This is a genomic window from Burkholderia sp. Ap-955 (assembly GCF_011753045.1).
Classification (GTDB): Bacteria; Pseudomonadota; Gammaproteobacteria; order Burkholderiales; family Burkholderiaceae; genus Burkholderia; species Burkholderia lata_D.
Window position 1 is genome coordinate 1 of sequence record NZ_VWWH01000034.1, and the last position, 57,671, is coordinate 57,671.

Sequence of the window (57,671 nt, forward strand, 5' to 3'; positions counted from 1 at the left end):
GCTGCGGGGCGGCCTGCCCGCCGTGCGCCGCGCGCGGCAGCGGCAAGGCGCGCGCACGCGCCTCGTCGTCCTGCACCGCCTCGCCTTCCTTCTGGGGCACGTATCTCATCGCCGTTCCATTTGCATTCGACACCGCGTCATGACGCGGCCGCCTTGATGTTGATGCGCAACTGCCCCGCCGCAACCGTGCAGTCCGCCGCTATCACGATGCTGTCCCCTTGCGGGACGCCATCGCGCAGCAGCGCAAGCTCCTCGAGATAATCGAGCCCAGGCAGACCCCGCAGCGCCGCCGCGACGTCCGACAGATACACGCCGCGCCCCGGCAACCATCCGTTGCCTTCGGGCCCGCCCGTGAGCGGATGCAGGAAGGTCCCGAGCGCGGTCAGCGCCGACTGCTCCACGTCCCAGGCGAGCGACGGATCGAGCGGCGTCAGCGTTGCGCTCACGTCGATGCCGACGTAATTCGGCCCGGAAACAATCAGCCGCGTCCCTGCGACGAGGTCCGCCGGCATGCGCGCTTTGATATAGCTCGAGACTTCATCGCGCAGCCCGAAGGATGGCGTGGGACGCGGCGCCTGGCTCGCCGGCAGGATCAACAGCGTGATCCAGCCGGGACGCGTGCGTCCGTTGCTGTCGCGAGTGGCGACAGCATGGGCGACGGCCACTGCCGACGAGGCTTCCCGCGCGAGCGTCTCGTAGTCGCTGGTGGTGATCGCGCGGCCACGCGAGCGCAGGGTGCCTGGCGCACGATCGTCGAAACTGCGCGGTGTTTCCCCATCGCTGCCGCCCTCCGCCGCGCGCACATTGGCCGCCGCCTGCACGCCCTGCAGCGAGCCGAGCAGCTGCGTGATGGTGTTGCGATCCACGTTGCCTGCCGACCCGCCACCGGTGCGAAACTGCTTCGCGAGGATCAGCGAACCCGCGGCCGGAATCTTGCCGTTGACGTTGTCGCCGAACAGGACCCGGCCGCTCGCGGCATCGATGACGTAGTGACGGTCGGCGGACTGCGACAGATAGAAGTACGGCACGCCATGCCAGCACACCCACACCTGCGAAACCAGCTTGTTGCGATCGCGCACGACACGCAGATCGCCATGGACGAAATCGGTCTGCGGACCCTCTTGCCCCAACTCGCGCTCGATCGTGTTCACGATGTCCGGATCGTCCGGCACGATGCTGGCGGCGAGGATGCGCCATTCGACATTCGCGCGCGCGCCGGCCAGTTCCTGCACCTCGATGCGCTCGCCATCGAGAACCGGAATCTGCGTGATCACGAAGATCTGCTCCGGCAGTCCGGAACTTGCGCCGAGCGCGAGGTCGTTTACCGTCTGTTGCTGCGATGCCCATACGGCGTTCGGCATCACCGCGTTCACAACTGGCTCGCCGGGCGGGCCGTCTTCCTTGAGCCGCGCGCGCAGCCAAAAGCGCGCGGCGTCGAAGCGCGCCAATGCCTGACTATCGTCCGCGCCGATCCACGACACGATGCCGGGCAGCCGAAGGTTGCCCGTCTCGTCGGTCGCGGTGACCTTGATCCAGCCGCCGCCGTTCCAGTATTCCCAGACTAGCGCTGGCCCCTCGTCGTCGCCCGGCTGCTCCACGATGTCGAAGTACAGACCGAGATCGGCTACCGGTAACTTGCGGTCGAAGCCAAGGTAAAGCCCCGGCGACACGTCCGCCACGGGATGAAACGGCAGGAAACCGTTGCCGGGCCACTGCGCTTCATACGTGTGGTCCTCGAACTGGAAGTCGTTATGCGTGAGCACGTGTTCGGCGAAATACGGTCCGTCGCTCCAGGCATAACCCAGCCTGAACGCGTTCAACGCCGGCGGCTGGACGACGACGTAGGTGAAGCTCGCGGCGGGCGCCCCCGCCACCCCACCCCCATCCGACGTGCCGGACGTGCCGACGTCGATCGTCGCCGTGAACCCGTAGCCGCCGCTTGCGAGGCGCGCGCGCATCCAAAGCCCGTCCTGCCCGCCGACCTTCGTCCTCGCCATGTCGTCCGGGACCGTGAATAGGATCTGCCCGGTCGCGTTCAGGTCGCTGGGGTCCCCCTTGCTGATCGTGGGATCCTGCGGGACCGTGCTCACCGTCAGGCTCGTCCAGACGGCGCCGTTCCAGTATTCCCATGCCAGCTCGTGCGAGAGCTCGGTCGACTTGTCGGCGCTCACCTGGTCTTGCGGTGTCTGCGTGCTCGCCAGTACGACCTCCACGCCGGCACCCGCCTTGCTGAAAATCTCGTTGCTCGAGAAGTAGAACGCGATACCGGGTTGAGGCATTTGCCCGAACGGATAAAAGCCCTTCGTCAGATCGAGTTCCGTCTCGTTCACGAACGCGTGATCCGGCAGCAGACCTCGTTGCGCGCCTGCGGGCGTGGCCGTGCCTGCCGCGCCGGAGGGCGCGATCGGGTCCACCGGCTGACTCAACGAGGTCTGCAGCCGGATGGCGGTGACTTCCGGCAGCACGCGCGCCGGGTCGGGCGGCAGCGGTTGTGTGAGCCTGCCGCGGATCCAGTAAGCGTTGATTCCCGCGACGGTGGTTTTCACGGCCTGAGCGCAATCGGTCTGCAGATGGAACGTGCCGCTTCTCGTCATGCTCATCGTACCGTCCAGACGCGGTTCGGCAATGCCTGCGCAGGCGGGGTTCATACCTTTGAAGCCGCGCCACACCACACCATCCCAGTATTCCCAGAGCAACTCGAGCGCGGAGATCGACGGCTGGGACAGCTCGAAAGTGACGTCGAGCGACACGGATCCTGTGAGCGCGAGCAGCTTGTCGTGAGCCAGATAGATGGCATGCGGGGTTGGCTGCATGAGCAGCGGGTCGAATAGCGTGACGGGCGTGCCCGACGCGAGCGCGGACGAATGATCGAGATACTGGTCGCGGCCGGACCACAGGCTGACCATCTGCACGAGGCTCGCCGCCATGATTCCCACCTCGCGCTCGGTTTCGAAAACGAGCGGCGCGGAACCTCCGCGCGGAGGCGGTGCGGCAACCTGTGTGCTTGCGGGCGCGACGCTGTCCGGACCTTGCGGCGTCGCCTGGAATACGAGCGGCGCGCGAGCACAGCGCGCAGGGACCAGCCCGATGCCAAGCAGATCGAAGAACGCCGTGCGGTTTTTCGCCGGCGCCTGGTTCAGGCGCTGGATCACGGCCTGCCGGTAGCGCGCGGCGATCCATGCGAGCCCGTTGCCGGCGCTGTTCGCGGCCGGCATCCAGTCTGCCACCCAGCCTGGATGGCGCGCAAAAATCTCGGCCACGAGATCGTTCAGGCCGCGCGAATCGACTGGCGCTTGTGGGTTCGTCATCATGCCGCCGAGCCCTCCTGCAGGAAGAACGGATACACCTGGTTGTACTGCGAATTGGTCGCGCGCACCCGGTAGGTCATGTCGATCAGCAACTGGTTGCGAGTCGACGTGTCGCTCGTGACGCTGACGTCGAGCACGTCGATGCGCGGCTCCCACGCAACGAGCGCTTCCTGCACGCGGGTCTGCACGAGATGCATGGTGGTGGCGTTGAGCGGCTCGAAGACGAAATCGTTCAGGCCGGCGCCAAAGTCCGGCCGCATCATGCGTTCGTTCCGATCCGTGCCGAGGATGATGCGAATGGCTTCATGAATATCGTCTTCGTACTTTTTGAGCGCTGCCCGGCCGTCGCTCGCAAGGCAAGGGGGGAATGCCCAGCCAATGCCGAGAAAAGCCTTCACGTCGTCAATACCGCCGTTCATTTGAATCACCCTCCGATCACGACAGTCGGACAGCCCGCCACAATGCTGTTCGGCGGCCCCGCCTCCGCCACGAGATCACCTTGCCGGACCGCCGCCATACCGTTGATGGAAACGGTCGTGCTGCCCATCAACACCACGCCGCCCACATGGGGCACCGTGCCCGTGACGAGCGAGCAGACATGGCTGTCCAGCGTCGCGCGCCACGCCGGCATGCCGCCGATCTGCACGTTCGGGCTGCCCGCGCCCGGCGGCCCGAGCGGCGTACCGTGACTCGTTAGGTCTCCTGTTCTGGCTGCAAGCGGCATGTCGACTCCTTATGGGCCTGGCGGGTTGATGAAGACCATCCCCCCTTTGATCGTGCAGTCGCCTTTTGCGCTGAGCGTTGCTTTGGCCGTAGCCTGCACCTCGACCTGCGCGCCTTGCAGGCTGATCTTCCCGGCAGGCGCCTTCAGCGTGATATTGCCGCCCAGCGTTTGCAGCGTGATGCCCGGCGGCGTGGCGCCCAGATCGAGCGTGATGCTGATGGCGCCGCCCGCCGTGCTGATGTCGATCTTCTTCGGGTCGATCGTGACGGTCTGGAATGTGCTGCTGGTGATCGTGATCGACTGCTTCGCGTCGTCGAAGGTGATGTTGTGGCCGATCCCGCCCGCCACTCCCGTCTGCAGGATCCGCTTCGTCGTGAAATCCAGCGGGTTCGGAGGCAGCTTCGTCGGCGGGCGGTCCAGCGTGTTCCACAGGCCACCCAGCAGATAGGCGTCGCGCGCATCGTTCTGATTGAACGCGACCAGCACCTCGTCCTCGATCTCCGGCAGCCACATGAAGCCGCGTCCGGCACCACCGCCGACCGAGACGGGCCGCGCCCAGACGTCGAGCTCGGGCAGCGACGGAATGCGCACCTGAACGCGACCGTCCAGCAGCAGGTTGGTATTGTCGGAGACCACCGCCGGCGCGACCGAGTAGCCGCTCTCCTTTTTCGAGAGCGCCTCACCGGCCCATTCAAGAAAGTTTGTCGCCATGCTTTTCTCCGTCGTTGACGTGACGTTTCACGTCGTGCCCGAAGGCGTCGTTAATGGATCGGCTGCCCTTGCACCCGCAGCAGTCGCGATGGGCTCTTCGGCAACGGAATCGAGCCGAACCACACTTCCTTGCGCGCCTTGAAGTTCGTCTTATAGCCGCTGCTGTCGAACACGTGGCTCGCTTCGGTGATACGGTACAGACCGCTGAACTGGTCGCCGAGTCCTTCCATGTCGACCACGCGCGCCGCCTTGATCGCCGGGTTGCCGATGGTGCTGCCGGAGGCGGTCAGACGGTTGTTCAGGCGCGGCAACAGGTCCGAGAGGATCTGCTGCAGCGCGAGCGTGAACCCGGTCGGCTTGATCGAAATGGTCTTCTTCGCATTGGCGCCAATCAGCTTTTCCAGATCGAGCGCGCCGGGATAGATCGACAGGTTGAAAGTCGCACGATCGAAATCCCAACCCACGACGATCACGAACTCCATCTTGATCGGGGCCACCCACACGCGTGCCGAAATGCCGAACACGTCGCCGACGGTGGTGAGCTTGGGCGAAAAGTCCATCAACGACTGACCCCAGCGCAGTGTCAGGCTCGGCGAGTAGTCCTGCAGCAGGAACTGAAAGCGCAACACACGGCCGCGCGGCTCCAGCGTATGGTCGATGTACACCTCCCAGCCGTTCTGCTTGCCGAGCCGCGTGACGAAATCGAAGTCGCTCTCCGAACTCTGTTTCGGCACACCATGTTGCGCGAGACCGGGCATCTGCAGATAGGTCGCGAGCGTCATCACCACCGAGAGCGCGCCGCCCACAGGATCGGGATACGGAATCAGCAGGTTGGTCGCGCTGACAATCGACGCGACCAGCGCATCGGGCAACGGCAGGTTATCGAGCTTCGGCGTCTTGACGTAGTACGCGCGGTCGGACTTTCCGTGCGTGAGCCGCTGCAGGAAGTCCTGTGCAACGATCTTGATGGTCGACATGCCGCTGCCGGGGAAGCTCGGCGAGACCCCCGTGATTTCACCGACGAACACCTCTTCCAGCGGATCAGGCGCGTAGCCGATCGACAGCGTGAACGGATTGTCGACCTGCAGCAGCGGGTGATCGAGGAAATGCAGGTCGCGATTGGCGAACGTGACTTCGACGCGGTCCGCGCCCTGCATCCCGTCCTCGTAGTTCACACTGATGACCGACGACGCGAGCTGTGGCGGCAACGGGTCGCCGTTGATTCCGATCCTGAACGCCGGAGCGTAGCGAGGGTATTCGGCCATGATCTAGCTCACGACTTCGGCCGTCGCCGGATCGACGAACGGCAGCGCCGGTATGCGCAGCGCCTGGCCCGCGGCGATCGAACGCGGATCGTCGATGCCGTTGGCAACGGCGATCGGGCGCCAGACCTGCGGGCTGCCATACATGAGCGCGGCGATCAGACTCAGCGTTTCGCCGCGTTTCACAATATGCACCTTGCTGAAATCGGCGGTCTGACGGTTGACCTCTTTCGCTTCGGTGTCCGGATCGATAAATTCGTTGAAGATGACATTGATCTTTGCGCGCACCGGACGGCCGTCGTCGAGGAAGCGGATGAACTTCTGCGCGGCCTTGACGAGCACGCAGCGAAACTGCAGCGACGCCCACGACACACGCAGTACGGGTGGCGCGTGCAAATCGGAGTCGATATCGAGCAGGCCCACGACCTTTTGCGTCTCCTCGCGTACGTCGCGCGGCGGCGCCGGTTCGTTTGTGTCGAAGAACAGCTCCATTTCCAGCGTGCGCACATTGCCGTGGACGAACTGCAACAGCGGTCCGCTCAGGCCAGGGATGCCCTGCGACGCAAAGTTGTTGTCCTTGTTCAGCGAATACTCTTCAGGATTGAAGAGGACGTCGAAGGACGCGCCGGTGTGCTCGACAGTGATCCGTGCTTTGGCGAGGCCCATGCATTATGCTCCGTCAGAATTTGCCCATCCGCTCGCGCCACGCGACCATCCGCTCGTCGATCTGCCTCATCACCTGATTGGCAATCCGAGCGACATCGGGGGTCGTCTCGCCGCGCGCGAGCCACGGCGCCGTATGCGTGCTATCCGCCCCCGGCGGGCGAATTGTGGCGCGGGCTTCGGACGCCTGCTGCGACGGCTCGCGTGCGAAGCCAGAGCCGAGCGGCCCGCCGTCCACACCATGCCGGTCGATAAGCCGGACGCGCATTGCAGACGGCACTTCGACACGCGTCGCGCTCCGCACGATGCTTTCCAACGTTCCAGTCGCCCATACGCCGCTCGCCAATACGCGCGCGACGCCGCGCACGCCTGGCGGTTCCGTGCCGGATTCGGCTAGCGCAATACCGCACTGCACACGCTCGACCATAGTCCGCACTCGTGCGAGCAATGACATCTGAACGCCAGGCGCCCCCCTCGGCAACAGCGGTGTGTGACCTGTGCGCACGGCAGGCGCAATCGCAACCACATGCCGCGCGAGACGCTGATCCACATGCGGCGACCCCGCCAGTCCGGCGCGCATCGCCGAGCGCCCGAGTGCACCGCCGCGAAGCGACGGCATCGTGGACGCACCCATGCTGTCGAACGCGGGCCGATGCGCCGGATGCAGATGCCAGGCGAACTGGAACGCTTGATGCGTATCGCGCACCTCGGTCGCAAACCGGGCAGCCTTGAGCTGCAACAGCCGGAACGTCGGCGGGCCTTGCCGGAACGCGGTACGCGCGAACCTGCGATGCACGCGCATTGCCCACGACAGCCAGCGGCTATGCGGCTGCAGCGGCAACCTCAGATGCAGCTTCGAAGGCAACCCCATGGGCGTTCTCTGCAGCGCCCGCTGCGGGCGCCGTCCGAACGGAATGCCAGTCTTCATTGCGTCAGGCTCCCGGCACCGTTTCGTTGATGCGCTGGTTGATCGACGAAATCTCTTCCACCCACCGGCGCCGCTCGTGATGCTCCATGTTCATCACGTCGCTGCGCGGCCAGTGAAAGTGATAGGCGAGAAAAGCTACCTCCTGATACAGCTGGTTCAAGGGGTAGCCCTGTACTCCCCCGGCGCATTCAACTCCACTGAAAACGCGTTCTCGCATCGCGGGCAGACGGCCGGAACGCTCGCGCGACCGTCGTGGTTGATGCGGTTGTAGAAGTCCTGCAGGTAGGCGAGATCCGACGCGTACAGCCCTTCGATCACCTTTGGCGTCACCTGGGCGAGCGACCCCAGGCTCGAAATCACGCGGGCCAGAAGAATCACGATCAGATAGGCTTCGTTGGTCTGCACTCGGGGGTCCTTGAGCGGCAGGATTTCGTCTGCCGCCGTCGCAAGACGCATCACACCTTCACGATGCAGGTTGCCGTCGGCATCCGCATAGCCCCACGGCAGCGTGAACTCAAACTCGGTCTGGAACACGATATCCCTCCAATGCGGCTAGCCCCTTTCCAGGCGCTCGCAACTGATGGTCAGGGTTTCGATGGCCACGTCGTTGCCCTTCGCGTTAAAGCTCGGGCCATCCCACTTGCTGGCCCAGCCGCCGAAGAAGTGCCATTGCACCTGCGGCTGCCCGGTGTCGTCGCACAGCGTGATTGTCCCGTTGCGGCGCTGGATCTGGCCGACCACGGCAGTGCGATGCCAGTCGTACAGCTCTCGCGAGTTGGTGGCGCCCCACTTGAGCGTGATGTCGGGAACGCTGGGCTTACCCGGCAGCTTGTGCACTTCGGTATCGCCGCCTTCGCGATACTCGATCACTTCCACATGAGATCCCAGTCCGCTGCATTCGCTGAAGCCCGCTTGCTGTATGCCGTCGATCTCAACCCGAAAACGGAAGCCCTTGAATGGGTCTACGCGTGTATTCGCCATAACAATGCTCCTTCAGACCGACTCGGTGACACTCGGACCACCCGGCTGCTGGATGATCCGGAACACGACGAATTCCGCGGGTGGCACCGTGTAGAGTTTGACTTCGATGATTAACTGGCCAAGCGCGATCACGTCCGGCGGATTCAGCTGCGCATCGATCCGCACGCTGAAGCCGTCTTCCGCCTTCACGCCTTCGAGCGCCCCGTTGTTCCACTGCGTCGTCAGGAAGTCCTTGACGAGGCGCTGGATCGTCGCCCACAGGGTTGGATTGTTGGGCTCGAACACGGCAAAGCGCGTGTCGTCGCGCAACGACGCCTCGACGAAATTCACGAAGCGCCGGATGCTGTTGTAGCGCCACTGCGTGACGTCGGAGGGCGCAAGGGTGCGTGCGCCCCACACCAAGATGCCACGGCCCGGAAACGCGCGAATCACGTTGACCCCTTGCTCGTTGAGCGGGCCCTGCACGTCGTCGGTCACCACGTCTTCCAGGTCGAGCGCCATCGTGACGGGCTCGTTCGCGGGCGCCTTGAACACGCCGCGCGTGTTGTCGTTATTGGCGAACACGCCGGCGATGTGGCCCGACGGCGGTACGCTTACGCGTCCGCTGCCAAGCGGATTGGAGATCTTGATCCACGGGAAGTACAGCGATGCCATGCCGCGCTCGGAATTCAGGTTGTTGCGCTGCGCGACGACCTTGCTGATATCCGTATTCGCACTGCTGACCGAGTCGAGAATCGCGAAGCGGTTCACGACTTTTTCGCAGTGCGCGATCATGTAGGACTGGATGTCCTGCGTGTCCGCGGCCGAGAAGTTCCCACCGACCGCATCGGGGATGCACAGCAGGTTGACGTCGGGCACACGCAGCAGCGTGTCGATCGCCTTGTGGTAATTCGCCGCGGTGATGCTCTTTACATCGTCGGCGGCACCACTGGCCAAATTCGTGGCGGCGATCACGAGGGGCCGGTTCTTCGATGGCGGCGTCGAGGTCGGCGGATCAGCCAGCGTGACGGTCACGACCTGCGAATTGACCACCTTGGCGAAATAGCGGCTGTGACGCGGATCCATGGCGAGCTTGTCGAACACTTCGGCGCCGGCCGAAGCGCTCGTGATGGTCAGCTTGAATTCGAGCGTTTTCGCCGTCACGACGGCGGGGGCAGCGCGATCGAGCTTGTGCGCCGCCGCCAGTCCCTGGGTCAGGGTGACACTTTTGGTGATCGTGTCCACCGTTCGCACGACCACGTCCTCCGCAACCTCCCCGTCTGCAGGATTAGCCGGGTCGGGACCAACGCTCAGACAACTGCCCGGCTCCATGCCGGTCACGTCGGTCAAACGAATGCGGGTCTGCCCAGCCGCCAGATCGGCGATATGCACGTCGCCGCCCGTGTAGCTGTTGGTCAGATCCGCCGCGAAGATGAGCCTAGCGCCACGCGTGCTTGCCACCTGGGCCGTCTCGCTGATCGCCGGGGGGCCAGCCTGCTCGACCACGACCGTGTCGCCTGGCATGAACTTCGCGGCGTCGGTGGCACTCGCAAGCTCGATCTGATTGCCAGGCAGACGAATGGTGCCGGCGCCATATGCATTCGCAAGAGCTGCTTTCAGCGTGATTGCCGCGCCGGCGATACTTGCCACCTGAGCGCGTTCGCTCTGCACAGGTGGCCCTGGCTGCTCGACCACGATCCAGTCTCCTGCACTGAATCTCGCTGCATCGGCGGCATTGGCCAACACCACGCCCGTGTTCGTTGCGCTGTTGATTGAGGCCGGTGCACTGATGGGACCTTGCCCGTCTACGACCCGCGCGGTGCTGTTGATGCTGGCATCGTCGACCGTCACGGTGATGCCGTTGCCCGCGACGCCCTCCAACAACGCCGTGACGACGAGCGTCGGCTTCGCATTCACAGTGTTGCGATCCTTCAGCGCCAGCGATGCCTGCACACCCGTTCCCACCCGCACGAAATAGCAGGTGGTGCCGTTTTCGTTGAAGAATCCGTTTACGGCATGGGCGGCATAAACACGAATTGGATCTTCGATGTAAGCGCCGAACGTATCCACGAACTGCTGCGCGTTCGTCAGAAACACCGGCTGGTAGAGCGGACCGCTTTTCGCGGGACCCACGAAAGCCGCGGTGCTCGTGCCCGCTGGCGCAATCGGACCGGGGATCTGTATCTCATCGATGTAGACTCCGGGCGCCTTGTTAGTCGCGACGAATGTCATTCCGGATACTCCTTTGAGGTCGATATCGTTACAGTGGCGCCAGGGTGACCTGGCACTCCAGCAGAGGGCCCGGGACCACCACGCCGCGGGTGTCGGACTGGAAGCCGACCGCGGTCACACGCAAGGTGTGCAGGCCGGCCGGCACGCCGGACAGCACGAAATTCCCGTCTCCGTCAGTCTTCGTGCGCAGACCGACGTCCAGCAGATCCACGAGCGCGTCCGGCACGCCGGCGCCCAGTGCATCATGCACTTGCCCGCCGATCTGGATCAGCGCATCGGGCGGCGCGCCCGCAACGGGCAATGTGCCCGTGGTCATCGTCGTCACGAGATAGTCGGGGACGTCGTCGAGAAGCGGCACGCTGATCGTCACCGTGACGGTCAGCGAGGCGCGCAGCCTGGTGCCAAGCGACGTCCAGAATTCCGCGAGGTTCTTCACCGCGTCGGGATGCAGCGCGACCATCGGCAGCGCCGGCTCCTGAATCCTCAGCGCGCCCTGCAGGAAGTTCGCCGGAATGGTGGGAAAGCGCCCGAACGTCTGCAGCGTTTGGGCTAGCAGCAGTTGCTCCTGCATCGCGAGATCGGCGCCGCCGACGGGCCAGGCGGTCGCCAGATAGGAACAGTCGAGGCGCATCGGCGCCTTGTGCGTGACCGACTGGTTGTTCAGCTTCTCGATCGTCAGCTCGTTGCTGCGCAGTTCGAGGTTCTCGCGCAGGTCGTAAAGGAACAGGTTCAGCGTCGTATGCTGGGGATCGAAACTGTCGTCCGGACGGTCGAACGTGAGCAATATGTCCTTGAGCGGCGCCGGTGCGCTTTTCACGAGGATCGCCTGCAGCGTCCGGCTGAGATCGTCGATCATGCTCGTCCCCTCGAAGTGACAGGCACGGACACGCCGTTCCACTCGATGTCGTTCAGCGTGCGGCCAAGCTTCTGGTACTCGCGGCGCGACGCCTTCATCAGATGCGGCATATGGATCGCGCCGCCGTCGGCTGCCGCGTAGAAGGCCGCCGCGCAGGCGATGCTCTTGATGTTGCCTCCCGCAAGCCGGACTGTGCGTGCGAGTGCGGCGAAATCGACGTCGTCGCCGAGCGGCGTCTCGCGCGGAAAGACCGTTTGCCAGACCCGCCTGCGCTCCGCTTCTTCCGGAAACGGAAACTCGATGATCACCTGCATGCGACGCACGAACGCATCGTCCAAGTGATGTCTCGCGTTGGTGGCGAGGATCGCGATGCCCTCATACTCCTCCATCTTCTGCAACAAGTAGCCGACTTCGATGTTCGCGTAGCGGTCGTGCGAATCCTTGACCTCCGATCGCTTGCCGAAGAGGGTGTCGGCTTCGTCGAAGAAGAGAATCGCGTTGGAATGCTCGGCCACGCTGAAAACGTGGTCGAGATTCTTTTCGGTGTCGCCGATATATTTGCTGACGATCTGAGAAAGATCAATCTTGTAGAGATCGAGACGCAATTCCTTGGCAAGAACGTCGGCTGCCATGGTCTTGCCAGTTCCGGGCGGGCCCGAGAACAGCACGTTGAGCCCCTTGCCGAGCGCGAGCTTTCGGCCGAAGCCCCAGCGCCCGTAAACCGTATGCGCGTGCTTCGCCTGCTCGCAAACTTCGCGAAGATGCTCGAGTCCGTCGGCAGGCAGGACGATGTCGTCCCATGTGTAGCGCGGCGTGATCTTGCGCGCGAGGCGGTTCAGTTCGTGGCCGCATTCGGCGCGCGCGGCCGCGCACAATCGCTCCAGATCGTCTTCCGAAGCGCCATCCGCCGTGCCGCTTGCTGCCGCGCTTGCTGCGCACTGCGCCGCGGCCCAGCGAGCGCTCACCGCCGCGCAGCGCACGGCGTCCGCGATCTGTTCGGCTGTGAGACGGAACCGGTCGCCAAGGAGCATCATTCCGGCGTCGGGTAGCTCAATCGATGCGTGGCTGAGCTCGGTCCGCCAGCATTCCATGGCCGAGTCGCGATCGAAGACGTCGAAGGCAAGCTCGAGCACGCCTCGCGTGTTCAGCGTGCACGGCGTCCAGGGCGCGATGCCGGACAGGATTACAATGCCTTCGTCTGCTGCAAGCAGGTCGGCGAGTGCAGTGCGCGCGGAGCCGGCTTCAGCGCCTGCCCAGGCATCGAAGCCGTCGAGATAGATCACCGCATTGCGCAGCCATGCTTCGCGAAAGACGACCTGAAGCAGCTCGCCCACATAGTTCGCTTCCAGTGGGCAACGCGCCAGCTCGACAACGAGAATGCGGGCTCCGCGCGCACGCGCGAGCTCTTGCACGGCGCTCAGTTTGCACACCGCGCTTGCGCCGCGGAAATACAGGCGCAACGGTTCGCTGGTCTGGCCGGCGTCGTTGGCAATTTCCGCCAGCGCACGATGGACACCCCGGTCCGCTTCGGTGACTTCGCCGCAGGCCGCGGTTTCCAGCATGCGGCAGTAACCGACGAGACGACGGTCGAGCGCGTCGTCTCCCAGCAGGAACTGAACGATCTGCTCATCGAGCTTGAGTTCGTGCGCGAGCAGCGGTGAGTGCGAACGGTTGAGGTCTGGCATCGGAAGGACGACGCGATGACGCACGAGCGGCGCGTCGGCTGAGAACCTCGAGCGCAACGCGAGTTTGTCTTCCGCGCTCGTCGAAAACAAATCGAGCGCCAGCTCCACGCTGGGCCGTCGGCGCGTCACATCGTCCTGCAGATATGCGTACAGCTTTTCGTAGCGCAGATCAAGTTCGGGCGCGAGCGCAAGCAACACAACGTCGACATCGAAGCCGGTCAGCCCGAACGCGCGCATCAGCCATGCCATCTTCGGGACTTCGATTGCGCCGATACTCGCAAGCGCGTCAGTCGACATGTTGGGTCTAAACCAGGGTTGGGCAGGCCGCCCGGCGAGAATCCGTTCGACATCGGCCGCATTGATTTGCAAACCGCGGTAGAAGGCGCCGGCCGGATCCGTGTCATCGACAGTGCCGGCTTCGCCGATTGCAACAGCCAGCAACTCGTCCAGCCTGCCCAGCGCGGCCAGCAGCTGCGAATAGTCTGTTGGGACGGTCGTGTCACGGTGGTCGGGCTCGACGACGGCGCTCATTGTTTGCCAACCTCTTGTTTAACATGCGTTCCCAACGAAATAACCTGTTCGGCGACTCATGTCGCGCGCCAATCGCGGATGGCGCGACGCAACGCATCGACCGACAACTCTCCCAGCGGCGTGCGCTTCGGCCGCAACTCATAGAGCTGCCCTGTCCTGCCATCGCTTGCAATCGTCAGCACCCGGATTCCCGGTATGCCGGACATCAACGGAGCGTATTCCTGCTTGGCATCCTCTTCGTTTTCGCCGACCACCACCACATCGGTGCGTGTGCGTCGCACCGCGGCCACCAGGTCTTCGCCTTCGGCGAGCCGGCCGACAATCGCCGTGCCAGGCACGGACTGAACGACCTGGCTGACAATGTCGGCTAGCAATGCAGGCATCGCGGCAAGCAGAACGCGAATTGGACGTTCCTTGTTCATGCTTCAGCGTAGGCGTACCTGCGCCGACCCGAAATGAACCGCCAGGTCCACGCGAACCGCAATCGAAGATCCATATCTTCCGGCCCCCCAACCAGATGCACGGCAAGGTCACTCCGCCGCGGAAAATCGCGTATGAGTGCGTCCCCGCTTTGGGCACGCGCCGACTGGTACACCGACATAGACCACTGGATTCAGATCGACGGATTCAGACCGGGCGCTCCGAACGCGGCACGGCATCGCGCCGCGTCCGAATGACGCCCAAACACACGAAGGGGATTCTGGAAGCGCTGCCAGCAAACCGATGTCGTGAAGACACCTGCCTCGCAGTTTCGATCAGGAGCGCTCGGTGCTGCTGCGCGCGCGCGCGGGTATTTCATTGCGGCGGCGAACCTGCAGTTTGTTGAGCATGTTGTGGATATGATTCTTGACGGTAGCTGTACCAACGTCGAGATGACGCGCGATCTCCTTGTTCGACATGCAGCGCTCAATCAACGGCACGATCTCTCTTTCTCGCCGCGTGAGCACCGAGCCATCCGCCGTTCGCGCCCGCTCGGCAGACAGCACCGACACGCGACGAAACAGGAGGCCCGCCACGCGAGCCGAGCACAGAAACTCTCCACGCACCGCACGGCACACCGCATCCACGAGTTCTTCCGCAGTGCCATCGCGCTCAACATAGGCGGCAATGCCTGCTTCGGCACATGCAATGACATCCTGATCCATTTCGGAAAGCGCAAAGACAACGACCTTCATGCCGTCGTTCGCGCAGACGCGACGCACCCAGCCCTGACATATCAGCAATGCTGCATCCAGCAGCACGACCTCGGCGCGATTTTCAACCAGCGCGCCAAGCGCAGTGGACGACGGCCCAGCACCCACGAGCTCGACCGACTCGTTCCCGGACAGCAGCAAGGCAAGCCCTTCCCGGTACAGCCGCACGTCGCTCAGAATGAAGACCCGCGGCCTCGACCAGGCCACCGCCGCGGCGAGCGTAGAGTCGCCTTGCATGGCGCGCGCTCACCGCGAGACGCATAGGGCTGATGGCGAGCGTTGCGTGTTGAACATGTCGGCCTCCGAAGGCAAATACGCAGCGAAACAATGTGAGCGCAGAAAAGGAAACGAAACAGCTATCCCCCCAGAAACTGACCAGAAATCTGCAAAGACGCTGATTTGTGTGGGAGCGAACAACGCTCGGCGTTGCGTACCATTCTTGACAACAGCGAACATCCATCGCATCAAGATAGTTTGCAAAATTCGAAGCGTCAATTCACCCGCGGACGCAGCACGCAGCACGCAGCACGCAGCACGCAAATCGTAGTTAAACGCTCTTTTAAGTTCAATATGAAATTCGTCATAAACAGTGTGCAGCGCAGTGGCGGCACGCTCAAGTATAGGAATATTTCAAAGTGTCGTCAGAAAATTAATCTAAAAGGAAACTTCACGCAATCCAATCGCATTGTCCGCATCAGAGCAGTCGTGAAATCGGCTGACCTGCCGACTACGAAGTCGATCAATTCACTGCCGCGCACCCCTCTCATTCCCCACCAATTGGGGTCACAACAAGGTAGTTGTAAATTCATATCATAAGCCTTTTGTTTATAAAGACATGCCAGACCATTTCGATTTTACGCAGCGACGTCTTTTCTTGCGCTAATCGGAGCGGCCCTCCGCGATCCGGACGACTCGCAATGGCCACCATCGAACGCACCACGTAACCGCGCTTTTCCGGGCTATGTCAGGCTGGCCAATTAAAGTCAAAATTATTAAAACCGGTTGGTTTCTCAATCAATATGTACTGACACCCGATTCTGCGATCATCCACTGACGCCAGGCGGCCAAGCGCCGCTTCAGTTCTGCTCGGTGACGCCCTGCATTCATCCGATGTCGGGGCAACGCGAAGTGCTGCCGGATCAGACCAAAACACGAGAGAAACGCCTGAGTCCGTGCCCGGCCGCGAAAGCCGCGCATCTGACGCTCGCGCCTGCGCGCGGGTTGATGTCATGCTCGACGGTTTTGACCTGATCCGCGAGCAGAGGGAAGGTATGCGCGACGTCACGCTCAACCGCGACGAGCAACACGCGTTCGCCGGCTCCGCGCTCGCACTGCACTACGACTCGACCGATGCCGACGCACCAGCTCCGATCACAGAAAGCCCGTTACTCGCGTCGCGCCGGTTCGAGGATCGCCGCGACGACCTCTGGACGGTCTTCAACCGCGTGCAGGAAAACCTCACGAAGGGTGACCCGCACGGACGCTCGCGCACGGGCCGCGCGATATCCACGCGCCCCATCACCGGCATCGACCAGAACGTGAAGCTCAATCACGCCCTCTGGATGCTGACCGACGCCATGCGCCAAATAAAAGCGTGAGCGCCAAGGGGCGACGGTGTGAACTGCACCCCCAAAGGTTGTAACAAGGTCCAACTTTTGGGGTGCAGTTCAGGCTGTCGCGCTGCCGTTTGATGACTCACAGAACAATAAGGCGCCGTGCCAGCTCGTCGAGCGTGGTGGCGAGCGTCTCGCCAAATTGGTCGACACCCGCCTGACTCAGTGCCGCCGTGCTGACGATGACGACCGCATCCCGGTGAAAATCACAATAATTGACGAAGTCGATCCAGCTGCTTACGTCGTCCAGATCACATGACCCACATTCGATTTCATCGTGGACGGCCTTCATGACATCGGCATCGGACGTGTCCGTCTCGACCAGCACGACATTGACATCTGTCCGTCGAAGGTAACCGACCGGCGCCAACGTCACGAAGCACCTGCCAACACCGTCTTTGCTTCCGCCGGTCATATAGATGGGGGGATTTTCTGTTGCCATGTCATACCTCAACAAGTTTTCGGTATCCGGGCTGACCGGAAATCCGAGAAAGCCCTGAACCTGTTGGCCCGCTCTGGTTATTCCCCTATCGTGCTTCTGTTGCGATTCAGCGCATGGCGGCTTACCGCGTGCCGAATCGACTTGCATGGACTTCCCACCCCGTGCCGGCGCTGCTGTGTGGTCTCGTGCCGTGTCCCTGTCAGCCCGTCGAATTCGCCCCTTTTCGTCCGCGCGGCGCATCGCATATCTCAGGGAATGAGACTCACGCCGATGCCTTCCTGCGCTCCCTCTTCTATCAGTTCATGCGGCGTGCATCCCTTCTCCCGCGCCGCGCTGATTTATGTACGGATCGATTTGACGCCATCCCTCACCTTGATCGGTTGATCGCCTTTCGGCTTTTCCGTCAGCGCATCCAGTCTGCGTCCGAACGCTTCCCACTGTCCGCGCGTGAAACTCCTGACAACCGAGATGGCTCGCTCCGGCACACAACCTTCACTGTATCTTGCGCAGGCACTTATGCGACGTTAACACCCGTTTTATGCAGTTTTCGGAGAGGACGGAATATATTGGAATGCATAGGAATATGGCGGAACAAGAAATATTTTTCTGCTGTTATTTGATGTCCCTTCGATGCACATGAAATTTCACGTTCCCGCCACTTGCGCACACGAGCGCAAACTGCATCGAGCATCATGTGCTCGTCGATTCGCATTGGAGGACGACCAGAATGTATTCGATGTCACCGGCGCGCGAACGCGATACTCATCCGTCTTGCCTGTGATTGTTACGCTGCCTCCATTCACGTTCATCAGATTTGCGCAGGCGTTCACGGCCATGCAACAACGAACGGAACAAGAGTCGCGCCTGCTCTACAGGCGGTGACGCGTCGAATGCACACTTCACTTATCGCACGCTGACAGGTTCTCTCCACGTTCCCACACCTGATGCAATCGGAATACTCGGCCGTGCACATGCCGCTTGCTTCTTTACGCTGCTTCTTTAAAATCGCGACGCACCGCAATTGCACCGGAGCGAATCTCTGTTGCACGTAACTTATACATGGCACGCACGGGAGTCACACTCGACATCGGAAACAATGTAAAAATCGAAGGATGGCAGGATAGGCTACCGCCGGTTTTGGGCGCCATGCGCTTCAAAACATACCAGCGTCGTGAACGAAGCTATGCCGCTCGAGCAGTTTCGAAACGAACGTGCTGACTGGCGGATGTGGCGGAAATGTGCGCTCGCATTATCGATCATGGGACTACCAGTAATCCGTCATCAAAGCGCGCCAATCAATATCCGGCCTCTTTCCAATACCGTACCGCGGGTATCGCTGCTGTTTCGCCGTCGCACCGCTACATGATGACGTAGCTGCTGCTAGCGAAATCAATCAACCACTCACACAACACCGGAACCATGTCGTCGACGGGGCGACCGATCTGAGGCTGCAGGGTGAGGACTTTTACGCCGATGCAGATCGCATTGATCACGCGTCTCGCAGCGTCGCGATCCTTGTCTGCCAAGAATTGATGACGCCGCCCCACATACATCAATGCCGACGTGTTCGCCTGCAATGTCAGCCGCGAGCCGTACATTCACAATGCTGGATACGTAACCCGGAGTCTCATTCGGAATTAGACGACGGGGCCGTACCCGCTTGGGAGGACCAACGCAGTTAAAAGATCGTCACGAGATACATAGCAGGATCGCTCGAACATCAATCGCGGAGCGGATACTGGGCCAACACGAATCGCACAAATGGCGCCAATTGGCCAGCCCGAAGCGGGGAGTGCTGGTTGTGTAGACTTAGTGTAGACGAGGCGAAGTCAAATAAAAATGGGGCACATGAAAAACACCTGTAACCCATTGATTCTATTGGCCCGCCCTACACGATTCGAACGTGTGACCTACGGCTTAGAAGGCCGTTGCTCTATCCAACTGAGCTAAGGGCGGTCGAGGAGAAAAGACACGGCTGGCGCGGGCTGCATTTGACACGAGGCATCGAGCAACGACAAAACCACCCAACTCGACGCCCCGAAACAAAACGGGCCCGGCATGAAGCCGAGCCCGAAATTATACCCGATCATCGCGCCACATCACGCGAGATCGACCTTCGCAGCATCAAACCGGCTGCGGATGCAGCATGAACCAGCCGAGGCAGAACACGCCGGCGATCACGCAATACACGCCGAACGAAGCCAGCCGGCCACGCCCTTCGAAATAGCGCATCAGGAACCGCACGCTCAGGTACGCGGCAATCGCCGTCAGCACGCCGCCGAGCAGCGCATCGGCGAGCTGGTCGCGCGCATGGAACAGCTTCGGCAGTTCGAGCACACCCGCCGCGAAGATGATCGGCGTACCGAGCAGGAAGGAGAATTCCGCGGCCTTCTCCGCCGTCAGCCCCGCGGCATTGCCGGCGATCATCGTCAGCCCGCTGCGCGAGAAGCCCGGAATCAGCGCGCCGATCTGCGCGAGACCCACGAAGAACGCCTGCTTGAACGTCATCTTCTCCGGTGCCTGATGCGCGCGGCTGCGCTGGATGCGATCGCCGAGCCACAGCAGCACGCCGTTCACGATCAGCGCGACCGCGACGATCCGCAGGTCGTGGAACACGCGCTCGATCCGCTTCTCGAGGAGCAGCCCGACGATGCCGGTCGGGATCGTACCGATGATGAGCGCCCACATCAGGTGCCCGTCGTCGTTCTTGCGGCCGCCGAGTTGCGCGAAGAAGCCGCTGATCAGCGCGATCCAGCGCGCGCGGAAATACCACAGCAGCGCCAGCGCGGTGCCGAGGTGCAGCGCGACGAGGAACGGCAGCAGTTGCGGTGCGTGCTTGTCGATGTGCATGCCGAACAGCGCCGGCACGAGCAGCGTATGGCCAAGGCTGCTGACGGGGAAGAGTTCGGTGACGCCCTGCAGGACGCTCAGGAATACCAGAAACCAGAGACTCACGCGTCGGTCCTTTTAGTGAAGTTTGAGCGGAAAGAGAAGCGGACGACGCGATGCGCGTCCGAAAAACGCGCCCCGATTATGCCGAGCCCGGATTACTGCGCCAAGGCATTTGGCTGGATATTGCGGCAATGCACACAAACGCTTGCAACTTGTAAGCAGCCAGAAAGCAAAAAGCCCGCCATTTGCATGGCGGGCCTTTCGACTTCGGCAGGAATTGCCGTCAGCGGCCGAGCTGATAGAAAAATAATACCGTGCTGCCGGTGAACATGCCGAACAGTGCGATACCCATTGCCATTGCCAGATCCATGGCCCCCTCCACGAAGTGTCATGACCCGGCAACATCACCGGTTTAGACGCATTATCCCGACCGTTGACGGTCTTAAAAACTCGCGATTTCCCGAGAAGGGTTTTCCCCGAGCCGCCACGGCCCGATAATGGAGCGCGCCATTCCCGTCCACCCGCCCAACCCGATTCGCCATGCCGACCTTCCAGCAACACGACATTCACGAACTTCACGCCGGCCCGTCGCTCGTCCGGGTCGCTCCGCAATTCGGCGGCCGCCTGCTGTCATGGGAGGTCGACCGCGAACCGGTGATCTTCTGGCCAGACACGGCCGACTGGAGCAACCTCGCACGCGTGCGCGGCGGCAACCCGCTGCTGTTCCCGTTCCTCGGCCGACACCGCGTCGACGGCGAACTCGGCCGCTGGCGCGACGCCGCCGGCGTGGTGCGCGACCTGCCGATGCACGGGTTCGCGCGCGACCTGCCGTTTGCCGCGCAACCGTCGGCCGATGGCGCCGCGCTGTCGATGACGCTCGACGCGACCGACGCGCTGCGTGCAAGTTACCCGTTCGACTTCCGGTTCGAAACGACCTACCGGCTGGCCGACTCGCACACGCTCGAAGTCGCGCTGACGACGACCAATCGCGGCGACACGCCGCTGCCCTACTACGCCGGCCACCATTTCTATTTCGCGCTGCCGCACGGCGAACGCGCCGAAACCACGCTCGAGCTGCCGCCCACGCATCGTTGCGCGCAGCAGGCCGACGGTTCGATCAGCACGCCCGAACCGGGCGAAGCCCGTTATCACCTCGACAACCCGGACATCCTCGACCGCTTCCACTGCCTCGACAGCGTGCCGGCCACACCGGTGCGCATCGTGATGCCGGGCCGCCGCCGCACGATCGAGATCGCGCTCGACGTGCCGGGTTCGATCCCTTGGTATGCGGTGACGACCTGGACCGAGAAGCCGGATTCGGACTTCTATTGCGTCGAGCCGTGGCTCGGCCTGCCGGATGCGATCCACAACGGCCTCGGGCTGCGCATGCTCGCGCCGGGCGCGACCGAAACGGCCACCCTGCGGATTCGCGTCCTCCCGCTCGCCGGCTGATACGTAGGCTGAAACGCCGTCAGGCAACGCGCCGAACCGGCGCGCCGCAGCCCGGATAACGGCCAAACTGCGGTGCGCGGGTCGAACCCGTTAAAATCGGATGTTTTGTGTTGCCTGCCGCGTCACGCGCGGCAGGGTTTTGCGAGGTTCAATGTTCGGAACAACAACGAAGCGACTCTTCGCAGCCGCCTGCGCCGCCCTGCTCGTCGCGTGCGGCTCCGCGCCTGTCGGCCCCGGGTTCTATCGCGTCGAGCGCGGCGATACGCTCTACAAGATCGCGCGCGACAACCGCACGTCGGTATCGAACATCGTGCGCTGGAACCAGATGACGAACCCCGATGCGATCGAAGTCGGTCAGGTGCTGCGCGTCGCGCCGCCGCCCGGCACGACCACCGCATCGACGCCGTCGACCACCGGCACCGGCAGTGCCGGCCGGGCCCGCCCCGCGCCTTCCGCTCCGGTCGAATCGGCCGTCAAGCCGGCCACGAGTATCGCGCTGATCTGGCCGGCCGCCGGCAATGTGGTCCGCACGTTCGACGGCTCGAAATCGAAGGGCATCGACATCGCGAACTCGCCGGGCACGCCGGTGGTCGCGGCTGCGCCGGGTGTGGTGGTCTATGCGGGTAACGGGCTGCGCGGCTACGGCAACCTGATCATCCTCAAGCACAACGCCGACTACCTGACCGCCTACGCGCACAACCGCGCGCTGCTGGTGAAGGAAGGCCAGTCGGTCACGCAAGGGCAATCAATCGCCGAGATGGGCAACAGCGACAGCGATCGGGTCGCGCTGCATTTCGAGTTGCGCTACGGCGGCCGATCGATCGACCCGTCACGCTACCTGCCGGCGCGCTGAGCACCCGATGGACGACACGTGATGCCGGCACGCATCGCGTGTCGTCACGGTGAAAACCGGGAAAGGTGATGTCAGCGCTTGCGCAGACGTCCGGTGAACCGGCCGGACAACGGATCGACGTGACGGGCAAACGCCACCAGTACGCCGATTCCTATCAGGCTGAACCCCGCAGCTATCAGAAGCAAATCCATGGTCACACACTGATTTTTTCGTGATCTTATGCGTCATTGTGGAATCGTGCACTGAGCCGTGGCTGTTGGACGAGTACGAAGATTCCCTACCCTCAGACGCCATTGTGGATTCGTCTGCGTGAAATCCTGATGTAAGCCGCTCGCGCGACGCCACGTTCGCCCCCAGGAGACACCTCGATGCTGCCCGCCGCCGACCGCTACGACGACCTGCTCTCCCGCTTCGCGTGGGACGTCCCGGCGCGCTACAACATCGGCGTGGACGTCTGCGACAAATGGGCCGACGGCAGCGGACGTCTCGCGCTGATCCACGAAACGGCGCAAGGCGACGTTTTCCGGATCACGTTCGACGACCTGAGGAATGCTTCTAACCGGCTCGCGAACAGCTTCGTGCGCGCCGGCCTTCGGCGCGGCGACCGGATCGGCATCTTTCTCGCGCAGGGCCCCGAAACGGCTATCGCGCACCTCGCCGCGTACAAGCTCGGCGCGATCGCGGTGCCGCTCTTCACGTTGTTCGGCGTCGATGCGCTCGAATACCGGCTCGCGAACAGCGAGGCGGCTGCGCTCGTCACCGACGCGGCCGGCTACGCGAAAATCGCGCCGCTGCGCGCCCGGCTGCCGGCACTGCATACCGTCTACTGCATCGGCGACGATGCGCCCGATCAGCCGGGCGTGCTGCGCTACGACGCGGCGCTCGCCGCCGAAACACCCGACTTCGTGCCGGCCGATACGGCCGCCGACGATCCGGCCGTCATCATCTATACGTCCGGCACGACGGGCAAACCGAAAGGCGCGCTGCACGCGCATCGCGTGCTGCTGGGCCACCTGCCGGGCGTCGAGATGTCGCAGCAGTGCTTCCCGCGCGACGCGCGCCTGTTCTGGACGCCCGCCGACTGGGCATGGATCGGCGGCCTGCTCGACGTGCTGCTGCCGTCATGGCATCACGGCGTGCCGGTGCTCGCCCGCCGCTTCGAGAAATTCGACGGCGACGCGGCGTTTGCGCTGATGGCGCGGCACGGCGTCACCCATGCGTTCCTGCCGCCCACCGCGCTGAAGCTGATGCGTACCGTCCCGGCACCGCGCGAGCGCTACGCGCTGTCGCTGAAATCCGTCGCGAGCGGCGGCGAGTCGCTCGGCACCGAGCTGACGGCCTGGGGGCGCGAGGCGCTCGGCGTGACGATCAACGAGTTCTACGGGCAGACCGAGTGCAACATGGTGCTGTCGTCGTGCGCGGCGCTGTTCGATGCGCAGCCTGGCGCGATCGGCAAGGCGGTGCCCGGCCATGCGGTCGCGATCGTCGACGCGGACGGCACGCCCCTGCCGCCCGGCGTCGAAGGGCGCATCGCGGTGCGCCGTCCCGACCCGGTGATGTTCCTCGAATACTGGCGCAACGCCGACGCGACGCGCGACAAGTTCGCCGGCGACTACCTGCTCACCGGCGACACGGGCACGATCGACGCCGCCGGCTTCGTGCGCTTCGTCGGCCGCGACGACGACGTGATCACGAGCGCCGGCTACCGGATCGGCCCGGGCCCGATCGAGGACTGCCTGCTCACGCATCCGGCGGTGCGGATGGCCGCCGTCGTCGGCGTGCCCGACGCGACCCGCACCGAGATCGTCAAGGCGTTCGTGGTGCTGAATCCGGGCCACACCGGCGACGATGCGCTCGTGCAGGCGCTGCAGGCACATGTGCGCACGCGCCTCGCCGCGCACGAGTATCCGCGCGCGATCGCGTTCGTCGACAGCCTGCCGATGACCGCGACCGGCAAGATCGTGCGCCGCGCGCTGCGCGGCGCGTAGGCCGGCCGCCACCCGTGCCGCCGGCCCGGCCGGATGGTTTATAGTGGCGCCACTACGCAGTCTTTCCAAGAAAACGATGTCCTCTGATCACCACTCCGACGCGGGCGCGTCGCACAGCCCGCTCTACGCCAAACTCCTCGGCGAAACCGCCAAGATCGACTGGTGCGATCTCGAACGCTTCTTCGCGCAAGGCAAGCTGCTGTCCGTGGCACGCGACCTCGATCTCGTCAGCGTCGCGGAAGCCGTTGCCGACGACGATGCCGAGCAGGTCACGCGCTGGCTGTCGGCAGGCCTCGTCGCGCGCATGCCGGCCGAAACCGCTGCCGATTACGCGGCGCGCAACCCGGAGCTGTGGGCGGTCGTCGTCTCGCCTTGGGTCTGCGTGCAGGAACGCGCCTGACGCGTCCGCCATGTCCGAAGCCGCGTTACCGCACGGGGCCGGCATGGCCACCGTCACGCACCGGCGCGTCCTCGCGCTCGCGTTCCCGATCGTCCTCGCGAACCTGACCCAGCCGATCCTCGGTGCCGTCGACACGGCCGTCGCGGGCCACCTCGACGGCACGCAGTACCTGGGCGGCGTCGCGCTCGGCGGGCTGTTCTTCAATTTCGTGTTCTGGGGATTCGGTTTCCTGCGGATGGGGACGACGGGCCTCGTCGCGCAGGCGCATGGCGCCGGCGACGCCGCCGGGATCCGCCTGAACCTGCTGCGCGCGTTGATCGTCGCGTTCGCACTCGGCGCCGCCGTACTGGCGCTGCAGGTGCCGCTGCTGTCCTTTGCGCTGTCCGCGCTCGGCGGCAGCGATGCCGTCCGCACCACGGCGCTTGCCTACAGCCATGCGCGAATCTGGAGCGCACCGTTCGCGCTCGCGAACTACGTCGTGCTCGGCTACCTGCTCGGCATGCAGCGCGTGCGGCTCGCGCTCGTCGCGCAGGTGTTCATCAATGCCGTGAACATCGGTGCCGTGCTGCTCTATGTGTATGGCTTCGGCTGGGGCATCGCCGGCATCGGCGCCGCGACGGCCACCGCGGACACCTGCGGTTTCGCGCTCGGCGCATGGATGCTGTGGCGGCTACGGCCGCGCGGCCTTGCGCCGATCGCGGTACGTGCCCTCGCCGACCGCGTCGCGCTCAAGCGGCTGATCGTCCTCAATCGCGACATCTTCCTGCGCACGCTGTGCCTGCTCGGCGCATTCGGCTGGTTCGCGCACCTCGGTGCAAAACAGGGCGATGCGACACTCGCGGCAAACGCACTGCTGCTGAATTTCCAGACGTTCATGGCGTACGGCCTCGACGGCTTCGCCCATGCGGCCGAGGCACTCGTCGGCGCAGCAGCCGGCGCGCGCGACCGCAGCGCGTTCCGGCAGGCCGTACGCGTCACGCTGTTCTGGTCGGCGCTCGGCGCGCTGCTGTTCGCGCTCGTGTACTGGGCCGCCGGCGGCTGGATCGTCGCGCGCCTGACCGACCAGGCCGAGATCCGCGAAACGGCGCAGCGCTACCTGCCGTGGGCCGCGCTTTCGCCGATCGTGTCGGTCTGGGGCTTCCTGCTCGACGGCGTGTTCATCGGCGCGACGCAGACGCAATCGCTGATGCGTGCGATGGTCGCGTCGTTCTCGATCTTCGTCGTGGCCACGCTCGCCGCCGTCGGCACGTTCGGCAATCACGGCCTCTGGTTCGCGCTGCTGCTGTTCATGGCCGCACGCGGCGCGACGCTGGCGCGCTACCTGCCGGCGCTGCTGCGGCACATCGGCGCCGACGCGCCCGCGGCCCGCGCCTGACGGCGGACCGAACCGGCCGTTATTGCGTGGGTTTCGGCGGCGGCGCGTCGAGCATCGAAGGCGGCGTCATGTCGGTCGGCACGCCGTGATAATCGGCCGGATCTTCCGGCGGATGGCCGCGACGGGCCTGATGCGGATCGCTGGTACAGCCGGCAAGAAAAGATGCGGCCAGCACGGCCAGCATGAAACGGGTCATCGGGTATGGCTCCGGAAATCGGCGCGCCCATCGCACGCCGGGACCGCGCCGAGTCTAGCGGAAATCCTGCTTCGGAGTCGCGCCGCGCATGTCCTACTATGTACGCATGGCGCTGTGCCGCGGAAAGGAGGCTGCCATGTCGTCTGAAGAAATTGCCGGCCTGGTCGGGCTGTTCGTCGGTCTGATGGTACTCGTCGCCCTGTCGTTCTTCGAGTCGCGCGAATACAAGCGCAACCATGGAGGCGAAGGGATGATCCACCACTGGATGGCCGAACACCACCTGCTCGACTGGCGGCGCAAGCACTAAGCGCGCCGCTGCCGTCCGGCCCTTCCCCGGGCCGTTCTCGAACGTGCCGTCCCGCGGCACGCCGGTGATCGCGTATCGCCGAAATTAACAGGGTCCGACTCACACACACCGATCAGATGGACGAACGCCGTCGCGCGGCTCGTGCCACGCGGCGGCGTTCGCTTGCGCGCGCCCGGGCGGGCGCGACGCGCTTCCGACGGCTCAGCCCAGGAAGTGGCGGGCGTAGCGCGCGTTGATGTCGGACAGGCGGAACAGTGTCAGGAAATCCGCGCAGTTGAAGTCGGGATCCCAGGCCGGCGCACCGCAGATCTTCGCGCCGAGACGCAGGTAGCCCTTGATCAGCGGCGGCGGCGCCACGACGGTGCCCGTCTGCAGTTCGTCGACCGGCAGGGCCGTATGCGGGAACGCGCGATATTCCGGCGCCGTCAGCGAGCCTGCCGACAGCGACTGGTACAGGTTCGCCGCGTAGTGGCCGCCGTCGGCCATCGACACGCTCGCGCAGCCGAGCATCGTCTCGTAACCGTTCTGCATCATGTACGCGCCAAGGCCGCCCCACAGCGCCATGATGACGGCGCCGCTGCGGTAGTCGCTGTGCACGCACGAGCGGCCCACCTCGACCATCTTGCCGCGCAGGTGCGTGAGGCGCGACAGGTCGAATTCGCCTTCGGCGTACAGGCGGCCGACACGCGCCGCCTGGTGCGGCGGCAGCACGCGATACGTGCCGACGACCTTCAGGGTGTCGAGATCGCGGACCAGCAGGTGGTCGCAGTACGCATCGAACGGATCGACGTCGAGACCGGAGGGGCCGCTGACCTGCGCGCCCATCTCTTCGGCGAACACGCTGTAACGCAGGCGCTGGGCTTCGCGCAATTCGTCTTCCGTACGCGCCCACGCGGCGCGCAGGCGATACTCCGATGTGACGGTTTCAGCAGCGCGCGGCAGATGACGCCGCGACGTGTCGAGGGGCAGCGAGGCAAAAGGGAGCGTAGGCGTCGGCAGTTCTCGCATTAGGCTTTCCTGGTCGTAAGGAATAGGACGACATGCCCGCCAATGTAGTAATCGGCCGTGACCGTTATGTGGCACGACCGTGTCCTTTCAATGACGTGTCGCCGAATTGACTTTAGCAGAAAGCTTGCGAAACCGTACGACGAATCCCTTCAAAGCCCTTCAGACGGGCCTCACAGCAGGTCGGGCGTCATTACCGCGCGCAGTACGGCCTGCCGGCTGCCGTCACGCGTGCGGCTCGCCAGCCACACGATTCCGCCCTTCTTGACGCTCCAGCTGTCGTCGCCGCCGGCGATCAGCTGCGCGGCGACGCTGCCGAGCGTCGGCTGGTGCCCGACGATCACGACCGTCGGCGCAATGCCTTCCGGCCAGCCGGCCGCCGCCAGCACGTCGTCGACGCTGCCGCCCGGCGCGAGCGCGTCGATCGTCCGGTACTGGTCGGTCAGCGCCTCGACCGTCTGCACGGTCCGGGCCGCCGGGCTCGCGAGGATCACGGCGTTCGTCTCGAGCCGGCCACGCAGCCATTTGGCCATCGCCTGCGCGTCCTTGCGGCCCCGGACGGTCAACTGGCGTGCGAGATCGCTCGCCGCGTAGTCTTCGGCTTCAGCGTGGCGCCACAGGATCAGGTTCATCATGATGTTCTCCTTGCTTCGGCGAGCGGCCCCGCGCCCATGCGTCCGGGCCCCGCCGATGACCGGGCGAATTGTCGCAAATTGCGGACCTTTGCCGCCGCGGCATTTACCCGCATATAGGGATTGACCGGATCAGATATTCAACGATACAATCTTTGGCTCGTCGGAGCGTAGCGCAGCCTGGTAGCGCATCTGATTTGGGATCAGAGGGTCGTAGGTTCGAATCCTATCGCTCCGACCAAGGAATCAAGGGGTTACGGTTTATACCGTAGCCCCTTTTCCGTTTCTGGGCCCGTTAAGCGTCAACCGGGATTCCCGGTTCGCAGCGCCTCGATTCATTGTAGGGATCAATTGGGGCATCGACGCTACAACGATCCACCCAGCCCTCGGCGGCCCTATTTCGAAGGTCGGCACAAAGCAAGTGGCTTACGGCCTTTCGCTTCAAATGCAGGAAAGGCTGACTGGAAAGGATCGAGCGCCCGCGTGGCCGGCCCGTCGAATCACCGACGGCATACGGGCCAACGAGCCATCCGCAGCCCGCATACGGCACTTGCAGGAACACGCGATAATGCGCGTGGACAACCTGCATCCGCGCATGAAAAACAACATTCTCAAGACCGCCCTCTGCGCATCGCTGCTCGCGCTCGCGACTGCCGGCACCGCGTCGGCCAAGGCGCTCGACGACGCACTCGACTGCCACTCGACCGGCCACAAATTCGTCGCGCCGCTGCTCGCCGCCGGTGACATCCAGTCGGAGCCGATGCATGTCGAATCGAACTCGGTCAACGCATTCCGCACGAGCCACACGCTGACGGCGTACGGCTTCGGCGTCTATGTCGTACTCGGATACCAGGCGAACGACCCGATCTTCCGCCCGGGCGACGGCACGCCGATCGGCGACTGGGCCTATGGCGTCGTGGTGCGGGGCACGAAAAGCGCGGTGGAAGAAGCCGTGCGCAAGGCCGGCAGCGATGCGACCGTCAAGCAGGCGTTTCCGTTCCTGACTGCGATCGTCTGCTCGTCGGACTGATCGGCCGCCAGGACGCTCATGCGGCAAGCCCGAGGGGCGCCAAGCCTGCCTGCTGCCCGGCCCCTCCCAGCCCCGCTATCGACCTCGCTTCGGCCTGTTACGCGCCGGTATACACCACGCGATACGGGATACCGACCTTCTCCCACTCGGCCGCCTCCTGGCTGAGGCTGTAGTCGGTCAGCGGGTTCTGCTCGACCCACGCGCTCGGCAGGCGCACTTCATACCCGCCTTTCTTCATCTGCGAAACGGAAATGTCCGGCAGCCCGGCATCGGTCCGGCGCCGGCACAGCAGCGCCGCGAGTCGCAGGCAGAACAGCAGCGGCCACTCGACCTCGCGCGCCTGCGACAGCTTGCCGAGCTTGCCGGCGTGACCGAGCACGAGCGCGGCGAGGCGCGCCTGGTCGGTGCGCGAAAAACCCGGCATGTCCGCGTTGCTCGCAATATAAGCCGAGTGCTTGTGATACGCGCTGTGCGAGATCGACAAACCGATCTCGTGCAACGCGGCCGCCCAGCCGAGGAACATCCGCCCTTCCTCGCGCGCCTCTTCGTCGGCTTCCTCGAGTTCGTCGTAGAAACGCCCCGCCAGCGCGCCGATCCGCTCGGCCTGCGCACGATCGACACCGTAGCGGCGCGTGAAGCCCTCGACGGTCACCGCACGCATGTCCTCGTGCTGCGTCCGGCCGAGCAGGTCGTACAGCACGCCGAGACGCAGCGCGCCGTCGGTCGTATCGACGTAGTCGACGCCGAGTTCCTCGAACACCGCGAGCATGATCGCGAGGCCGCCCGCGAGCACCGGCACGCGATCGGGCTTCAGCGCGATCAGCTTCAGCCGGTTGACGTTCTCCGACTTGATCAGCGCGCGCTTCAGGCGCTCGAGACCGCCGCGCGAAATGCCGTGCGTGATGCCGGGATCGTTGAAGCCGTTGGCCTCGACGAGTTCCGCGAGCGCACGCGCGGTGCCCGACGAGCCGATCGCCTGGTCCCAGCCGGCCTTCTTGTACTCGCTTGAAATGATCTGGATCTCGCGCTTGGCCGCGAGCTCGGCCTGCCGCATCGTGTATTCGTCGACGTTGCCGGCCGGGAAGAAGGTGCGGCTGTGGCTCACGCAGCCGATATAGAGGCTCTCCATCACGATCGGCGTGTAGTGCGAGCCGATGATGAATTCGGTGGAGCCGCCGCCGATGTCGACGACGAGCCGCTTGCCCGCGCTCGCGGGCACCGAATGCGCGGCGCCCGCATAGATCAGCCGCGCTTCTTCGCGGCCCGCAATCACTTCGATCGGGAAACCCAGTGCCGCTTCGGCCTCGCCGAGAAATTCGCCCGCGTTCTTCGCGACACGCAGCGTGTTCGTCGCCACCGCGCGCACGTGATCGGGATGGAAATCGCGCAGGCGCTCGCCGAACCGCTTGAGCGCTTCCCAGCCACGCTCCTGCGACGCGCGATCGAGCATCTTGTCGCTCGACAGGCCCGCGGCCAGCCGGACGGGCTCGCGCAGCGCGTCGACGGGATAGATCTGGCTGCCCGCCGGCGTTTCCTCGACGCGACCGACGATCAGCCGGAAGCTGTTCGAGCCGAGATCCACGGCAGCCAGCAAGTGGGGGGTTGTAACCATCAGAAGGGGGCTCCGTGCGCGTTCGCCCGCGGCGGCCGGTGCGACAGCCGTGGGTGATCAATCAAAGGCGACATTTTAAGCGTGGAACGCTTGCCGTTGCCACGCTTCACGGGCATGCATACTGCTCGTTTGCATATAGCCGAAACATTTATGAGACGAAACGGTTACAGCGTAGAATTTCCCGATATAAATACACTACTGTCATCAGCACGTCATCGTACCGTGAGAGTTTCCGAGCGTCCTTTCGAATCATCGCCCGAATCACCCCCTACTCTGCCGATGTCCGTCCGTTATCCGCTTCTCAATCGTGAACTCGGCATCCTCGGTTTCAACGAGCGCGTGCTGGCCCAGGCAGCCGATCCGCAAGTCCCGTTGCTCGAGCGTCTCCGCTTCATCTGCATCACCAGCAGCAACCTCGACGAATTCTTCGAAGTCCGGATGGCCGGGCTGCAGGAGCAGATCCGCGACAACCCCGGCGCACTGACGCCCGACGGCATGTCGTTACAACATGCTTACGACCTCGTCGTCGAACGCGCGCAGCGGCTCGTCCATCGACAGTACACGATGCTGCACGAAACCGTGCTGCCCGCGCTCGAACAGGAAGGCATCTACTTCCACGCGAGCGACACGTGGAACGACGAGCAACTCGAATGGGCGCGGCACTACTTCCTCGACGAGCTGCTGCCGGTGCTCACGCCGATCGGCCTCGATCCCGCCCACCCGTTCCCGCGCGTGCTGAACAAGAGCCTGAACTTCGTCGTCGAGCTCGAAGGCCGTGACGCATTCGGCCGCCAGGCCGTGATGGGCATCGTGCAGGCGCCGCGCGCGCTGCCGCGTGTCGTGCGCATGCCGCACGCGCTGTCGGGCTTCGAGCACGGCTTCGTGCTGTTGAGCTCATTCATGCAGCGCTTCGTCGGCGAACTCTTCCCGCAGCTGAGCGTGAAGAGCTGCAACCAGTTCCGCATCACGCGCAACAGCGAGCTGTTCGTCGACGAGGACGAAATCACGAACCTGCGCGTCGCACTGCAGGGCGAACTGCCCGCGCGCCACCTCGGCAATGCAGTGCGCCTCGAGGTGTCGGCCGACACGCCGCCGCACATCGTGCGCCGCCTGCTCGAGGAAAGCGAACTCGGCGAGAAGGACTGCTATCGCGTGGCCGGATCGGTGAACCTCGTGCGGCTGATGCAGATTCCCGATCTCGTCGATCGACCCGACCTGAAATTCACGCCGTTCACCGCGTCGACCCCGTCCGCGATCACGAACGCGCCGACGATGTTCGACGCGATCGACAACGGCGACATCCTGCTGCACCACCCGTACGAGAGCTTCCAGCCGGTGCTCGAACTGCTGCAGCAGGCCGCGAAGGATCCAAGCGTCGTCGCGATCAAGCAGACGATCTACCGCACCGGCACCGATTCGCCGCTGATGGACGCGCTGATGGAAGCCGCGCGCAACGGCAAGGAAGTGACCGTCGTCGTCGAGCTGCTCGCGCGCTTCGACGAGGAAACCAACATCAACTGGGCGTCGCAGCTCGAAGCCGTCGGCGCGCATGTCGTGTACGGCGTGGTCGGCCACAAGTGCCACGCGAAGATGATGCTGATCGTGCGGCGCGTCGTGCAGGCCGGCAAGGCGTCGCTGCGCCGCTACGTGCACCTCGGCACCGGCAACTACCACCCGCGCACGGCACGCCTCTACACCGACTTCGGCCTGATGACGGCCGACCAGAAGATCTGCGAGGACGTCCATCACGTGTTCCAGCAGTTGACCGGCATCGGCGGCGAACTCACGCTGCACGAGCTGTGGCAGTCGCCGTTCACGCTGCATCCGCGCATCATCGATTCGATCCGCGCGGAGATCGACAATGCACGCGCCGGCAAGCGCGCGCGCGTCGTCGCGAAGATGAACGCGCTGCTGGAGCCGACGGTGATCGCCGCGCTGTACGAAGCGTCGCAGGCCGGCGTCAAGGTCGACCTGATCGTGCGCGGTGTCTGCGCGCTGAAGCCGGGCGTGCCGGGGCTGTCGGAAAACATCACCGTGCGCTCGATCGTCGGCCGCTTCCTCGAGCACCACCGGATCTACTATTTCCACGCAAACGGTGCCGAGGACGTCTATCTGTCGAGCGCCGACTGGATGGACCGCAACCTGTTCCGCCGCGTCGAAGTCGCGTTCCCGATCCGCGATCGCAAGCTCAAGCGGCGCGTGATCGCCGAAGGCCTGTCGGTGTGCCTCGGCGACAACCAGTCGGCGTGGCAGATGCAAAGCGACGGCCACTACCGCCGCCGTCGCGCCGGCAAGACGATCCGCAACGCGCAACTCGGGTTGCTCGCGAAGTTCTGCTCTTGAATCGGTAGCGCGGCGCGCGTCGCGCACCGCGTCGCTCCAAATAAAAAACGCAGCCCGCGGGCTGCGTTTTTTGTTGCGAACCCGGCATGCCGCCGCTCGCCAAAGAGCGACGGATGCCGTTACGCGATCATGCCTCGTAAGCGGCCGGCCGGATCGCGATGATGCGCGCGCCCGGGAAGCGTGCGGTGAACGTGCTGCCGCGCCCTTCCTCGCTCTGCACGTACAGGTGCGCGTCGTGCCGCTGCAGCACGTGCTTGACGATCGCAAGGCCGAGCCCCGTGCCGCCGGTGTCGCGCGAACGGCTGCGGTCGACGCGGTAGAAGCGCTCGGTGAGCCGCGGCAGGTCGGCGGCCGGAATACCGAAGCCGCTGTCTGTGACGGAAAACACACCCTGTGCACCTTCGCGCCGCCACGTCACGACGATCTTGCCGCCTTCCGGCGTATAGCGGATCGCATTCGTGACGAGATTCGCGAACGCGCTGAACAGCTCCGTCTGCGCGCCGGTGACGCCGAGCGTCTCGTCGATCGCGAACGCGATGTCGTGATGCCCGTTCGACAGCGTCTGCGCGTCCTCCTTCAGATGGTCGAACACGGCACGCATGTCGATCGCGCGATCGAGCGGCGGCTTGCTTTCGCCTTCCAGCTTCGCGAGCACCAGCAGGTCGGTGACGATGTGCCGCATCCGCGAGGCCTGCTGCTCCATCATGTCGAGATAGCGCGCGCGGTCTTCCTCGTTCAGCGGCAGCTCACGCATCGTCTCGAGGAAACCCGACAGCACGGTGAGCGGCGTCTTCAACTCGTGCGACACGTTCGCGACGAAGTCGCGCCGCATCGCATCGGTCCGCTCGAGCTCGGTGATGTCCTGCGTGAGCAGCAGCTTGCGGTTCTCGCCGTACGGAAACACCTGCACTTCCAGCACGTTCTGCCGCGAATCGCCCATGCCGCGCATCACGAGCGTCTCGTCGTAATGTTGCGCGTTCAGATAGCGGACGAACTCGGGATGGCGTACCAGGTTGGTGATGTGCTGGCGCAGGTCGCGCTTCGCGTCGAGGCCGAAATGAACCTCGGCGATCGCGTTGCACCACTCGATCTGGTCGTGATCGTCGAGCATCGCGACGCCGTTCGGCGACGCCTGGATCGCCTGGATGAAGCGCGAATGCTGCTGCTCGACCTGACGCACCTGCGCATGCCACTGCTTCGCGAGCTTGTGCAGACGATAGTAGATCTCGCCCCAGATGCCCGGCGCGCTCGGCACCTCGCCATAGACCGGCGCATCGAGCAGCCGCCACAGACGCTGCGTATGAAAGGTGCTGAAAAAGCCCTGCGCGATCAGCATCACGACCACGAACACGAGGCCCGCGGTCGGGCCGGCGAAAACGCCGACCAATACGCCGATCAGCACGAGCAGCACGAGCGACACCAGAAAGCGCGCCCAGATGATGTTCATGATTCAGCGCCCGAAAGAATGAACGGCATGCCGTGGCACACGGCATGCGTGGATACGTTACGCGTGCTTGGCGAGCCGGTAGCCGCTGCCGCGCACGGTTTCGATCATCGCATCGCAGCCGGCCGGTTTCAAGGCCGCGCGCAATCGTTTGATGTGCACGTCGACGGTGCGCTCCTCGACGAACACGTGGTCGCCCCACACCTGGTCGAGCAGTTGCGTGCGGCTGTGCACGCGCTCCGGATGCGTCATGAAGAAATGCAGCAGGCGGAACTCGGTCGGGCCGAGATCGAGCTTGATCTCGCTGCCTTCCGCATGCGCGGCGACGCGATGCGTGGCCGGGTCGAGGCGCAGCCCGTTGATCGACACGACGTCCTCGGTCAGCTGCGGCGCGCGGCGGCGCAGCACGGCCTTGATCCGCGCCATCAGTTCCTTCGGCGAGAACGGCTTCGTCACGTAGTCGTCCGCGCCGATTTCGAGGCCGAGCACCTTGTCCTGCTCGTCGCCGCGGGCGGTGAGCATGATGATCGGGATGTGCTTGGTCCGTTCGTTGTTGCGCAGGTCGCGCGCGAACGCAATACCGGACTTGCCCGGCAGCATCCAGTCGAGCAGCACGAGATCGGGCAGCACGTCGCTGATCAGGTTCTGCGCCTGTTCGGCGTTGTACGCCCGAATCGGGCAGTGACCGGCGTGCTGGAGATTCACCGAGATCAGTTCGGAAATCGCGGGCTCATCTTCAACGACGAGAATGTTGCTGGGCATCGGCACCTCTGTTCTTCCTATGGAGTCGATTAACTGTTGGCTTCGCGATCGAGCGTGTCGCGCGGCTGGTGCCGCACGTCGGTGCCCTTCACGATGTAGATGATGAATTCGGCGATGTTCTTCGCGTGGTCGCCGATCCGCTCGATCGCCTTCGCGATGAACAGGTAGTCGAGGCCGACCGAGATCGTGCGCGGATCTTCCTGCATGTACGACACGAGCTTGCGCACGAACGCGCGGAATTCCATGTCGATTTCCTTGTCGTCCTTGACGATCTGCGCGGCGGCCACCGTATCGAGGCGCGCGAATGCGTCGAGCGCGCGGCGCAGGATCGTCACGGCCATCTCGCCCGACACCTTGATCTCGGCGATGTTGACCGCACGCGCGGCCGGCTCGTCGACCAGGCGGCGCACGCGCTTCGCGATCTTCTCGGCCTCGTCGCCGGCGCGCTCGAGGTTCGTAATCGTTTTCGAAATCGACATCAAAAGGCGCAGGTCACGCGCGGCAGGCTGCCTCCGCGCAATGATGTTGCCGCACTCCTGGTCGATGTCGACTTCCATCGTGTTCAGGACTTCTTCGTTCGCGATCACCTTCTCGGCCGCATCGCGATCGAATTCGTTCAATGCGTGCATCGCGCCGACGATCTGCGACTCGACGAGCCCGCCCATTTCCAGCACTTTCGACGACACCGCGTTGAGATCGGCGTCGAACTGGCTCGACAGATGTTTATCCGACATGGCTGTTGTTCTCCGTCATCAGCCGAAGCGGCCGGTGATGTAGTCTTCCGTTTCCTTGCGCACCGGCTTGATGAAGATCTTTTCGGTCTCGCCGAATTCGATCAGCTCGCCCAGGTACATGTAGGCCGTGAAATCCGAGCAGCGTGCGGCCTGCTGCATGTTGTGCGTGACGATCACGACCGTGTAGTCGCTCTTCAGCTCCGCGATCAGCTCTTCGATGCGGCCCGTCGAGATCGGGTCGAGCGCCGAGCACGGTTCGTCGAGCAGCAGCACTTCCGGACGGATCGCGATGCCGCGCGCAATGCACAGACGCTGCTGCTGGCCGCCCGAGAGACCGTAGCCGCTCTGGTTCAGCTTGTCCTTCACTTCGTTCCACAGCGCGGCCTTCGTCAGCGCCCACTCGACGCGGTCGTCCATTTCCGAGCGCGTGAGCTTTTCGAACATCTTCACGCCGAACGCGATGTTGTCGTAGATCGACATCGGGAACGGCGTCGGCTTCTGGAACACCATGCCGATCCGCGCGCGCAGCAGCGAGATGTCGCGCTTCGTCGTCAGCAGGTTCTCGCCGTCCATCAGGATTTCGCCTTCGGCGCGCTGCTCCGGATAGAGCGCGAACATCTTGTTGAACGTGCGCAGCAGCGTCGACTTGCCGCAGCCCGACGGGCCGATGAACGCCGTCACCTTCCCTTCGGGAATGCTCAGGTTGATGTTCTTCAGCGCGTGAAACTTGTTGTAGAAGAAGTTGAGGTTGTTGACCTCGATCTTCGCGTTCAGCGGCTCGAGCGGACGGCCGTGCGCCGCATCTTGCGTGCCGGCCGGCGCTGCAGTGCGCTCGACAGGATTCAGGTGGCTTTCTGCCATATTCATCGGATTGCTCCGCCGTTACTTTTTCGAGAAGATCGAGCGCGCCAGGATGTTGAGTCCGAGCACCCCGAGCGTAATCAGGAACACGCCCGCCCATGCGAGCGACTGCCATTCCGCGAACGGGCTCATCGCGAACTTGTAGATCGTGACGGGCAGGTTCGCCATCGGCTGGCTCATGTCCCACGAGAAGAACTGGTTCGACAGCGCGGTGAACAGCAGCGGCGCCGTTTCGCCGGCGATCCGCGCGACGGCAAGCAGCACACCCGTGATGATCCCGCCGACCGACGCGCGCAGCGTAATCTTCAGCACCATGCGCCACTTCGGCGTGCCGAGCGCGAAGGCTGCTTCGCGCAGCGCGTTCGGCACGAGCTTCAGCATGTTCTCGGTCGTGCGGATCACGATCGGAATCTGCAGCAGCGCGAGCGCGATCACGCCGGCCCAGCCCGAGAAGCGCCCCGACTTCGCGACGACGATCGCGTACACGAACAAGCCGATCACGATCGACGGCGCGGACAGCAGGATGTCGTTGATGAAGCGGATCGTGCTCGCCAACAGGTTCTTCTGGCCGTATTCGGCGAGATAGACGCCCGCGAGGATACCAATCGGCGTGCCGACCAGCGTGCCGAAGCCGCACAGCAGCAGGCTGCCGACGATCGCGTTCGCGAGACCGCCGCCTTCCGTGTTCGGGGCCGGCGTCGATTCCGTGAACAGCTGCAGCGACAGGCCACCGACGCCGAGATGCACCGTCGTGTAGAGAATCCACACGAGCCACAGCAGGCCGAAGGCCATCGCGGCGAGCGACGCGGTCAGCGCGATCGCGTTGACGGCCTTGCGCTTGCGCTGCAAGCGGTTGCGCATCGCGTCGAGCACGGCGCCATCCGGCCCCGGGAAATTCATGATGGGCTCGCTCATTTCTTGCCCTCTCCCTTCTCGAGACGAAGCAGCAGCAGTTTGGAGATGGTCAGCACGACGAACGTGATCACGAACAGGATCAGGCCCAGTTCCATCAGCGCGGACGTATGCAGGCCCGGCTGCGCTTCCGCGAACTCGTTCGCGAGCGCCGACGTGATGCTGTTGCCCGGCGCGAACAGCGACACGCTGTCGAGCAGGTTCGTGTTGCCGATCACGAAGGTCACGGCCATCGTCTCGCCGAGCGCGCGACCGAGGCCGAGCATCACGCCGCCGATCACGCCGGTCTTCGTATAGGGCAGCACGACCTTCCACATCACTTCCCAGGTCGTGCAGCCGATGCCGTACGCCGATTCCTTCAGCAGCACGGGCGTGACTTCGAACACGTCACGCATCACCGATGCGATGTACGGGATGATCATGATCGCGAGGATCACGCCGGCTGCCAGGATGCCGATACCGATCGGCGGGCCGGCGGTCAGCGGGCCGAGAATCCACACGTCCTTGAACAGGCGGCCGATCGGCTTCTGGAAATATTCCGCGAAGATCGGCGCGAACACGAGCAGGCCCCACATGCCGTAGACGATCGACGGAATCGCGGCGAGCAGCTCGATCGCGATGCCGAGCGGGCGGCGCAGCCAGACGGGCGACAGCTCGGTGAGGAACAGCGCGATGCCGAAGCTGACCGGCACGGCGATGACGAGCGCGATGATCGACGTCACGATCGTGCCGTAGATCGGCACGAGCGCGCCGTAGATGTCCGAGTTGGGATCCCACTCGGATTGCAACAGGAAGCCGAGGCCGAACTTCTGGATGGTCGGCATCGACGCGATGATCAGGGAAACGATGATCCCGCCGAGCAGCAGCAGGGTCACGATGGCGGCAAGCCGTGCAAGACCGCCGAATACGACATCCCCGAGGCGGCTCGGCGCGCGTTGCTGCGCAACGTCGGCGGACCGTGAGGACGTATAGGAAATATCAGACATGGGTGCCTGCTTTTGATTGCCGGGCGCCGTAACGCCCGGCTTTACCGCACACACTGCCCGACCGGCACGGCCGGGCAGCGAACCGCTGCAATGCTTACTCGGCGGCGACCGGCTTGCCCGAAGCGTCCGTCACCTTGATCTTCCACTGCTTGCGGATTTCCGCTTCGACTGCCGGCGGCAGCGAGATGTAGTCGAGGCTGTCGGCAGCCTTCTCGCCGTTCTTGAACGCCCAGCTGAAGAACTTCAGCGTTTCGACGCCCTGCTCCGGCTTGTCCTGCTTCGCGTGCAGCAGCACGAACGTCGCGCCGACGACCGGCCATGCTTCCTTGCCCGGCTGGTTCGTCAGGATCTGGTAGAACGACTTCGACCAGTTCGCGCCGGCAGCAGCGGCCTTGAACGTTTCCGTCTTCGGCTCGACCACCGTGCCCGTCGAGTTCTTCAGGGCCGTGTAGACCATGTTGTTCTTCTTCGCATACGCCCATTCGACGTAGCCGACTGCGCCCGGCAGGCGCTGCACGAACGCTGCGACGCCGTCGTTGCCCTTGCCGCCCGTGCCCGTCGGCCAGTTGACCGTCGTGCCTTCGCCGACCTTCGACTTCCACTCGTCGTTGACCTTCGACAGGTAGTTCGTCCAGATGAAACTCGTGCCCGAGCCGTCAGCACGGCGAACCACGGCGATGTCCGTGTCCGGCAGCTTGACCTTCGGGTTCAGCGCGGCGATCGCCGGGTCGTTCCACTTCTTGATCTTGCCGAGGTAGATGTCGCCGAGCACCGGGCCCGACAGCGTCAGTTCACCCGGCTTCACGCCCGGCACGTTGACGACCGGCACCACGCCGCCGACCACCGTCGGGAACTGGAACAGGCCTTCCTTCGCGAGCTCGTCATCCTTCAGCGGTGCGTCCGAACCGGCAAAATCGACCGTCTTCGCGACGATCTGCTTCAGGCCGCCCGACGAGCCGATGCCTTGGTAGTTGACCTTCGCGCCGCCGGTCTGCTGGTAGTCAGCAGCCCATTTCGTATAGATCGGCATCGCGAACGTGCTGCCTGCGCCCGTGATGTCGGCAGCGTGAGCGGCGACGGCGAAAAGCGCGCCAGCCAGGCCGGCAATCGCGGTTTGCATCAATTTCATGAGACCTCCAGTGTGTGAGCGGATGACTACGGCACCGCGAAGGTTAGGGGCTCCTCATGACGGTAATGTGACAATCGATGAAACTGGCGTGACAGTAACATGACTGGTTGAAAGGGAGTATCGGGTGCGGTGTGCGCGGCGCCCGGACGGCGCCGGAACGGCGGTGGCGGCAAGAATTGCCTGCGTGGAAGGGACGGGATGACGACCCGTTTCACATGGGTGCGAGCGGATCGTAGCGCGGTGTCTGCGCCATGGAAAGCCCCTGGTCGTGGAGGGCCGATATCAGGGGTCGGACGATTTTTCGCCCCCGGATTGCGGTGGCGACGCGCCCTTCTTTATAGGTATCGCAAACCTTTGCGTCTGACGAAATCACGGCGCCCCGAAGGCGCCGTGTGCGGGTTCGCCGGAACACCGGCGCGCAGGTGTTTGACCTGACGCGCCGGGCCCGCGCGTCAGGTCGTCGCCGCGCGCACCGCGTCGGCGATCGTCTCCGCATGGCGGACCGCGTCGGCCGCCTGCTGCGCTTCGACCATCACGCGCAGCACGGGCTCCGTGCCCGATGCGCGGATCAGCACGCGGCCGCTGCCGGCGAGCGCGGCTTCGGCTGCGTCGATCGCGGCGCGAATCGACGTGCTGCCCTTCCAGTCGGCGCCCGGCTTCATCCGCACGTTGATCAGCTTCTGCGGGAACAGCGTGACGCCGTCGAGCATCTGCGCGAGGGTCTTGCCGCTGCGCTTCAGCGCGGCCAGCACGAGCAGCGCCGACACGATGCCGTCGCCGGTCGAGTGGCGGTCGAGCGACAGGATATGGCCCGAGCCTTCCGCGCCGAGCTGCCAGCCGTGCTCGCGCAACTGCTCGAGCACGTAGCGATCGCCGACCGCCGCGCGGACGAACTTCACGCCCTCGCGCTGCAGCGCGACTTCGACCGCGAGGTTCGTCATCAGCGTGCCCACCGCGCCTTCGACCTTGCCGTCGGTCGCGACCCGGTCCTTCACGAGCACGTAGAGCAGCTCGTCACCGTTGTACAGGCGACCGGTCGCGTCGACCACTTGCAGCCGGTCGGCATCGCCGTCGAGCGCGATGCCGAGATCGGCGTGGTTCGCGCGCACCGCGCGCACCAGCGCGTCCGGCGCGGTCGCCCCGACGCCATCGTTGATGTTGAAGCCGTTCGGCGCGACACCGATCGGGATCACGTCCGCGCCGAGTTCGTGGAACACATGCGGCGCGATCTGGTACGCGGCGCCGTGCGCGCAGTCGATCACGAGCTTCAGCCCGCGCAGGTTGAACGCGGCCGGGAACGTGCTCTTGCAGAACTCGATGTAGCGGCCGGCCGCGTCGTCGAGGCGGCGCGCCTTGCCGAGGCCGTCCGACGACGCGCACTCGAGCGGCTTGTCGAGCCACGCTTCGATCGCGGCTTCGGTGTCGTCCGGCAGCTTGTTGCCGTCGGCGGAGAAGAACTTGATCCCGTTGTCGTGATACGGGTTGTGCGATGCGCTGATCACGACGCCCGCCGACAGGCGCAGCGCACGCGTCAGGTACGCGACACCCGGCGTCGGCATCGGGCCGGCCAGCATCACGTCGACGCCCGCCGCCGAGAATCCGGCCTCGAGCGCGGCTTCGAGCATGTAGCCCGACACGCGCGTGTCCTTGCCGATCAGCACGGTCGGGCGCGAGCCTGCCGCAACATCGGCCGAGCTGGCCAGTACCTTGCCGGCTGCGTAGCCGAGACGCAACACGAAATCCGGCGTGATGGGTGCCTCACCCACCGTGCCGCGAATGCCGTCCGTGCCGAAATATCGACGTCCCATGGTGAATCTTCCTCCTTCGTCTTCTGACTTATCGTTGCCGCGCGGCTTCGCGCACGGCAACCCAGATTTTCAGCGCGTCGACCGTCGCCGCGACGTCGTGCACGCGCACGATCGCCGCCCCGCGCTCGACCGCGCACACTGCGGCCGCCACGCTCGCCGCGACGCGCTCCATCGGCGGCTTGCCGCCGATCACCGCGCCGAGCATCGACTTGCGCGACATGCCCGCGAGTATCGGATACGCGCGGCCGTCGGGCCGCGCGGGTGCCGTGTCCGGCAACGCAGCCAGCAATGCATAGTTGTCGTCGACAACCGCCTTGCCGAATCCGAAACCGGGATCGACGCAGATCCGCTCCGGCACAATCCCCGCATCGCGCAGCGCCTGCGCGCGCTCGGCGAGAAAATCGCGCACGTCGGCCACGATGTCGCCGTAATCGGGTTCGCCGACCTGCATCGTCTGCGGCTCACCAAGCATGTGCATCGCACACAGCCCGCAGTTGCCGTCGCGCACCGCGTCGATCGCGCCCGGCTGGCGGAACCCCCAGATGTCGTTGATCAGGTCGGCGCCTGCCGCCAGCGCCGCACGCATCACGGCCGGCTTGTAGGTATCGATCGACAGCGGCACGTTCAACGGCCGCAGCGCTTCGACGAGCGGGATCACGCGTGCGAGTTCCTCGTCGAGCGGCACGGGCGGCGCGCCGGGGCGCGTCGATTCGCCGCCGATATCGAGAAGGTCGACGCCTTCGACAATCATCCGCTCGGCCTGACGCAGCGCATCGTCGCGCGCGAGGAAGCGGCCGCCGTCGGAGAACGAATCAGGCGTGGCGTTGAGGATGCCCATCACGAGCGGGCGTTCGAACGTCAGTTCGAAGCGGCCGCACTGGAGTGGCGCGGGAATGAATGGGGAAACAGCGGAATCGGACACGAGCAACTGGCGTGAATGAATGCAAAACGGGCCGGTGTGAAGCCACACCAGCCCGTGAACGGCGCTAAAGCGGAGATTATGCCGCCGGCGAAGCCGGCGCCGGCGCGTTGCCGGGCTTCACCTCGGCGCTGCTGCCACCACCCGACGAATCGCCGCCGACAGCCGGCGAGCTCTTCGGGGAGCGCGGCGGACGGCCTTCCATGATGTCGTTGATCTGATCGGCATCGATCGTCTCCCACTCCATCAGCGCGGCGGTCATCGCTTCGACCTTGTCGCGGTTCTCTTCGAGCAGGCGGCGCGCAAGGCCGTACTGTTCGTCGAGCACGCGGCGGATTTCCGAATCGACCTTCTGCTGCGTCGCTTCCGAGATCGTGCGCGTGAAGCCGCGGCCGAACGGCGATGCATCGTTTTCGTCGTCGACGTAGACCATCGGCCCGAGCGCGTCGGTCATGCCGAAACGGGCCACCATCGCGCGTGCCGTCTGCGTTGCCTTGTTGAAGTCGTCCGATGCGCCGGTGCTGACCAGGTTCATGAACAGCTCTTCCGCCACCCGGCCACCGAACAGGATCGCAAGGCGGTCCATCAGGTAGTCCTTCGAGTACGTTTCGTTGTCATGCTCCGGCAGCTGCCACGTGACACCCAGCGCGCGACCGCGCGGGATGATCGTGACCTTGTGCACGGGGTCCGCCTTCGGCAGCAGCTTCGCGATCACCGCGTGGCCCGACTCGTGATAAGCGGTCGCACGCTTCGCTTCTTCGCGGATCACGGCCGACTTGCGCTCCGGACCCATGAAGATCTTGTCCTTCGCGTCTTCGAAATCCTGCATCTCGACGATGCGCTTGCCGCGACGTGCAGCGAACAGCGCCGCCTCGTTCACGAGGTTCGCAAGATCGGCGCCCGAGAAGCCCGGCGTGCCGCGTGCGATGACTGCCGCATCGACGTCGTTCGCGATCGGTACCTTGCGCAGGTGCACGCGCATGATCTGCTCGCGGCCGCGGATGTCCGGCAGACCGACGTAGACCTGGCGGTCGAAACGGCCCGGACGCAGCAGCGCCTTGTCGAGCACGTCGGAACGGTTGGTTGCGGCGATCACGATCACGCCCGAGTTCGCCTCGAAGCCGTCCATCTCGACGAGCATCTGGTTCAGCGTCTGTTCGCGTTCGTCGTTACCGCCGCCCATGCCGGCGCCGCGATGACGGCCGACCGCGTCAATTTCGTCGATGAACACGATACACGGTGCATGCTTCTTCGCCTGCTCGAACATGTCGCGCACACGAGCCGCGCCGACGCCGACGAACATTTCGACGAAGTCCGAACCCGAGATGCTGAAGAACGGCACCTTCGCTTCACCCGCGATCGCGCGAGCCAGCAGCGTCTTGCCGGTACCCGGGGGGCCGACGAGCAGCACGCCGCGCGGAATGCGACCGCCCAGCTTCTGGAATTTCTGCGGATCGCGCAGGAAGTCGACGAGCTCGGACACTTCTTCCTTCGCTTCGTCGCAGCCCGCGACGTCGGAGAAGTTCACCGCGTTGTTGTTCTCGTCGATCAGCCGCGCGCGCGATTTCCCGAACGAGAATGCGCCGCCTTTGCCGCCTCCCTGCATCTGCCTCATCATGTAGAACCAGAACACGATGATCAGGATCGTCGGCCCGAGGTAGTACAGCGCGGACATCAGCGCATTCGGCTCATCGTCGGCCTTGCCGCTGACCTGCACGCCGTACTTCATCAGATCGCCAACCATCCAGATGTCGCCGGGCGACACGATCTGGTATTTCTGGCCATCAGCCGGAGTGACGGTGAGGTTACGCCCCTGAACGATGACGTTCTTGACCTTGCCGTTCTTGGCGTCGTCCATGAACTGCGAATAGGACACGCCTTCCTGGACGCGGGGCTTGTCGAACTGCTTGAACACCGTAAACAGCACCAGTGCGATCACCAGCCACACCGCTGCCTTCGAAAACATATTGTTGTTCAAAGCACCACTCCTTCACTCGTAGACGAGCGCCTACATTTTCCTTGCGGCGCCCCTCGGTCATTCTAATCCAGTCCGACCACCCTCGCCATAAGCATTGACAACCGCCGCGATAGCGCTTCGCTTGTCTGGCAAGGGCCGGAGCCCGTTTGCGGCACCTCGCTGCGCCTCAGCGCGGGCGTTTCAGATGCCGACCCAAAATGAACGTTTCGGACGATTTGTCGCGGGACGCCTTCGGCTTGCGCGGCGCGACGGTCTTAAACTGCTGTTTGAATTTCTCGACGATCTGGCTGTAGCCGCTGCCGTGAAAGCATTTCACGAGCAGCGCACCATCCGGCTTCAGATGATTCTGCGCAAATTCGAGCGCCAGATCGCACAGATGCTCGATGCGCGCCGCGTCTGCCGAGGCCACGCCAGAGAGGTTGGGGGCCATGTCGGAAATAACAAGGTCCACCGCGCGCCCTTCAAGCACTTCTTCGAGCTGGTGAAGGACTTCGTCCTCGCGGAAGTCGCCCTGCAGGAAGTGGACGTCGGCGATCGGCTCCATCGGCAGGATGTCGAGCGCAACGATCGTGCCGTCGATGCCGCCTTCGCGTTCCGCGTCACGCTTCTTGCCCTGCGCGAGCTTGTTGCGGGCATACTGGCTCCAGCTGCCCGGCGTCGCGCCGAGGTCGACGATCACCTGGCCCGGACGGATCAGCTTGTCCTGCTCGTCGATTTCCTTCAGCTTGTACGCGGCGCGCGCGCGATAGCCCTCCCGCTGCGCCATTTTGACGTAGGGGTCGTTGATGTGGTCGTGCAGCCAGTGCTGGTTGAAGCGGTTTTTTGCCATTCGAGAGAGAGATTGCTGCCCATTGCTTCGTGAAGCCGCGCTTTTAGCGGATAATACGCGTCTTCTTCGCGCGGCTGCGGCCCCTTTTCAGGCCCAAGCCGCGATTTTACGTGGTTTCGGCGCACGGCTGACGCGGTAACTTCCCGCGATCGCTATTCAGTCAGCGCGCCCTTATTTAGATTTCGACATTTCCATGCCCGCCCTTTCGCTTTCTCCCGCCGAGCGCTCCGCGCTGCGCTCCCAGGCCCATGCGCTCAAGCCCGTCGTGCTGATCGGCGCCGAAGGGCTCACCGACGCCGTACTGAAGGAAATCAAGGTGCACCTCGATGCGCACCAGCTGATCAAGATCCGCGTGTTCGGCGACGAGCGCGACGAGCGCATCGCGATCTACGACGAGATCTGCGACCGCCTGAGCGCGGCGCCGATCCAGCACATCGGCAAGCTGCTGGTGATCTGGAAGCCCGAAGCCGCCGCAGCGGCCCCGTCCCGCGGCCGTCGTGCCGGCACGCTGCCGAGCGCGGCCGAAGCCGTCGACGACAAGAAAGGCCGTGCACCGCGCACCGTCAAGGTCGTCAAGGTGTCGCCGAACGCGAGCCCCGTGCGTCGCCCGCGGCCGGTCAAGGTCACAGTGCGCGGCAACGAGCGCGTGACGGCAGGCGGTAACGTGAAGCGCGCCAAGAAGCGCCAGGCCAGCACGAAGCGTCCGTTCCAGGACAAGTAAGCATCGGGGCGGCACGGCTCACCGTGCCGCCGCCCTGCCCGCGGGCCCGGCATTGACCGGGCCTGCGCGGCATTCGCGTCAGGCGTCGCGCGCCGGCAGACGCCAGATCAGCATCAGCCCCAGCACGCTCTCGACGAGGTAGAACACGCTCGAGACGCCGTGCAACATCCCGAAGCGGCTCGCATACGGCGAGTTCGCGATATCGGTGCCCGCGTCCATCGCGGCCACCCGCAGCGCATTCATGAACGGCTGCAGCGCGAAATACCCGACCAGCACACACACGACCATCGCGGCGACGATCCAGCGCACGCGGCGATATTCGCTGCTGCCGCGCCGCACCTGCTGGTTCGACAAGGCGAGCAGCAGCACGCCGCACACGACACCGAGGATCGCCTCGATGCGGAACAGCTGGGCGGCGACCGAACCGGCCGTCATCCGCTCCAGCGTCTTGAACAGCACGGGCGCGACCGCATACCCGATCGTCAGCAGGCTGCCGACCCACACGGCCGACAGCAGACGGAACACGCGATGCGGCATCACGTCGCCCCGCTTCAGATGTAGCTGACCGAGATGATTTCGTACTCGCGCACGCCGCTCGGCGCCTGCACGGCCGCGACGTCACCTTCGGACTTGCCGATCAGTGCGCGCGCGATCGGCGAGCTGACCGAGATCAGGCCGTGGTCGATATCGGCTTCGTCGTCACCGACGATCTGGTACTTGACGGTGTCGCCCGACTCGAGATCCTCGAGTTCGACGGTCGATGCGAAAACCACACGGCCTTCGGCATCGAGCACGGTGGGATCGATGACCTGCGCGGCCGACAGCTTCGATTCGAGTTCCGCGATACGACCCTCGATGAAGCCCTGCTTTTCCTTCGCGGCATCGTATTCGGCGTTTTCGGACAGGTCGCCCTGTGCGCGGGCCTCCGCGATCGCGTTGATCACGGCCGGCCGCTCGACGGACTTGAGGCGCTGCAATTCATCGCGCAGGAGTTCCGCGCCACGCTTTGTCAACGGAATGGTGCTCATAAACGGCTCAATCGCTAAAAACGGCTTTAAAAAAAATCACCGCGATTAAGCGCGTTTCCGATGCACTGGAAACACCGCCTAATCGCGGCACGTGTTGCTTCGACAGGTAACTGACTGCTTAGTTTAGGCGAGCGTGAAGACCTTGTAAATCATAGACTTCCAGATCCTTCAGGTAGCGCAGGCCTTCAACCGCCGCGCGCGCGCCCGACATCGTCGTGTAGTACGTGACCTTGTGCGCCTGCGCGCTCATGCGGATCGAACGCGAATCGGCGATCGCCTGGCGCGTTTCGTCGACCGTCGTGAACACGAGTGCGATCTCGCCGTTCTTGATCATGTCGACGATGTGCGGACGGCCGTCCTTCACCTTGTTCACGACCTTCACCGGCACGCCGGCCGCTTCGATCGCGGCAGCCGTGCCCTTCGTCGCGACGATCGGGTAGCCGAGGTCGTGCAGCATGCGCGCGACTTCGACCGCCTTCGGCTTGTCGGCGTCCATCACGGTCAGCAGCACCGTGCCCGACTCAGGCAGGCGCGAACCGGCCGCGAGCTGCGACTTGAACAGCGCTTCGCCGAACGTCTGGCCGACACCCATCACTTCGCCGGTCGAACGCATTTCAGGCCCGAGGACCGGATCGACGGTCGGGAACTTGACGAACGGGAACACCGCTTCCTTCACGCTGAAGTACGGCGGCTCGACTTCCTTCGTCACGCCCTGCTGCGCGAGCTTCTGGCCGACCATCGCACGCGCCGCGATCTTCGCGAGCGGCAGGCTGGTCGCCTTCGACACGTACGGCACCGTGCGCGATGCGCGCGGGTTCACTTCCAGCACGTAGATGATGTCCTGCTTCGAACCGTCCGCCTGCGGCACCTGCTGGATCGCGAACTGCACGTTCATCAGGCCGACCACGTTCAGCGCCTTCGCCATCGCGCCCGTCTGGCGCTTCAGTTCGGCAACGGTTTCCTTCGACAGCGAGTACGGCGGCAGCGAGCATGCCGAGTCGCCCGAGTGGACGCCCGCCTGCTCGATGTGCTCCATCACGCCGCCGATGAACACGGCTTCGCCGTCGCAGATGCAGTCGACGTCGCACTCGATCGCGTCGTTCAGGAAGCGGTCGAGCAGCACCGGCGAATCGTTCGACACCTTCACGGCCTCGCGCATGTAGCGCTCGAGGTCACGCGGCTCGTGGACGATTTCCATCGCGCGGCCGCCCAGCACGTACGACGGGCGCACGACCAGCGGATAGCCGATCTCGTCGGCCAGCGCGAGCGCTTCTTCTTCGGCGCGCGCGGTGCGGTTCGGCGGCTGGCGCAGGCCGAGGTCCTGCAGCAGCTTCTGGAAGCGTTCGCGGTCTTCGGCCGCATCGATCATGTCCGGCGACGTGCCGACGATCGGCACACCGTGCGCTTCGAGGTCGAGCGCGAGCTTCAGCGGCGTCTGGCCGCCGTACTGGACGATCACGCCGACCGGCTTTTCCTTGTCGACGATTTCGAGCACGTCCTCGAGCGTCAGCGGCTCGAAGTACAGGCGGTCGGACGTGTCATAGTCGGTCGACACCGTTTCGGGGTTGCAGTTGACCATGATCGTTTCGTAGCCGTCCTCGCGCATCGCGAGCGCCGCGTGCACGCAGCAGTAGTCGAACTCGATGCCCTGGCCGATCCGGTTCGGGCCGCCGCCCAGCACCATGATCTTCTTGTTGGTGGTCGGCTGCGCCTCGCACTCTTCCTCATAGGTCGAGTACATGTAGGCCGTTTTCGTCGCGAACTCGGCCGCGCAGGTGTCGACGCGCTTGTAGACCGGGCGCACGTTGAGTTCGATGCGGCGCTTGCGGACGTCTTCCGGCGTCGCGCCGAGCAGCTTCGCGAGGCGGCGGTCGGAGAAGCCGCTCTGCTTCAGGTAGCGCAGTTCGTCGAACGACAGCGATGCGAGCGTGCGGCCGCCGAGCGCCTTTTCCTTCAGGATGATCTGCTCGATCTGCTCGAGGAACCACGGGTCGATCGCGGTTTCCGCGAAGATTTCCTGGGCCGTCATGCCGATACGGAACGCATCGCCGACGTACCAGATGCGGTCCGGGCCCGGCTCGTGGATCTCGATCGCGATCTCGTCGCGGTTGGTCGACTTCTCGTCGAGACCGTCGACGCCCACTTCGAGGCCGCGCAGCGCCTTCTGGAACGATTCCTGGAACGTGCGGCCGATCGCCATTACTTCGCCGACCGACTTCATCTGCGTGGTCAGGCGCGAATCGGCTTCGCGGAATTTCTCGAACGCGAAGCGCGGGATCTTCGTGACGACGTAGTCGATCGTCGGCTCGAACGACGCCGGGGTCTGGCCGCCGGTGATTTCGTTCTTCAGCTCGTCGAGCGTGTAGCCGACCGCCAGCTTCGCCGCGACCTTCGCGATCGGGAAGCCCGTCGCCTTCGATGCGAGCGCCGACGAACGCGACACGCGCGGGTTCATTTCGATGACGACCATGCGGCCGTCCCGCGGGTTGATCGAGAACTGCACGTTCGAGCCGCCCGTGTCGACGCCGATCTCGCGCAGCACCGCGAGCGATGCGTTACGCAGGATCTGGTATTCCTTGTCGGTGAGCGTCTGCGCCGGCGCGACCGTGATCGAGTCGCCGGTGTGTACGCCCATCGGGTCGAGGTTCTCGATCGAGCAGACGATGATGCAGTTGTCGGCGCGGTCGCGCACGACTTCCATCTCGTATTCCTTCCAGCCGAGCAGCGATTCTTCGATCAGCAGCTCGCGCGTGGGCGAGAGATCCAGGCCGCGCTTGCAGATCTCTTCGAACTCTTCGCGGTTGTAGGCAATGCCGCCGCCCGAACCGCCGAGCGTGAACGACGGACGGATCACGACCGGGTAGCCGCTGCCGCCGGTGAGCGCCATGATCTCGGCGTGCACCTGGGTCGCTTCTTCCATCGAGTGCGCGATGCCCGACTTCGCGGAACCGAGACCGATCTTGGTCATCGCTTCCTTGAACTTCTGGCGGTCTTCCGCCTTGTCGATCGCTTCCGGCGACGCGCCGATCAGCTCGACGCCGAACTTCTCGAGCACGCCGTGGTGGTGCAGGTCGAGCGCGCAGTTCAGCGCGGTCTGGCCGCCCATCGTCGGCAGGATCGCGTCCGGGCGCTCCTTCTCGATGATGCGCGCGACGACTTCCCACGTGATCGGCTCGATGTAGGTCACGTCGGCCGTGTTCGGGTCGGTCATGATCGTCGCCGGGTTGCTGTTGACGAGAACGACCTTGTAGCCCTCCTCACGCAACGCCTTGCAAGCCTGCGCGCCCGAATAGTCGAACTCGCACGCCTGGCCGATGATGATCGGGCCGGCGCCGATGATGAGGATGCTCTTGATGTCTGTGCGTTTTGGCATGGCTTGTGAATTCAATAAGTAATCGTTGTCGTGGGTCGGCCGGCTGCGCTCAGCTCATCGTGGCGAGCGCGAGCTTCACCGAGAATCCGATGAACAGGCCGCCCACGCTGCTCGCCGCGCCTGCTGCAAGCTTGCGGCGGCGGCGGAAGTGCTCGGCAAGCCGCGCACCGGCGAAGATCAGCGTGCTCAGGTACATGAAGCTCGCGCATTGCGCGATCGCCCCGAGCACGACGAACGACAGCGCGGGATGCGGGAATGCCGGGTCGACGAACTGGATGAAGAACGAGATGAAGAACAGGATCGCCTTCGGATTCAGCAGGCTCACGATCAGCGCCTTGCGGAACGGCCGCTCGCCGTCGACCGCGGGCGGCGCATCGGCCGGCGCATGGGCCGGTGCGCGCAGCTTCCGCCACGCGCTGCGCAGCATGCCGGTGCCGATGTAAAGCAGATACGCGGCGCCGCCGTACTTGACGACGGAGAACAGCAGCGGGTTCGCCTTCAGCAGCGACGCGACGCCGGCGGCGGACAGCACCATCAGCACCGTGTCGCCGACGAACACACCGCACGCCGCGCGATAGCCGGCCTTCACGCCGCGCTGCGCCGCGAGCGACAGCACGTACATCGAGTTCGGCCCCGGCAGCAGGATGATGAAGATCACGCCGAACACGTAGGTCCAGATATCCGTGATGCCGAGTGCGTGGCCGAACATGATGCGAATCTCCCGTCCTTCGGTTGCGTCGTTGACGTTAGGCGTTGCGCTGCTTCGCCGCGTCCATCAGCGCGGTGAAACGGTCGAACAGGTAGCCGATGTCGTGCGGGCCGGGCGACGCTTCCGGGTGGCCCTGGAAGCAGAATGCCGGCTTGTCGGTCAGCTCGAAGCCCTGCAGCGTGCCGTCGAACAGCGACACGTGCGTCACGCGCGCGTTGGCCGGCAGCGAATCCGCGTCGACCGCGAAGCCGTGGTTCTGCGACGTGATCACCACGCGACCGTCGCCGAGATCCTTCACCGGGTGGTTCGCGCCGTGGTGGCCCGTCTTCATCTTCAGCGTCTTCGCGCCGACCGCGAGGCCCATGATCTGGTGACCCAGGCAGATGCCGAAGGTCGGCACGCCGCGCTCGATGAACTGCTTCGTGGCCGCGATCGCGTAGTCGCACGGTTCCGGATCGCCGGGGCCGTTCGACAGGAACACGCCGTCCGGATTCAGCGCGAGCGCATCTTCCGCGCTCGCCTGTGCCGGCAGCACCGTCACGTGGCAGCCGCGCTCCGCGAGCATGCGCAGGATGTTGTACTTGACGCCGAAATCGTACGCGACGACGCGGTACTTCGGCGCTTCCTGCATGCCGTAGCCGCCTTCGAGGCGCCATTCGGTCTGCTTCCATTCGAACGGCTTCGTGGTCGACACGACCTTCGCGAGATCCATGCCCGCGAGACCCGGGAACGAGCGCGCGAGCTCGATCGCCTTCGCTTCGTCGTCCGAGCCCGTCAGGATGCAGCCGTTCTGCGCGCCCTTGTCGCGCAGGATGCGGGTTAGCTTGCGGGTGTCGATGCCGGCGATCGCGACGACGCCTTCGTCGTGCAGGTAATCGCCGAGCGTGCGGTCCATGCGGAAGTTCGATGCGAGCGAGGGCAGATCACGGATGATCAGGCCGGCGGCATGGACTTTCGTGGCTTCGACGTCTTCGGCGTTGACGCCGACGTTGCCGATATGCGGATAGGTGAGCGTGACGATCTGGCGCGAGTAGCTCGGATCAGTCAGGATTTCCTGATAGCCGGTGATCGCGGTATTGAACACGACTTCGCCGATCGTGTGGCCTTCGGCCCCGATCGAATAACCACGAAAGACCGTGCCGTCGGCGAGTGCAAGCAAGGCGGGAGTAAAAGACGGCAACACGGGAGGCTCCTTGGGGAACACCCTGCTGCCGACCTGTTTACCCTGCCGCGCAAGCGCCGCGCTGCGTGGGCGCGCGTGGTCGCTTGCTGGACGCGGCCTGCATTGTCGAGACGCGAACCCGGCGCGTGGCGCACGAGGCTTCGCGGCATCGCCCGGCAGGCGGTGTGCGGCGGATGAACGGGATGAATGAGGTAGGCGCTAGGGTGCGAGGTTGATCAGCACAAACTTTCAAATTATAGCCTGAAAATGGCCCTATCTTCAATCGATATGGCCGTCCGATCGTGCGCGCGCCACGTCCGGCGACGCGGCACAACGCGCTGCGGCCCCGTTTACGCGGCCGCCCTACCCGCCAGCGTACCGCCGGATCAGTGCGCTTGACCAGCGCCGCGCGCGGGCCAGACGTACCAGACCGCGCTCGCGAGCTGCAGCGCGAGCAGCACGCCCCAAGCGGTGAAGTGCGCGGCCGCCGGGTAGCGGCCGTCGACCGCCGGCCAGTGCGACAGCACCGCGCCGACACCGATCTGGAACGCAAAGATCAGCACGAAGATCACGAGCGTGAGCGTCGTGTTCGCGCGGCCGATCAGGTAAGCGGGAAAATGCCCGGCCATCACCGCGTAGGTCAGGATGCCGACGCCGCCGAACATCCCGTAGGCGGCCCACAGCACGGCCGGCGGCAACGGCACGCGCGCGATGATCGCGGCCTGCGTCGCGACGAACAGCGCCATGCCCACGCCGCAGAACGCGTACACGGACACGCCGCGCCGCTCGAGCACCCGCGCCGCGGCGCCGAAGCCGACACAGCCGGCCATCATCGCGAAGCCGAGCACCGACACGAGGCGCGCGGCATGCGACGCATCGAACCCCGCGACATCGCGCAGGTACGGCCCGACCCACAGCGACTGCATCGCATAGAACACGCCCTGCGTGACGACGGAAAACGACGAGATCTTCCAGAACGCACGGCTGCTCAGGATGTGCCACGTGCCCTTGAACTGGCTGACGAGCCCACCCTGGTGGCGCACCTGCCGCGCCTCCGGTGCGCCCAGCCCGATCGACGCCGCGACGATCACCGTCAGCACCGCGAGGCCGAAACAGATCGCGCGCCAGCTCGTCCAGCCGAGCAGCCAGGTGAGCGGCGAGCCGACCATCACGCCGCCGAGCCCGCCCACGGCCATCACGAGGCCGTTGACGAGCGGCAGCCGGCCGACCGGGAAATGCTGCGCGAGCGCCTTGAACGCCGCGCCGAGGCACACCGAGACGCCGACGCCGATCAGCAGCCGGCCGACCATCATCGTGCCGAGGCTGTGCGCGGCGCCGAACACGGCCGCGCCGGCGGCCGCGAACAGCAGCATGCCGGCCGTCACGCGGCGCGGGCCGAAGTGGTCGAGCATCACGCCGGCCGGGATCTGCGCGCCCGCGAAGCCGAGGAAATAGAGACTGGTGAGCAGGCCGAGATCGGCGGCCGACAACCCGAGCTCGTGCGTGACGAACGGCGCGAAACCCAGATTGACACCGCGAAACACGTACGACACGAAATACCCGACCGAAAACAGCGCGAGCACCCTCACCTGCACCGACGACATCACCTCTCCTTGTTATATGAAGGCCTTCGAAGCAGCGCCCCCGCGCCGCGCACAAACAAAAACGCCGTCACCTCGGTGACGGCGTTTCCTTGCATTTCGTCGGATGATACCGCAACCGCGCGAACCGGGCCGGCCGCACGATGCGCTCGCGACTGCGTTACTTCTTCTTGCCCTTGTGCGCAGCGGCCTTGGCCGGTGCCGCCTTCGCCGATTTGGCGGCCGGCTTCGCCGCGCCGCGCTTCGCGCCGTGCGACTTGCCGCCCACCGCCAGGCTCGCGCGCTCGATGTGCGCCCCGCCGGCCGACGTCGCGATCCGCTCCGGACCGGGTTCCGCCGGCACCGAACGGCCGACCGGCACGTGCAGCACGAGCGCCTGGCCCGGCATCGCGAGATCGCGGTGCGTACGGTTCCACGCCTTGAGCTGGCCGACCGACACGCCGTAGCGGCCGGCGATCGCCGCCATCGACTGCTTGCGGCGTACGCGGATCAGCATCTTGCGCGTGTCGGGTACGTCGGGTTCCATCGCGAGCGCGCCGTTTTCGGCGACGTCGGCGCTGATGTCCTCGTCGTCGTCATCGCCGCGCGGCACGACGATCGTCGAGCCCGGCTTCAGGCGCATGCCGGCCGGAATCTTGTTGATCGACATCAGCGTATCGGCGTCCACGCCGATCTTCTCGGCGATCGCGGCCGGCCGCGCCCGTTCGCTGACCGTATAGGTGGTCCACGACGACAGCTGGCCGTTGTACGCCTTCAGGTTCTTCTCGAACGCCGACGCGTTGTCGAACGGCAGCAGGATCTGCGGTTCGGTCGCGCCGAGAATCACCGGCTTCGAGAACGACGGGTTCAGCGAGCGGAATTCGTCGAGCGACAGGTTCGCGAGCTTCGCGGCCACCGCCACGTCGATGTCGCGCGACGTCGTGACCGTCACGAAATACGGGTGGTTCGGGATGTCCGGCAGCGCGAGGCCGTACTGCTGCGGATTCGCGATGATGTTCTTCACCGCCTGCAGCTTCGGCACGTAGTTGCGCGTCTCGTTCGGCATCCGCAGGTTCAGGTAGTCGGTCGGCAGGCCGGCCGCCTGGTTGCGCGCGATCGCGCGCTGCACGTTGCCCTCGCCCCAGTTGTACGCGGCCAGCGCGAGATACCAGTCGCCGAACATGTCATGCAGGCGCGACAGGTAGTCGAGCGCGGCGCTCGTCGACGCGAGCACGTCGCGGCGCTCGTCCTGCCACATGTTGCGCTTCAGGTTGTACGTGCGGCCCGTGCCGGGCATGAACTGCCACATGCCGGCCGCCTTCGCGACCGACAGCGCCTGCGGGTTGTACGCAGACTCGATGAACGGCAGCAGCGCGAGCTCGGTCGGCATGTGACGCGCCTCGAGTTCCTCGACGATGTGGTACAGGTACTTCTGCGAGCGCTCGGTCATGCGCTGCACGTAGTCCGGGCGCTGCGTGTACCACGTGGTCTGCATGTCGACGAGGTCGGTCTGCAGGTCCGGCATCTGGAAACCGCGGCGGATGCGACCCCAGAGATCGGAGTCTGCACTGGTCAGGTCGCCGACGGATTGCTTGTCGACGTCGACAGTTTCTTTGGCGGTGGCTGATTTACGGAGGTAGGTGGACGTCGCCTGCGAATCGGCGGCGTTGTTGGCGACAGGGGCCTGGCTCGCACAAGCGGCGAGCAGCAGAACCACCATCGCACTCAATATAAGTCGCATGAAAATCTCTGCTTCCGACGGCTGGAAATTGCAGGCGATACTACGGAAGTGCGTGCTTCACGTCAATAAAAACACCGAAAACTCAGCGAAATCCTACATTTGGAGCAATTTTTACAGACACTGCTTGAGCTTTGGAGTCCTCCGGAAATCATCATCGGAACCGGTTTTTCCACTCGCGCATCAGCGTGAACGCTGTCAGACGATCCGGCACCGTTTCGTGCAGTTCGGCCTCGAGCGTCGCGCGGATCGCATCGCTGTCCGCACGCATGAACGGGTTGACGGCGCGTTCATGCGCGATCGTAGTGGGCAGTGTCGGCACGCCGCGCGCGCGCAGCGCCTGTGCGTCGTCGCGCCACGTGGCGAGCGCCGCATTGCCGGGTTCGCACGCGAGCGCGAAGCGGATGTTCGACAGCGTGTATTCGTGTGCGCAATGCACGTGGGTGTCGCCCGGCAACGCCGCGAGCGCGTCGAGCGACGCGAGCATCTGCGCGGGCGTGCCTTCGAACAGGCGCCCGCAACCGCACGAGAACAGCGTGTCGCCGCAGAACACGTGCGGCGCCGCGTTGCCCGGCCCGGCCGCCTGGAAATAGGCGATGTGGCCGCGCGTATGGCCCGGCACGTCGAGCACGTCGAACGTGGCGGCCGGCGCGTCGAGCGTCACGCGCGCGCCGCCCGAAAGCGGCCGCGTGACCACGCCGATCGCCTCGGCCGCGGGGCCGTAAACGACGAGCGGAACATCGTCCGGTTGGCTATCGCGCAGGGCCGCGACACCGCCGACATGGTCGGCGTGATGGTGCGTGAGTAAAATAGCGGTCAACCGCCAGCCTCGTTCGGCAAGAACCCGGCGCACCGGCGCGGCTTCACCCGGGTCGACGGCGACCGCATCGCGGCCGTCCGAGACGAGCCAGATATAGTTGTCATCGAATGCCGGAACCGGCACGTATTCCAGCTCGTTCATGGGCGCCCAATCATCGTTATGTCCGATCGTCAAATTATAGACTGGCCCGCCTGGACCGACTCACCACCCGGCCGCTACGTGCTGGGCTGGGAGCAGGCGCAGCTCGACCGGATCGTGTCCGACGTCTTCGGGTTCCACGCGCTGCAGCTCGGCCTGCCGCAGCTCGACGCGCTGCGCGAGAACCGCATGCCGTATCGCGGCCTCGTGCTCGATCCGGCGAGCGGCGCGAGCGCGCCGTACCAGTATCCGTGGGCGCGCGAAGCGCATGCGCCCGAGCACGCGCCCGACGGCCGCAGCACGACCTGGTGCGACCTGCTCGACCTGCCGTTCGAGTCGCAGAGCGTCGACCTGATCGTGATGCCGCACACGCTCGAATTCACGTCCGATCCGCACCGGCTGCTGCGCGAGGCCGAGCGCGTGCTGATGCCGGAAGGCCAGCTCGTGATCACCGGCTTCAATTCGCTCAGCCTGTGGGGCATGCGCCAATCGTTCGGGCGCATGGCGAACCGCCCGTTCGTGCCGGCCACGCGCGACCAGATCGCGTTCATCCGGCTCAAGGACTGGATCAAGCTGCTCGGCTTCGACCTCGAACGCGGCCGCTTCGGCTGCTACCGGCCGCCGCTCGCCACCGACCAGTGGCTGGCCCGCTACGGCTTCATGGAAGCCGCTGGCGACCGCTGGTGGCCGATCTTCGGCGCCGTCTACATGGTGACGGCCGTCAAGCGCGTGCGCGGCATGCGCCTCGTCGGCCAGATCCGGATGAAGAAGCCCGTGCTCGCACCGGGCCTGACGCCGGCGGCCTCCCCGACCACCCATCAAGAACATTCATGACTACCGATACCAT

At 64.7% G+C, this 57,671-nt stretch carries 51 protein-coding genes, 2 tRNA genes and 3 pseudogenes (1 of these 56 running past the window's edge); 13 read left to right on the forward strand and 43 right to left on the reverse strand.

Going from position 1 to position 57,671, the window contains the following annotated elements:
* Positions 1-137 precede the first annotated feature (137 nt).
* The 16 genes and pseudogenes from F3J15_RS19035 to F3J15_RS37800 form a co-directional block, all read right to left on the reverse strand.
* The gene (locus tag F3J15_RS19035; protein ID WP_205190869.1) at positions 138-3,311 is read right to left on the reverse strand and encodes a putative baseplate assembly protein; all 3,174 of its coding nucleotides are present in this window, start codon (positions 3,309-3,311) and stop codon (positions 138-140) included.
* Positions 3,308-3,727 carry a GPW/gp25 family protein gene (locus F3J15_RS19040; protein ID WP_166893430.1) on the reverse strand — a complete coding sequence of 140 codons (420 nt, stop codon included), beginning with the start codon at positions 3,725-3,727 and terminating at the stop codon, positions 3,308-3,310. The genes F3J15_RS19035 and F3J15_RS19040 overlap by 4 nt, the downstream gene beginning before the upstream one ends.
* 5 nt (positions 3,728-3,732) lie before the next feature.
* Complete coding sequence (locus F3J15_RS19045) at positions 3,733-4,032, reverse strand: PAAR domain-containing protein (RefSeq protein ID WP_166893432.1); 300 nt, start codon at positions 4,030-4,032, stop codon at positions 3,733-3,735.
* A gap of 9 nt (positions 4,033-4,041) precedes the next feature.
* A complete protein-coding gene (locus tag F3J15_RS19050; protein ID WP_166893434.1) occupies positions 4,042-4,743 on the reverse strand; it encodes a phage baseplate assembly protein V in 702 nt (233 codons plus the stop codon).
* Positions 4,744-4,793: 50 nt separating this feature from the next.
* Positions 4,794-6,008: a hypothetical protein gene (locus tag F3J15_RS19055; RefSeq protein ID WP_166893436.1), complete on the reverse strand. Its 1,215-nt coding sequence runs from the start codon at positions 6,006-6,008 to the stop codon at positions 4,794-4,796.
* 3 nt (positions 6,009-6,011) lie between these two features.
* A complete protein-coding gene (locus F3J15_RS19060) occupies positions 6,012-6,671 on the reverse strand; it encodes a LysM peptidoglycan-binding domain-containing protein (protein ID WP_166893438.1) in 660 nt (219 codons plus the stop codon).
* A gap of 13 nt (positions 6,672-6,684) precedes the next feature.
* Positions 6,685-7,596 carry a hypothetical protein gene (locus F3J15_RS19065; RefSeq protein WP_166893440.1) on the reverse strand — a complete coding sequence of 304 codons (912 nt, stop codon included), beginning with the start codon at positions 7,594-7,596 and terminating at the stop codon, positions 6,685-6,687.
* 4 nt (positions 7,597-7,600) lie between these two features.
* Positions 7,601-7,756: a DUF6760 family protein gene (locus F3J15_RS19070; protein ID WP_240158911.1), complete on the reverse strand. Its 156-nt coding sequence runs from the start codon at positions 7,754-7,756 to the stop codon at positions 7,601-7,603.
* Entirely contained in the window at positions 7,753-8,130 is a 378-nt protein-coding gene (locus F3J15_RS19075) for a phage tail assembly protein (RefSeq protein WP_166893444.1), read from the reverse strand. The genes F3J15_RS19070 and F3J15_RS19075 overlap by 4 nt, the downstream gene beginning before the upstream one ends.
* Before the next feature lie 18 nt (positions 8,131-8,148).
* The gene (locus F3J15_RS19080) at positions 8,149-8,577 is read right to left on the reverse strand and encodes a phage tail protein (protein ID WP_166893446.1); all 429 of its coding nucleotides are present in this window, start codon (positions 8,575-8,577) and stop codon (positions 8,149-8,151) included.
* 12 nt (positions 8,578-8,589) lie between these two features.
* A complete protein-coding gene (locus tag F3J15_RS19085) occupies positions 8,590-10,788 on the reverse strand; it encodes a phage tail sheath subtilisin-like domain-containing protein (protein WP_166893448.1) in 2,199 nt (732 codons plus the stop codon).
* Positions 10,789-10,816: 28 nt separating this feature from the next.
* Complete coding sequence (locus F3J15_RS19090) at positions 10,817-11,644, reverse strand: Pvc16 family protein (RefSeq protein ID WP_166893450.1); 828 nt, start codon at positions 11,642-11,644, stop codon at positions 10,817-10,819.
* Complete coding sequence (locus F3J15_RS19095) at positions 11,641-13,860, reverse strand: ATP-binding protein (protein ID WP_166893452.1); 2,220 nt, start codon at positions 13,858-13,860, stop codon at positions 11,641-11,643. The genes F3J15_RS19090 and F3J15_RS19095 overlap by 4 nt, the downstream gene beginning before the upstream one ends.
* A gap of 56 nt (positions 13,861-13,916) precedes the next feature.
* Entirely contained in the window at positions 13,917-14,282 is a 366-nt protein-coding gene (locus F3J15_RS19100) for a hypothetical protein (protein WP_166893453.1), read from the reverse strand.
* Between the two features lie 333 nt (positions 14,283-14,615).
* Positions 14,616-15,290, reverse strand: coding sequence for a response regulator transcription factor (locus tag F3J15_RS19105; protein ID WP_166893455.1), 675 nt, complete (start codon positions 15,288-15,290; stop codon positions 14,616-14,618).
* A gap of 777 nt (positions 15,291-16,067) precedes the next feature.
* Positions 16,068-16,280, reverse strand: a pseudogene (locus F3J15_RS37800) (IS6 family transposase); the annotation flags it as partial.
* Positions 16,281-16,282: 2 nt separating this feature from the next.
* On the opposite strand from F3J15_RS37800, the pseudogene F3J15_RS19110 reads away from it, so the two are divergent.
* Positions 16,283-16,651: pseudogene (locus F3J15_RS19110) on the forward strand (DUF932 domain-containing protein); the annotation flags it as partial.
* A gap of 100 nt (positions 16,652-16,751) precedes the next feature.
* Here the strand turns inward: F3J15_RS19110 and F3J15_RS19115 are convergent.
* The 4 genes and pseudogenes from F3J15_RS19115 to F3J15_RS19135 all read right to left on the reverse strand — a co-directional run.
* Positions 16,752-17,108 (reverse strand): annotated as a pseudogene (locus F3J15_RS19115) (protein mobD); the annotation flags it as partial.
* A gap of 1,358 nt (positions 17,109-18,466) precedes the next feature.
* Entirely contained in the window at positions 18,467-18,706 is a 240-nt protein-coding gene (locus tag F3J15_RS19125; RefSeq protein ID WP_205190870.1) for a hypothetical protein, read from the reverse strand.
* Between the two features lie 281 nt (positions 18,707-18,987).
* Positions 18,988-19,064: transfer RNA gene (locus F3J15_RS19130), tRNA-Arg, on the reverse strand.
* A gap of 168 nt (positions 19,065-19,232) precedes the next feature.
* Positions 19,233-20,063 (reverse strand): undecaprenyl-diphosphate phosphatase, encoded by an 831-nt coding sequence (locus F3J15_RS19135; protein WP_039347620.1) that lies wholly within the window; start codon positions 20,061-20,063, stop codon positions 19,233-19,235.
* A gap of 477 nt (positions 20,064-20,540) precedes the next feature.
* On the opposite strand from F3J15_RS19135, the gene F3J15_RS19140 reads away from it, so the two are divergent.
* The 5 genes from F3J15_RS19140 (at position 20,541) to F3J15_RS19160 (ending at position 26,068) form a co-directional block, all read left to right on the forward strand.
* Entirely contained in the window at positions 20,541-21,452 is a 912-nt protein-coding gene (locus F3J15_RS19140) for an aldose epimerase (protein WP_166893458.1), read from the forward strand.
* A 151-nt stretch (positions 21,453-21,603) separates the two neighbouring features.
* Entirely contained in the window at positions 21,604-22,305 is a 702-nt protein-coding gene (locus F3J15_RS19145; RefSeq protein WP_027787858.1) for a peptidoglycan DD-metalloendopeptidase family protein, read from the forward strand.
* A gap of 368 nt (positions 22,306-22,673) precedes the next feature.
* Positions 22,674-24,293, forward strand: coding sequence for an acyl-CoA synthetase (locus F3J15_RS19150; RefSeq protein ID WP_166893460.1), 1,620 nt, complete (start codon positions 22,674-22,676; stop codon positions 24,291-24,293).
* A gap of 76 nt (positions 24,294-24,369) precedes the next feature.
* Positions 24,370-24,693, forward strand: a complete 324-nt coding sequence (locus F3J15_RS19155; RefSeq protein ID WP_069247660.1) for a DUF2288 domain-containing protein — start codon at positions 24,370-24,372, stop codon at positions 24,691-24,693.
* Between the two features lie 10 nt (positions 24,694-24,703).
* Positions 24,704-26,068, forward strand: a complete 1,365-nt coding sequence (locus F3J15_RS19160) for an MATE family efflux transporter (protein WP_166893462.1) — start codon at positions 24,704-24,706, stop codon at positions 26,066-26,068.
* A gap of 19 nt (positions 26,069-26,087) precedes the next feature.
* On the opposite strand, the gene F3J15_RS19165 is transcribed toward F3J15_RS19160, so the two are convergent.
* On the reverse strand, positions 26,088-26,252 hold the full coding sequence (locus F3J15_RS19165; RefSeq protein WP_166893428.1) for a hypothetical protein: 165 nt from the start codon (positions 26,250-26,252) through the stop codon (positions 26,088-26,090).
* Between the two features lie 148 nt (positions 26,253-26,400).
* Between F3J15_RS19165 and F3J15_RS19170 the strand changes: the two genes are divergently transcribed.
* Positions 26,401-26,571 carry a hypothetical protein gene (locus tag F3J15_RS19170; RefSeq protein ID WP_166893464.1) on the forward strand — a complete coding sequence of 57 codons (171 nt, stop codon included), beginning with the start codon at positions 26,401-26,403 and terminating at the stop codon, positions 26,569-26,571.
* Positions 26,572-26,772: 201 nt separating this feature from the next.
* On the opposite strand, the gene F3J15_RS19175 is transcribed toward F3J15_RS19170, so the two are convergent.
* Together F3J15_RS19175 and sixA are read right to left on the reverse strand one after the other, a co-directional pair.
* Positions 26,773-27,579 carry a GNAT family N-acyltransferase gene (locus F3J15_RS19175; RefSeq protein WP_011351620.1) on the reverse strand — a complete coding sequence of 269 codons (807 nt, stop codon included), beginning with the start codon at positions 27,577-27,579 and terminating at the stop codon, positions 26,773-26,775.
* 170 nt (positions 27,580-27,749) lie between these two features.
* On the reverse strand, positions 27,750-28,211 hold the full coding sequence (gene sixA / locus F3J15_RS19180; protein ID WP_089445356.1) for a phosphohistidine phosphatase SixA: 462 nt from the start codon (positions 28,209-28,211) through the stop codon (positions 27,750-27,752).
* A 161-nt stretch (positions 28,212-28,372) separates the two neighbouring features.
* On the opposite strand from sixA, the gene F3J15_RS19185 reads away from it, so the two are divergent.
* Together F3J15_RS19185 and F3J15_RS19190 are read left to right on the forward strand one after the other, a co-directional pair.
* Positions 28,373-28,449 (forward strand) — tRNA-Pro (locus F3J15_RS19185).
* A 354-nt stretch (positions 28,450-28,803) separates the two neighbouring features.
* Complete coding sequence (locus F3J15_RS19190) at positions 28,804-29,238, forward strand: hypothetical protein (RefSeq protein WP_089446051.1); 435 nt, start codon at positions 28,804-28,806, stop codon at positions 29,236-29,238.
* Positions 29,239-29,335: 97 nt separating this feature from the next.
* Here F3J15_RS19190 and ppx read toward each other — a convergent pair whose 3' ends face one another.
* A complete protein-coding gene (ppx, locus tag F3J15_RS19195; RefSeq protein WP_046545374.1) occupies positions 29,336-30,850 on the reverse strand; it encodes an exopolyphosphatase in 1,515 nt (504 codons plus the stop codon).
* A gap of 279 nt (positions 30,851-31,129) precedes the next feature.
* Here ppx and ppk1 point away from each other — a divergent pair, with 279 nt between their 5' ends.
* Complete coding sequence (gene ppk1 / locus F3J15_RS19200; RefSeq protein ID WP_166893466.1) at positions 31,130-33,193, forward strand: polyphosphate kinase 1; 2,064 nt, start codon at positions 31,130-31,132, stop codon at positions 33,191-33,193.
* Positions 33,194-33,320: 127 nt separating this feature from the next.
* On the opposite strand, the gene phoR is transcribed toward ppk1, so the two are convergent.
* The 11 genes from phoR to F3J15_RS19255 form a co-directional block, all read right to left on the reverse strand.
* On the reverse strand, positions 33,321-34,640 hold the full coding sequence (phoR, locus tag F3J15_RS19205) for a phosphate regulon sensor histidine kinase PhoR (protein ID WP_069247655.1): 1,320 nt from the start codon (positions 34,638-34,640) through the stop codon (positions 33,321-33,323).
* 57 nt (positions 34,641-34,697) lie between these two features.
* Positions 34,698-35,399, reverse strand: a complete 702-nt coding sequence (gene phoB / locus F3J15_RS19210) for a phosphate regulon transcriptional regulator PhoB (protein WP_027787869.1) — start codon at positions 35,397-35,399, stop codon at positions 34,698-34,700.
* Between the two features lie 29 nt (positions 35,400-35,428).
* Entirely contained in the window at positions 35,429-36,133 is a 705-nt protein-coding gene (gene phoU / locus F3J15_RS19215; RefSeq protein ID WP_069247654.1) for a phosphate signaling complex protein PhoU, read from the reverse strand.
* Positions 36,134-36,151: 18 nt separating this feature from the next.
* On the reverse strand, positions 36,152-37,000 hold the full coding sequence (gene pstB / locus F3J15_RS19220; protein WP_069247653.1) for a phosphate ABC transporter ATP-binding protein PstB: 849 nt from the start codon (positions 36,998-37,000) through the stop codon (positions 36,152-36,154).
* A 15-nt stretch (positions 37,001-37,015) separates the two neighbouring features.
* The gene (pstA, locus tag F3J15_RS19225) at positions 37,016-37,909 is read right to left on the reverse strand and encodes a phosphate ABC transporter permease PstA (protein ID WP_069247652.1); all 894 of its coding nucleotides are present in this window, start codon (positions 37,907-37,909) and stop codon (positions 37,016-37,018) included.
* The gene (pstC, locus tag F3J15_RS19230; RefSeq protein ID WP_089445338.1) at positions 37,906-38,892 is read right to left on the reverse strand and encodes a phosphate ABC transporter permease PstC; all 987 of its coding nucleotides are present in this window, start codon (positions 38,890-38,892) and stop codon (positions 37,906-37,908) included. Before pstC ends, pstA begins: the two co-directional genes overlap by 4 nt.
* 94 nt (positions 38,893-38,986) lie before the next feature.
* Positions 38,987-40,021, reverse strand: coding sequence for a phosphate ABC transporter substrate-binding protein PstS (gene pstS, locus F3J15_RS19235; RefSeq protein WP_069247650.1), 1,035 nt, complete (start codon positions 40,019-40,021; stop codon positions 38,987-38,989).
* 452 nt (positions 40,022-40,473) lie between these two features.
* Positions 40,474-41,829 (reverse strand): phosphoglucosamine mutase, encoded by a 1,356-nt coding sequence (gene glmM, locus F3J15_RS19240; protein ID WP_166893467.1) that lies wholly within the window; start codon positions 41,827-41,829, stop codon positions 40,474-40,476.
* Positions 41,830-41,857: 28 nt separating this feature from the next.
* Positions 41,858-42,799, reverse strand: coding sequence for a dihydropteroate synthase (gene folP, locus F3J15_RS19245; protein ID WP_345891543.1), 942 nt, complete (start codon positions 42,797-42,799; stop codon positions 41,858-41,860).
* 28 nt (positions 42,800-42,827) lie between these two features.
* Positions 42,828-44,726 carry an ATP-dependent zinc metalloprotease FtsH gene (gene ftsH, locus F3J15_RS19250; RefSeq protein WP_069247647.1) on the reverse strand — a complete coding sequence of 633 codons (1,899 nt, stop codon included), beginning with the start codon at positions 44,724-44,726 and terminating at the stop codon, positions 42,828-42,830.
* A gap of 166 nt (positions 44,727-44,892) precedes the next feature.
* The gene (locus F3J15_RS19255) at positions 44,893-45,555 is read right to left on the reverse strand and encodes an RlmE family RNA methyltransferase (RefSeq protein WP_046545366.1); all 663 of its coding nucleotides are present in this window, start codon (positions 45,553-45,555) and stop codon (positions 44,893-44,895) included.
* Positions 45,556-45,748: 193 nt separating this feature from the next.
* Between F3J15_RS19255 and F3J15_RS19260 the strand changes: the two genes are divergently transcribed.
* Positions 45,749-46,276 (forward strand): YhbY family RNA-binding protein, encoded by a 528-nt coding sequence (locus F3J15_RS19260; protein ID WP_089445335.1) that lies wholly within the window; start codon positions 45,749-45,751, stop codon positions 46,274-46,276.
* 78 nt (positions 46,277-46,354) lie between these two features.
* On the opposite strand, the gene F3J15_RS19265 is transcribed toward F3J15_RS19260, so the two are convergent.
* The 8 genes from F3J15_RS19265 to gloB all read right to left on the reverse strand — a co-directional run bounded on the left by F3J15_RS19265 (position 46,355) and on the right by gloB (position 56,827).
* Entirely contained in the window at positions 46,355-46,813 is a 459-nt protein-coding gene (locus tag F3J15_RS19265) for a DUF4149 domain-containing protein (RefSeq protein ID WP_006497614.1), read from the reverse strand.
* Between the two features lie 14 nt (positions 46,814-46,827).
* Positions 46,828-47,304: a transcription elongation factor GreA gene (gene greA / locus F3J15_RS19270; protein WP_057927897.1), complete on the reverse strand. Its 477-nt coding sequence runs from the start codon at positions 47,302-47,304 to the stop codon at positions 46,828-46,830.
* 118 nt (positions 47,305-47,422) lie between these two features.
* Entirely contained in the window at positions 47,423-50,677 is a 3,255-nt protein-coding gene (gene carB, locus F3J15_RS19275; protein WP_166893472.1) for a carbamoyl-phosphate synthase large subunit, read from the reverse strand.
* A gap of 49 nt (positions 50,678-50,726) precedes the next feature.
* A complete protein-coding gene (leuE, locus tag F3J15_RS19280; RefSeq protein WP_166893474.1) occupies positions 50,727-51,386 on the reverse strand; it encodes a leucine efflux protein LeuE in 660 nt (219 codons plus the stop codon).
* Between the two features lie 37 nt (positions 51,387-51,423).
* A complete protein-coding gene (carA, locus tag F3J15_RS19285) occupies positions 51,424-52,569 on the reverse strand; it encodes a glutamine-hydrolyzing carbamoyl-phosphate synthase small subunit (protein WP_166893476.1) in 1,146 nt (381 codons plus the stop codon).
* A gap of 365 nt (positions 52,570-52,934) precedes the next feature.
* Positions 52,935-54,152: an MFS transporter gene (locus F3J15_RS19295; protein WP_166893478.1), complete on the reverse strand. Its 1,218-nt coding sequence runs from the start codon at positions 54,150-54,152 to the stop codon at positions 52,935-52,937.
* A 157-nt stretch (positions 54,153-54,309) separates the two neighbouring features.
* On the reverse strand, positions 54,310-55,869 hold the full coding sequence (locus tag F3J15_RS19300) for a transglycosylase SLT domain-containing protein (protein ID WP_089445331.1): 1,560 nt from the start codon (positions 55,867-55,869) through the stop codon (positions 54,310-54,312).
* Positions 55,870-56,020: 151 nt separating this feature from the next.
* Positions 56,021-56,827 (reverse strand): hydroxyacylglutathione hydrolase, encoded by an 807-nt coding sequence (gloB, locus tag F3J15_RS19305; RefSeq protein ID WP_089445330.1) that lies wholly within the window; start codon positions 56,825-56,827, stop codon positions 56,021-56,023.
* An 18-nt stretch (positions 56,828-56,845) separates the two neighbouring features.
* Here gloB and F3J15_RS19310 point away from each other — a divergent pair, with 18 nt between their 5' ends.
* Both F3J15_RS19310 and rnhA read left to right on the forward strand, forming a co-directional pair.
* Positions 56,846-57,658, forward strand: coding sequence for a class I SAM-dependent methyltransferase (locus F3J15_RS19310; RefSeq protein WP_069247641.1), 813 nt, complete (start codon positions 56,846-56,848; stop codon positions 57,656-57,658).
* Positions 57,655-57,671 carry the 5' portion of a ribonuclease HI gene (gene rnhA / locus F3J15_RS19315; protein ID WP_039347704.1) on the forward strand. 427 nt of this gene lie beyond the right edge of the window, so 17 of the gene's 444 nt are visible here — the first part of the coding sequence; its start codon is at positions 57,655-57,657; its stop codon lies off the right edge, out of view. Before F3J15_RS19310 ends, rnhA begins: the two co-directional genes overlap by 4 nt.

Bases quoted from the DNA above. Each gene is read 5' to 3' on its own strand.
- F3J15_RS19035 (WP_205190869.1), bottom strand. From the start codon at position 3,311: ATGATGACGAACCCACAAGCGCCAGTCGATTCGCGCGGCCTGAACGAT.
- F3J15_RS19040 (WP_166893430.1), bottom strand. From the start codon at position 3,727: ATGAACGGCGGTATTGACGACGTGAAGGCTTTTCTCGGCATTGGCTGG.
- F3J15_RS19045 (WP_166893432.1), bottom strand. From the start codon at position 4,032: ATGCCGCTTGCAGCCAGAACAGGAGACCTAACGAGTCACGGTACGCCG.
- F3J15_RS19050 (WP_166893434.1), bottom strand. From the start codon at position 4,743: ATGGCGACAAACTTTCTTGAATGGGCCGGTGAGGCGCTCTCGAAAAAG.
- F3J15_RS19055 (WP_166893436.1), bottom strand. From the start codon at position 6,008: ATGGCCGAATACCCTCGCTACGCTCCGGCGTTCAGGATCGGAATCAAC.
- F3J15_RS19060 (WP_166893438.1), bottom strand. From the start codon at position 6,671: ATGGGCCTCGCCAAAGCACGGATCACTGTCGAGCACACCGGCGCGTCC.
- F3J15_RS19065 (WP_166893440.1), bottom strand. From the start codon at position 7,596: ATGAAGACTGGCATTCCGTTCGGACGGCGCCCGCAGCGGGCGCTGCAG.
- F3J15_RS19080 (WP_166893446.1), bottom strand. From the start codon at position 8,577: ATGGCGAATACACGCGTAGACCCATTCAAGGGCTTCCGTTTTCGGGTT.
- F3J15_RS19085 (WP_166893448.1), bottom strand. From the start codon at position 10,788: ATGACATTCGTCGCGACTAACAAGGCGCCCGGAGTCTACATCGATGAG.
- F3J15_RS19090 (WP_166893450.1), bottom strand. From the start codon at position 11,644: ATGATCGACGATCTCAGCCGGACGCTGCAGGCGATCCTCGTGAAAAGC.
- F3J15_RS19095 (WP_166893452.1), bottom strand. From the start codon at position 13,860: ATGAGCGCCGTCGTCGAGCCCGACCACCGTGACACGACCGTCCCAACA.
- F3J15_RS19100 (WP_166893453.1), bottom strand. From the start codon at position 14,282: ATGAACAAGGAACGTCCAATTCGCGTTCTGCTTGCCGCGATGCCTGCA.
- F3J15_RS19105 (WP_166893455.1), bottom strand. From the start codon at position 15,290: ATGCAAGGCGACTCTACGCTCGCCGCGGCGGTGGCCTGGTCGAGGCCG.
- F3J15_RS19125 (WP_205190870.1), bottom strand. From the start codon at position 18,706: ATGTACGGCTCGCGGCTGACATTGCAGGCGAACACGTCGGCATTGATG.
- F3J15_RS19140 (WP_166893458.1), top strand. From the start codon at position 20,541: ATGCCGACCTTCCAGCAACACGACATTCACGAACTTCACGCCGGCCCG.
- F3J15_RS19145 (WP_027787858.1), top strand. From the start codon at position 21,604: ATGTTCGGAACAACAACGAAGCGACTCTTCGCAGCCGCCTGCGCCGCC.
- F3J15_RS19150 (WP_166893460.1), top strand. From the start codon at position 22,674: ATGCTGCCCGCCGCCGACCGCTACGACGACCTGCTCTCCCGCTTCGCG.
- F3J15_RS19155 (WP_069247660.1), top strand. From the start codon at position 24,370: ATGTCCTCTGATCACCACTCCGACGCGGGCGCGTCGCACAGCCCGCTC.
- F3J15_RS19160 (WP_166893462.1), top strand. From the start codon at position 24,704: ATGTCCGAAGCCGCGTTACCGCACGGGGCCGGCATGGCCACCGTCACG.
- F3J15_RS19165 (WP_166893428.1), bottom strand. From the start codon at position 26,252: ATGCTGGCCGTGCTGGCCGCATCTTTTCTTGCCGGCTGTACCAGCGAT.
- F3J15_RS19170 (WP_166893464.1), top strand. From the start codon at position 26,401: ATGTCGTCTGAAGAAATTGCCGGCCTGGTCGGGCTGTTCGTCGGTCTG.
- F3J15_RS19175 (WP_011351620.1), bottom strand. From the start codon at position 27,579: ATGCGAGAACTGCCGACGCCTACGCTCCCTTTTGCCTCGCTGCCCCTC.
- sixA (WP_089445356.1), bottom strand. From the start codon at position 28,211: ATGATGAACCTGATCCTGTGGCGCCACGCTGAAGCCGAAGACTACGCG.
- F3J15_RS19190 (WP_089446051.1), top strand. From the start codon at position 28,804: ATGAAAAACAACATTCTCAAGACCGCCCTCTGCGCATCGCTGCTCGCG.
- ppx (WP_046545374.1), bottom strand. From the start codon at position 30,850: ATGGTTACAACCCCCCACTTGCTGGCTGCCGTGGATCTCGGCTCGAAC.
- ppk1 (WP_166893466.1), top strand. From the start codon at position 31,130: ATGTCCGTCCGTTATCCGCTTCTCAATCGTGAACTCGGCATCCTCGGT.
- phoR (WP_069247655.1), bottom strand. From the start codon at position 34,640: ATGAACATCATCTGGGCGCGCTTTCTGGTGTCGCTCGTGCTGCTCGTG.
- phoB (WP_027787869.1), bottom strand. From the start codon at position 35,399: ATGCCCAGCAACATTCTCGTCGTTGAAGATGAGCCCGCGATTTCCGAA.
- phoU (WP_069247654.1), bottom strand. From the start codon at position 36,133: ATGTCGGATAAACATCTGTCGAGCCAGTTCGACGCCGATCTCAACGCG.
- pstB (WP_069247653.1), bottom strand. From the start codon at position 37,000: ATGAATATGGCAGAAAGCCACCTGAATCCTGTCGAGCGCACTGCAGCG.
- pstA (WP_069247652.1), bottom strand. From the start codon at position 37,909: ATGAGCGAGCCCATCATGAATTTCCCGGGGCCGGATGGCGCCGTGCTC.
- pstC (WP_089445338.1), bottom strand. From the start codon at position 38,892: ATGTCTGATATTTCCTATACGTCCTCACGGTCCGCCGACGTTGCGCAG.
- pstS (WP_069247650.1), bottom strand. From the start codon at position 40,021: ATGAAATTGATGCAAACCGCGATTGCCGGCCTGGCTGGCGCGCTTTTC.
- glmM (WP_166893467.1), bottom strand. From the start codon at position 41,829: ATGGGACGTCGATATTTCGGCACGGACGGCATTCGCGGCACGGTGGGT.
- F3J15_RS19255 (WP_046545366.1), bottom strand. From the start codon at position 45,555: ATGGCAAAAAACCGCTTCAACCAGCACTGGCTGCACGACCACATCAAC.
- F3J15_RS19260 (WP_089445335.1), top strand. From the start codon at position 45,749: ATGCCCGCCCTTTCGCTTTCTCCCGCCGAGCGCTCCGCGCTGCGCTCC.
- F3J15_RS19265 (WP_006497614.1), bottom strand. From the start codon at position 46,813: ATGCCGCATCGCGTGTTCCGTCTGCTGTCGGCCGTGTGGGTCGGCAGC.
- greA (WP_057927897.1), bottom strand. From the start codon at position 47,304: ATGAGCACCATTCCGTTGACAAAGCGTGGCGCGGAACTCCTGCGCGAT.
- carB (WP_166893472.1), bottom strand. From the start codon at position 50,677: ATGCCAAAACGCACAGACATCAAGAGCATCCTCATCATCGGCGCCGGC.
- leuE (WP_166893474.1), bottom strand. From the start codon at position 51,386: ATGTTCGGCCACGCACTCGGCATCACGGATATCTGGACCTACGTGTTC.
- F3J15_RS19295 (WP_166893478.1), bottom strand. From the start codon at position 54,152: ATGTCGTCGGTGCAGGTGAGGGTGCTCGCGCTGTTTTCGGTCGGGTAT.
- F3J15_RS19300 (WP_089445331.1), bottom strand. From the start codon at position 55,869: ATGCGACTTATATTGAGTGCGATGGTGGTTCTGCTGCTCGCCGCTTGT.
- gloB (WP_089445330.1), bottom strand. From the start codon at position 56,827: ATGAACGAGCTGGAATACGTGCCGGTTCCGGCATTCGATGACAACTAT.
- F3J15_RS19310 (WP_069247641.1), top strand. From the start codon at position 56,846: ATGTCCGATCGTCAAATTATAGACTGGCCCGCCTGGACCGACTCACCA.